The following is a 55891-nucleotide window of genomic DNA, read 5'->3' on the forward strand; positions in this document are numbered from 1 at the left end:
CCGGCGCACCGGCCCCCTATGAAAGCCGCGACCAGTATTGCGAGGCGTCTGGCCGCATGGTGATGGACCTGATCGAAAAGAACATCCGCGCCCGGGATATCGTGACCCGCAAATCGCTGGAAAACGCGGCCCGGATCGTGGCCTGCACCGGTGGTTCGACCAATGCCGGTCTGCACTTGCCCGCCATCGCCCATGAGGCCGGGATCGAGTTCACCCTTGAAGATGTGTGCGAGATTTTCCGCGATACGCCCTATTTCGTGGACCTCAAGCCGGGCGGCACTTACGTGGCAAAGGACATGTACGAGGCAGGCGGCGTGCCCGTCGTCATGCGTGAACTGCGTCGCGCGGGACTGATCCATGAGGATTGCTTGACCGTGACCGGCTATTCCATCGGCGAGGAACTCGACAAGGTCTCGTTGGAAGCTGATGGTCGCGTGATCTATCCGGTCGACAAGCCCCTCTCGACCACGGGCGGGGTGGTCGGCCTGAAGGGCAATCTTGCCCCCGAAGGCGCCATCGTGAAGATCGCGGGCATGACCGAAGACCAGCTGACCTTCACCGGCCCCGCGCGGGTCTTCGAATGCGAGGAAGACGCGTTCGAGGCCGTGCAGAAGCGCACCTACTCCCAAGGCGACGTGTTCGTGATCCGCAACGAAGGCCCGGCAGGAGGCCCGGGCATGCGGGAAATGCTGGCCACCACGGCCGCCCTTTCGGGACAGGGAATGGGTAAAAAAGTGGCACTCATCACCGATGGCCGTTTCTCCGGCGCCACACGTGGCTTCTGCGTCGGCCATGTTGGCCCAGAGGCCGCCCATTGCGGCCCGATTGCCTTGCTGCAAAACGGCGACATGATTACCATTGATGCAAGGAAGGGCGAGATTTCGGTCGCTTTGTCGGATGCGGAACTCGCTCAGAGAAAAGAGCAATGGGCAGGCCCGCGGGAGACGATTTATGCCTCCGGTGCACTTTGGAAGTACGCGCAGCTTGTGGGCTCGACCCGGCTCGGCGCTGTCACCCATCCGGGGGCACGTGATGAAAAACACATCTACGCTGACCTTTAGGCGCTTGCGCGCTCTGGCGCTGGCAGGGGTCGGCTTGCTGACACTGGCCGGATGCTTGCAGGTGCCGGGGGGCGGGGGAACCGCGCAGCGCGAGGTTACGGTTTCGCGCAGTGCGGTCACGATCGCCGGTCCGAGCGGGTTCTGCGTCGACACCGAAAGCCTGCGCAACGATCAGGACAGCGCGTTTGTTCTGCTGGGCAACTGTGCTGCAATCGCGCAGACGGCCCGCTATCCGCAACCGGAGGTTCGCGCCCTGTTGACCGCCGCCGTTCAGGAAACCGGCGGCCTGTCGATCAAGGATCAAAGCGCAGAGGTCACAGCATATCTCAAGACCGAAGATGGCCGCGCCATGCTAAGCCGGGCAGGCCGCGCTGACAGCGTCGCCATTCTCGACACGCGCAAATCCGGCGACGTGCTGTTCCTGCACGCGCTCGACAAAAGCCCGGGCTACGTGCCGGGCATGTCGGCGGAACAATGGCGCGCAATCTTCGACCTCGAAGGCACGGTGATTTCGCTGACCGTCATCGGGTTTGATGACGCCCCGCTGACCGCCGAAGCCGGCAAAGCAATGGTGCGCGAGTTCGCGAGCGTGATCCGGCGCGAGAATGCGGGCCGCTAGTATACCTTGCCGGGCCGTGGGAAAGATTAGACTTTCTCAATATGTCCGAGATACTTTAGCGCTACTTAACTTTGCCCCTGCTGAGACCTGCCATCCATGCTGCGCAATCTGAGCCGTCTCTTGACCCCGGCTGCTGCGACCGAAACCGGGCTTCCGCAGACGGACCCCGCCAGCGATCTCGTTGCGCAGCAATCGGCTGCACTGGCCAGCCGCGCCGCCGCAGACGCCGCTGCACGTGCCGCACAGGCGGCGTTGCGTGGCCTGCGCGCCCCGCAGCCCGATCCTGCAAGGGCCGAGACCTGGGCATTTCGCCCGACCGCATGGCATCAGGCGGCTCATACCCCGCATCTTGTCGGCCCAGCCTCCGGCACAGAGATTGCTCCCGGTCTGTCGGTTTTTCATGACTGCCCGCTATCGGAGAGTTGCGTGCGCCAAACACTTGCCCCGGCAAGCGCACCGGCCCCGTTCGGCATCACGTTTGACATTCTACGCTTTGAAGGAAGCTTTCTGTCGCTGTGTCTTCACCTCGCTGACACGGACGTGTCCGCGTGGGCACACGAGGATATCATCCGGATCGCCCTTGTCGCGCAGATGGAAACCCCGATTGCGCTCTACGGGCGCCTCAACCTCGTACAGGGCCCGAACACGCAACAGATGCTGGCACATTTTCCGTTCGAGACCGCCTCGGATGATTGCGCGAAGGTTGCGTTCGACCTGTCCTACGCTGGATTGGAGCCCGACCCTTTGACCGGGGCGTGGATTGACCTGATTTTCGAAAAACCAGCCATGAACGCGGTCCATTTGCACGACATGCGGCTGTCGCGCGGCAAAAGGGCCGATCTATGAGCGGATTGTCCCTGATCGAGCGCAGTTTCCAAGACGGCGTCTGGACCGGTGAACTCAGCGCCAGCCACACGATATCTGCGCCGGACCTGGTCGCGCTGCACAACGGATCGACCACGACCGGGCTGCGGCTGACGGCGCGGGCAGGCACCAAGAATACCTGGGATGTGGAATTCGATCTGCCGCGCGCGGCGTTGTCAGAGGGAACGCAAGTCTTCCTGATCACCGACAACACCGACGGAGACGTGCTGCATCGCCTCACCATCATTGCTGGACACCCCGCCACGGAAGACCTGCGCGCGGAAGTCCACGCGCTGCGGGCCGAATTGGACCAGTTGCGCGCGGCTTTTCGCGCGGAAATGCGCGCGCGGACGCCGTCCTGACGCAGCGTTGCGGGTGACAAGCAGCGGATGACGCGGCAGGGTCGCTACGTCAATTCGGGAGGTTTGTGACATGGATCGATATCCGCATCTTTTGGCACCGCTGGACCTGGGTCACGTGACCCTGCCCAACCGGGTGCTGATGGGGTCGATGCATACCGGTCTGGAAGAAACGCGCGACTGGAACCGCGTGGCCAAATTCTACGCGACGCGCGCGCGCGGGGGCGTGGGCCTGATGGTCACGGGCGGCATGGCTCCGAACGCCGAAGGTGGCGTGTTTCCAGGGGCTGCCGGCCTGTACACACCCGAAGATGTCGCGAACCACCGGGTTGTCACCGACCGCGTCCATGACGCAGGTGGGCGTATCGCGATGCAAATCCTCCACGCCGGGCGCTATGCCTACGGCCCGAACTGCGTTGCCCCGTCGGCCATCAAGTCCCCGATCTCACCTTTCAAGCCAACGGAGTTGGACGAAAACGGGATCGAAAAGCAGATCAGCGACATTGTCACCGCTGCGACCCGCGCCCGCGAGGCGGGGTATGACGGGGTAGAGGTCATGGGGTCGGAAGGGTACTTCCTCAACCAGTTTCTCGTGACCCACACCAATCGCCGCGACGACCGCTGGGGCGGCAGCTACGAAAACCGGATGCGTCTGCCGGTGGAGGTGGTCCGGCGGGTGCGCGAGGCGGTGGGGACTGACTTCATTCTGATCTATCGGCTCAGCATGATCGACCTGATCCCCAATGGCTCCACCTGGGACGAGGTGGTTCAACTGGCCCACGCGATCGAGGGCGCGGGCGCATCGATCCTGAACACCGGCATCGGCTGGCACGAGGCACGCATCCCGACCATCGCAACCTCCGTCCCGCGCAAGGCATTTGCCTGGGTGACGAAGAAACTGATGGGGGAGGTTGGAATTCCGGTCATCACCTCCAACCGGATCAACACGCCCGAGGTCGCCGAGGAGGTCTTGGCCGAAGGCTGCGCGGACATGGTATCGATGGCGCGCCCGTTCCTCGCAGACCCCGATTTCGTTGCCAAGGCGAAGGCAGGTCGCGCGGATACCATTGCGCCCTGCATCGCGTGTAATCAGGCCTGTCTGGATCACACATTCTCGGGCAAGCTCACGTCCTGCCTCGTCAATCCACGGGCATGTCATGAGACCGAGCTCACCTGGGGTCTGTCAGATACCCCGAAGACCATCGCGGTTGTCGGGGCCGGCCCGGCGGGTCTTACGACGGCCATGGTCGCGGCGGAGCGGGGCCACAAGGTCACATTGTTCGAAAAGTCCGACCGGCTGGGCGGTCAGTTGAACATGGCCCGCATGATCCCCGGGAAAGAGGAGTTTCACGGGCTCGTCGACTGGTTCGGCACCATGATCGCCGAGCGGGACATTGAGGTGCGCCTGAATACCGAAGCCGACGCCGAAGCGCTGCGGCCCTTCGAGGAGGTGATCGTCGCCTCGGGTGTGGCCCCGCGGGACCCAGGCATCCCCGGGCAGGACGCTCCGCACGTCGTGTCGTATGTCGATGTCCTGCGCGGGCAGGTGCCCGTCGGCAAAAGGGTCGCGATTGTCGGGGCGGGCGGGATCGGGTTCGACGTGGCCGAATATCTGGCCCATCAGGGCGAAAGCCCGACAGAGGTTCCTGAGCTTTGGCGTCGTGAATGGGGCGTTTCGGACCCCGAACAGGTGCGCGGCGGGCTGGCACCCGAGGGCCCGCAACCCGAGGCCCCCGCGCGCCAGATCACGCTGTTGCAGCGCAAGGCGGAAAAACTCGGCAAGCGGCTGGGCAAAACCACGGGATGGATTCATCGCGCCAGCCTTCAGATGAAGAATGTACGCATGGTCGGCGGTGTGAATTACGAGAAGATCGACACAGACGGCCTGTGGGTCAGCTACGGCGAGGCGCGGGAGCGGCCCGAACTGATCGCAGCCGACACGATCGTTCTGTGTTCGGGGCAGGTACCCCTGCGCGCAGTGGCAGATCAGCTTATCGCAACCGGAACCCCGGCCCATATCGTCGGCGGCGCGGATGTTGCAGCAGAGCTCGACGCGAAACGCGCCATTGATCAGGGCATGCGCCTTGCAGCGACGCTTTAGGCGTCACTGCCCGCGCGAAGTGCCCAAAACCTGTCCAAAAGGGCAGGTTTGACCGGAATTCTTGCCCAAATCTGGCCGCATTGCCTGTTTCCATGAGAGGAACAGGATGTGGATAACCCCGATATTGTCTGCCCGTGGGCTCAAATCTGCCTAATTTCCGAGTGATACCTGTCAACTGAAAGAAGCTGCCAGGAACGCGACATGGACCGACTGACCGAAATGGAAGCCTTTGCCACAGTTGTGGATCAAGGTGGATTTACAGATGCCGCAAAGAAGATGGGCATCTCGAAATCGGCAGTGTCGAAACATGTCTCGTCGCTTGAGGCGCGCCTTGGCGCGCGCCTGCTCAACCGGACCACGCGGCGTGTCAGCCCGACCGAAATCGGACTTGCGTACTATGACCGGGCGCGCCGGGTATTGAATGACGCGGGCGAGGCAGACGCATTGGTCAGCGCGATGCAATCCGAACCTTCGGGTCTTCTGCGGATTTCAGTCGCCACGGATTTCGGTGTGAACCACCTGTCCCCTATCCTGTCTCGGTTCCTGCATCAGTTCCCGGAAATCCAGATCAATATGGTTCTCAACAATCGGTATGTTGAACTGATCTCCGAAGGCTTCGACCTGGCTGTGCGCGTTGGTGATCTTGAGGACAGCACGCTGCGGGCCCGCAAGCTGACCGATACGACCAAACGCATGATCGCGTCCCCCAATTACCTGCAACGGTATGGCACCCCCCGCCGGATCGACGATCTGAGCGATCACAAACTGCTGCATTATTCGAACCAGGCGTCCGGCAATGTCTGGAAGGTCACAGCACCCTCAGGCGAAAAGCGGCAGGTCCGCACCGCGGGCTGGTTGACGGTGAATGACGGCCAGTCCTTGCTGAATGCAGCACAGTCCGGCCTCGGCATTGCCTATCTGCCAAGCTTCCTCTACGCCGATGCGCTGGATCGCGGCAAGGTGGTCGAGGTTCTGCCCGAATTGCCCATGGAATCCATGGGGATTTACGCGGTCTACCCGCCGGGCCGTTTCACGCAGCCCAAGGTGCGTGCGTTTATCGATTTCCTCGTGCGCGAGTTTGCCGAAGTGGACCCCAAAACCGCCTGATCAAGCCTTACCGGGCGGTCAGAACCGCCTCCACCCGGCGGTTGAGAAGCCGTCCGTCCCGGGTGGCGTTGGTTGCGCGCGGGGCAAGGTACCCCACCCCATCGGCCGTGAGCTGCGCAGGATTCACCTCGAATCCCTCGATCAGACGCGTGCGGACCGCCTCGGCCCTCTGACGTGACAGAGCGATGTTCGGGGCAAGGGCGCCTTCGGCGTCCGTATGACCGACGAGCGTGACCGCCGCGTCGGAATTGGTCCGCAGGAAATCGGACAACTCTTTGAGGCTCGGATAGATCGCATCGCTTAGAGTGGCGCTGCCGGTATCGAATTCCAATCCCTCAAGCACGACCGACCCACGCTCTGTGAACAATCCCGTTTTGGACCTGCCCGGCTCTTCTGGAGAATCCGAAGCGGCGACGGGGGCCTGCTTTTGGGCCGGGGCATCAGACGGGGTGACATGGACGGTCTGAACATACCCGATCCCGTCCGCAAGGCTGGCAATCAGACTGATGACCCGCTCCGTATCCGGATGCCGCGCCGCCAGGTAGCCAAACCGGGCAAGGTCCACGATCATCTCCGGAGGGGGCAGGGTTTCGACAGACTGCCGAAAATCGTACCCGCCGCATTGGCGCGCAGTACAATCGAGCAGGGTCAGATACCCGGCATCGGACAGCTGCATCCGCAGCGACGCCATGAGCACATCCAGTTCGGGGGCGCCGGGAATTTGGTAGACGGTTTGCGCAACAGCGCCTTCCAAAGCAGCGGTGGCGGCAGTGCCCCGCTCTGCTGGCGCTATAGGAACCGCGTAACGGCCATAGTCCTGCTGGCGTACGACGACCTCGGCCGCCCCGTCGGGGAAGCCAAGGACAAGGTCTTGCGCTGCAACAGGACCGGCCAACACCACAGCCAGGGCCAAAGGCAGCGCGGATGACTTCACCGATGCGCCCCGTGGTATTCCGGATTAGGGCGCATGTCCGTCGCCGAAGCGATGCGGTTGGTCATGTTGAAGAACCCCGTGACGGACGCAATATCCCAGATATCCCGGTCCGAGAAGCCGACATCGCGCAAGCGCTGCCGGTCAGCCTCGGCCGTTTTCGCGCTGCCTTCGGTCAGGGCAACGGCAAAATCGAGCATCGCGCGCTGACGGTCACTCAAATCGGCGACGCGATAGTTCATGACCAATTGCTCGCCAAGCTCCGGATCCCCCGAGAGTTCCCGAACGGCGGCACCATGGGCGACCTGACAGTAATAACAACGATTCACCGATGAAACGGCGACGGCAATCATCTCACGCTCCAGTTTGGTCAGACCGCTGTCTCCCAACATGAGGTCATTGTAGAGCGCAGTGAAGGTGTTCAATTTCTCGATGTCGAAGGCATAGGCCCGCAAGACATTGGGCACCATCCCCAGTTTCTCCTCGCAAATCGCAAAATACTTTGCGGTCGCCTCCGGCAACGGGTCGACCTGCGGCAGATCGAGGGCAGTGGGTTGGTTTGTCATCACACGTGCGCCTCCTCGCGCAAGATCCGGTAGTGGTAGTGTTCCACGGGGTTGAGCCCGAGGGAAGCAAAGAGCGCCTGTGATGCCGTGTTCGACCGTGTGGTCAGCGTGGCAAACCGGGTTGCACCATGATCGCGGGCCCATAGGGCGGCCCCTCGCACCATGTTGCGCGCTGCGCCCTTGCGTCGGTAAGGGGCGATGACCTCCACTGCGTGGATCATCGCGGTCCGGTCGTGGATCGACACGAAGGCGCAGCCCACAGCCCGATCCTGCGCGCGCCCGAGGATGGCTGTTTTCGGATCGCTGGACGCGTTCATCACGGCGAGGCGTTCGGGACCGATGCCTCCGGTCTCCCATAACTCGCGCATGATGTGCAGGGGCGGCCAGATCGGAAAAGCGGACACCGGCGGCGGGGGTTCAGCACATGGTTTTTCGATCGGCCCTTGCAAAACGACCACGGGATCGTTGACCACGTACCCCAGCGCCTCGAGTTGCGCGTCAAACGCCGCCTGCGCTCCGCGAACCATGAAAAGCGGTGTTTGCTCCAGATCGCGCATCGCTTGCGCTGCGGCTTCGATATCAGCGGAACTGACATCCCCCAATGATGTGGCCGCCGAGACACGCTGTCCGCCACCCTGTCCTTCGCGGATCAGAAACGGACCGGTGCGGTGTGTGCGGGGCGCTGTCCATGTTGCATCGATGACCGCCCAGATATCGGTCATGCAGCATCCGGAAACGCGGTCCGAAGGTGTGCGACCGCCTCTGCCAGACGCGATGCGTCCGTACCCCGAACGACGAGGTTCGCCCCGAAGACGCCGTCACGGATGAACGGATACGACCCGAAGGACAGGTCCGGATACGCATCCGCTGCCTGTCCGAGTGGCCCGGCAAGCTCGCTTTCGGGGCGCTGAACCTGAAGGCTTTCGGACAAGAGCGGTGCCCCGCCGGTCAGCGTAGGCAAAACGGACGCGACCATGGCGCGGAACACGGATGGCACCCCAGCCATGACATGCACGTTGTGCAAGGTGAAGCCGGGTGCGGTACTGACGGGATTTTCGATCAGTGTCGCGCCGTCTGGAATACGGGCCATCCGCAGGCGCGCCGCGTTCAATTCCTTGCCCGAGCTTTCATAATGCGCCTTGAGCAGCGCGCGCGCATCGTCACGCACATCAATCGAGACGCCGAATGCCGCTGCAATGGCGTCGGCGGTGATGTCATCATGGGTGGGACCAATGCCGCCCGAGGTGAACACATGTGCATAAGTTGCAGACAGGTCCCGCACCGTCGCCACGATCGCGTCATGATCGTCAGACACGACGCGCGCCTCGCGCAGGGAAATCCCCTTGGCAGTCAACTCTCCGGCCAGATGATGCATGTTCTTGTCCTGGGTACGCCCGGACAGGATCTCATCCCCGATCACGACCATGGCTGCTGTCGGATTGCTCATATGTTTGCTCCCTTGCCGGACCCTTTGTGTCGGTATAGGTCGCCCGCCATGCGCTTTCAAACCGAACTCGTCCCCGCACGGCTGATCCGCCGCTACAATCGCTTCCTGACCGATGCGGAACTGGAAAGCACGGGCGAAGTTGTGCGCGCCCACTGTCCCAACCCGGGCAGCATGATGGGACTGAAGGCGCCCGGGCTGCGCATTTGGCTGGAGCCCAACGACGATCCGAAGAAAAAGCTGAGGTATGGCTGGCGCCTGGTGGAGTTGCCCGACGGCCATTGGTCCGGGATCGACACTGCCGTGCCGAACCGCGTTGTCGGCGAGGCACTGCGCGCAGGCGCGATTGCAGAACTCAATGCGTATTCGGGCATACGACCAGAGGTCAAATACGGCGCGAACAGCCGCATAGATTTCCTGTGCACGGGCGATGGTCTGCCCGACGCCTATGTAGAGGTCAAGAACGTGCACCTGCGCCGCGAGGACGACTGGGCCGAGTTCCCCGATAGCGTTACCGCACGCGGGGCAAAGCACTTGAGCGAGCTGTCGGCCATGGTCGACGAGGGGCACCGCGCAGTCATGGTGTACCTCGTGCAGCGCACCGACTGCGCGCGGTTGAAGATAGCCGCCGATCTGGACCCGACATATGCGGCAGCGTTTGACGCGGCGCGCGACGCCGGGGTCGAAATGATCTGCTACGGCACACGAATTGACCGCGGCAGCGTTGAAATCGCGTCAGCCCTGCCAATCGACACGGCAAGGCAGGCCGCCGCTTCATGAGGACTGGAATACGACTGCGCAAGCCCTTATGTTCCGGCTCAACAGGAGTAATCGTTTGAACGAACATCCCCGCCACCGATTGACCAGTGAAGGCATTCGCTTGCATGAGCCAGCGGATTTCGCGGGCATGCACAAGGCAGGCGCGCTGGCTGCCCGGATCCTCGACGAGATCATACCACACGTTGTGCCCGGTCAGACGACCGAGGAACTCGACAGGATCATCACGCAAATGGTCGAAGACGCCGGCGCAACCTCGGCCACGATCGGCTACAAGGGGTACAAGCACGGTTCGTGCATCTCGATCAACCATGTGGTGTGCCACGGCATCCCCAGCCAGAAGAAGCTGAAAGACGGTGATATTCTGAACATCGACGTCACGGTGATCGTTGACGGATGGTTCGGCGACACGTCGCGGATGTTTGTGGCAGGCAAGATGAACCGCAAGGCGGAGCGCCTGGTTCAGGTGACCCATGACGCGTTGATGCTGGGTATCGAGGCCGTCAAACCGGGCAATACGTTTGGCGATATCGGCCACGCGATCCAGTCCTACGTCGAAGGCCACCGGATGAGCGTGGTCCGCGATTTCTGCGGGCATGGGCTTGGCCGGGTCTTCCATGCGCCGCCGAACGTTCTGCATTACGGACGCGCGGGCACTGGCCCGGTGCTTGAAGAAGGCATGTTCTTTACCATCGAACCGATGGTCAACCTCGGCCGGCCCGAGACAAAGATCCTCGCTGATGACTGGACAGCCGTGACGCGCGACAAGTCGCTTTCGGCGCAGTTCGAACATTCGATCGGCGTGACTGCGGACGGCGCGGAAATCTTCACGCTGTCGCCCGGTGGGCGGTTTCATCCGACGTTCTCGGTCTGAGCCGACGCGCCAGTTGGCAGACCGAAACGCATCTCCACCCACTCCAGTTTTCGTTCATAGCCTTGAATCCAGACACCTTGTTACAGCACGCGACCGCCTTGCGCTGACGATGCGAAGTGATTTGACCTCCCTGACCTCCATCCCGGCACCTGGCCGTCGCCTGTGCCATTCATCCCACTCCCAAATGAAAGCTGTCTCATGAGCTTTGTTTTCAAGCCGGTGGCCCTTGCCGTAGTCCTGGGCTTTTCCGCACTGCCTGCGGTCGCGCAGGACGTGACCCTTCGGTTCCAGCATTTCGTCTCACCGCTCAGCGCCAATCCCACCCATTTCATGGAACCCTGGGCGCGCAAGATCGAGGCCGACAGCGATGGCCGCATCAAGGTGGAGCTGTATCCGTTCATGCAGCTTGGGGGCAAAGCGCCCAACATGTACGACCTGATCCGCGATGGCGCCGTGGACGGCGGTTGGGTGATCCCCGGTTACCAACCCGGACGCTTCCCCGAAGCCGAAGCGATGGAACTGCCCTTCGTGACAACCAAATCCGGCGAGGATGCGTCCAAGGCCGCCTGGGTTTACACCCAAAAGCACCTGATGGATGACTTTTCGGACGTCAAGGTCATCGCAGCCCACATGCACGGGCCCGGCCTTGTGCACAAGAAGGGCCCGGCAATCAGCACCCTTTCCGACTTCAACGGTCTGAAACTGCGCGGCCCGTCACGCCCTGCGACGCTCTTGCTGGAAAGGCTTGGCGCAACCCCGGTCGGAATGGCTGTGCCAGCCTTTCCCGAAGCGCTGTCGCGCGGGGTGGTCGACGGCGGCGTGATAACCTGGGAAATGTCGCCATCGTTGAAACTCGATGAACTGACCGACAGTCACACGGATGTCGCCGGTGACAAGAGCCTCTACAACCTTTTCTTCCTGTGGGCCATGAACAAGGCGAAGTATGACAGCCTGCCGGACGATCTGAAGGCCGTCATCGACGCCAATTCGGGTTTCTACGCGTCAGCCTGGGCCGGGCGCGCCCATGATACGGGCGATACCGACGGCAAGCAGGCGATGGCGGATGCCGACAACGAGATCGCAACCATGTCGCCTGAACTGACCGCGGAAATCGAAGCGCTTGGCGCCGAAGTTACCGCCGCATGGATCGAAGAAGTCACGTCAAAGGGCCTTGATGGTGCGGCGCTGGTTTCCGACGCGCGGGCTGCCGTACAAGTCACGCGGGGGCTGGATGCGCAGGGCAACTGACACAACAGTACCGACAGCTGATCCATTCAGGTTCGAAAGTACCCCGGGACGCGCGAGGGACTGGACCCTGTCCCCTTGCGCATGTCCCAAGCGTCCCACAACCGCAACAGGCTCGGCTGACCGCCGGGGGCTGTCAGAATGTCGGCCATGAGAACAGGTCCGCGCAATGGGGGCTTGGGCGCCGGTGCGGTTTCCGACTTGGCGGCCGCTTTTCCTGAAGCGGCGAGCGTGGGTGTCATTCGTCAGCCTCCAGAACGGTGATGTGCGTGTCACCATAGCGGCGTTGGTCCCTCAAGGCAAAACCCGGCGGCGGGTCTTGAGGCTGCGCGTCCTCCCAAACCACGAGGGCGCCGGGCGCGATCCAGCCCGGCAGGGCAAGCGCTGGCCCGCCCAGACCCTTGCCGTAGGGGGGATCGAGAAAGATCAGGTCGAACGGCGCGTCAGGGGTATCTCCGCGGCGCCGCGCATCGCAACGCAGGACGCGCGTCTGCGACGCTACATCCAGCATCCGGATATTGTCCGCCAGAAGCCCCAGCGCGACCCGTCCGTTCTCGACAAACGTCACATGCGCCGCCCCCCGCGACAGGGCCTCCAACCCCAAGGCACCGGTGCCTGCAAACAGGTCCAGCACCCGCGCCCCGGTGATCGGATCGCCATAGGCCCCAGCTCTCAGGGACGAGAACAGCGCCTCGCGCACGCGGTCGGGGGTGGGCCGCAAATGCGCGGATGCATCTCCCTTGCCCAGCTGCGCCAACCGGCGTCCTCCGTAGCGCCCGGAAATGATCCTCATCCGCGCATGAGCGCCTTCAAATCGGTTCCGGGGTCGGACACCGCTTCGGGATCGGGGGACGTTCCAGCTTCGATCAGGCGCTTTCCGAGCATGTAGGCGCGGGGCGCGTTCATTGCGTCAACTGCCAGCAGCCGGTCACCCGCATAGTACCAGTGCGAGACCGCCTGCCCGGTGGCTTCGGGTCGAGTGACCACGCGAGTGTAGCCGGTGTTGAGCCCCGCGATTTGCAGTTTCACGTCGTACTGATCGGACCAGAACCATGGCTTGGGCACGTAGGGCGTTTTCGCGCCCAGCATGTTGGCAGCGACCGCTTCCGCCTGGTCGATTGCGTTCTGCACGCTTTCAAGGCGGATACGATGCCCACGATAGGGCAACGAAGCACAATCACCCGCGGCCCACACACCGGGCGCGGATGTGCGGCCCATTTCATCCACGGCAATGCCATTGTCGCTCTGGAGGCCGGCGGCGGCGGCCAAGGCATCGTCCGGAGAAATGCCGACCCCGACAATCACCATGTCGACGGCAAGCTCGGTGCCGTCGGACAATACCGCCCCACATACGGATTCATCGCCGGTCAGGCGGCTGAGACCGGTGCCTTCGCGCAGGTCCACGCCATGCCCGGCATGCAAGGCGCGGAAGTAATCCGACGTCTCCGGGGCCGCCACACGCTGCAAGATCCGGTCCGCCATCTCTACCAGGCTGACGTCGAGCCCCATCTTCGAGGCAACCGCCGCCGCTTCGAGGCCGATATAGCCGCCCCCGACTATCAGCACGCAGGCCCCTTTTGTCATCACCGAGCGCATGGCATCAACATCGGCAAGTGTGCGCACGGTAAAGACATTGCGCAGATCGCCACCGATGGCTGCGGGCAAACGGCGTGGGACCGACCCGGTCGTCAGCGCCAGTTGGTCGAAGGCCAGCGTCTCCTCTCCCAGGGTGACCGTCTGCGCAGCCGTGTCGATGGACGTGACCGGCTGACCAAGGCGCAATTGAATATCGTGATCGGCATAGAAACTCTCGGGACGCAGGTAGAGCCGCTCCTGCTCCATTTCCCCCAGAAGATAGGCTTTCGACAACGGGGGGCGCTGGTACGGTGGTGCTGTTTCGGCGCCGATCAGGGTCAATCCCCCGCTGTGCCCGAGACCACGCAGCTTGGCCACGAGCGACGCCCCTGCCTGCCCGGCACCGACAACAATGATATGAGACATGGGCTGAGAGCTTTCTGATTTCGGTCTGGTGTCTGCGCGCGCACAAGCTATATGCGGATCAAAGCGAAACGCAACGCGAAGGGAGACTGCAATGCAAGTGGGTGACAAACTGCCCGAGGCTGATCTGATCAAACTGGGAAGTGACGGCCCCGAGGCCGTATCCGTCAGCAGCCTGACGGCCGGGCGCAAGGTAATCCTCTTCGCGGTTCCCGGCGCCTATACGCCGACCTGCGACTCTGCTCATGTTCCCAGTTTCATGCGGACGCAGGACGCCTTTGCCGCGAAAGGCGTGGACGAGATCGTCTGTGTCTCCGTCAACGATCCGTTCGTCATGAAGGCCTGGGGCGAGTCGACCGGGGCCGCAGCGGCCGGGATCACGATGCTGGGCGATCCGGGCAGCGCGTTCACCAAGGCGATGGGTATGGATTTCGATGCGCCACCCGCCGGCCTGCATGGGCGGTCCAAGCGCTATGCACTTTATGCCGAAGACGGCGTGGTCAAGGTCCTGCACGCCGAGGAAAACCCCGGCGTTTGCGAAGTCTCCGGCGGCGAGGCAATGCTGGACGCGATCTGACCTGATCTGACCTGATCTGCCCCGATACAAGCCGCGTCCTCGGGCGCGGCTTTTGTCATGCCGGGTCGCGACCCCAGGCAGCGTCCTGCATTTCGCGCAGACGCGAGGCTGTGCGTTCAAACTCGAACGTGCCTTCCCCTTCCAGATAAAGCATCTCGGGCTCTGCTGCCGCCGAACAGATCAACTGAACCTGTGCCTCGTAGAGAGCATCAATCAGCGTCACGAAGCGTTTCGCCTCGTTGAAATTCGATCGCCCGAGGGTGGGGATGTCATCAAGGAGCAAGACCCGGACAGCCCCTGCCAGTGCGAGGTAGTCGCCGGGTCCCAGGGGTTGGCCGCACAACTCCCAGAACCGCATACGGGCGACGCCATTGTGATAGCGCGGAATTTCCAGCGCGCGCCCCTTGACCGTCAGGGTCAGGGGATGGTTCTCGCCGCCCGTCAGGTCTTCCCATATGGCGTCGAGCTTCAGGCGGGCTTCGGGCTTCTTCAATGCAAAGTATCGTTGCGCGCCGGTCAGCCTGTTCTGCCTGTAATCGGTCTCCGACAACAGTTCGTGGACAATCAGGCGCTCCTTGATCGTCTCGATGAACGGCACGAAAAGGTTTCGGTTCAGCCCGTTTTTGTATAGGTCATCCGGCACCCGGTTGGAGGTCGTCACAATGACCACGCCGGAGGCGAACAACAGATCGAACAATCGGCCCACCAGCATCGCATCCGTAATGTCCGTGATCTGCATCTCGTCAAAACACAAGAGCCGTGTCGTAGCCGCCACCTCGGCCGCGACGGGAGCCAACGCATCATCCACACCGGTCTTCCGCGCCTCATGCAGCTTGCCGTGCATTTCCTGCATGAAGGCGTGAAAATGCACACGCCTTTTCTCAGCGACGGGGGCGTGGTCGAAAAACAGATCCATCAGCATCGACTTGCCGCGACCGACCCCACCCCACAGATACGCGCCGCGCTTTCCCGGCGGCACTTCGGGCTTGGAGAACCGCTTGAGCAACCCGCGTTTGGGCGGGGCTGCCTGCAAGGCACTCTCGACATCTTCAAGCACATGCAGGGTGGCGACCTGCGCTGCGTCTGTCGTGATATCGCCTGCCTCGGCGAGGGCATGATATGTGTCGATCAAGGTCGTCATACGGCTCCTTCGGTTAAGCGAAATTGATCTGAAGGACCAGTTATTTTCGTTTGACCGTTCAGGACCATACCGTCACGGTCTGCGGCATGACAGATCGCACGCCCCTCATTACCCCGGTACTTCTTGCCGGGTGTTTCATCATCCTCGTCAGCTTTGCAATCCGCTCCGCTTTCGGGGTGTTCCAGATTCCGATTCAGGAGGAATTCGGCTGGCTGCGAAGCGATTTTTCGCTGGCGATCGCGATCCAGAACCTCGCCTGGGGGCTGGGCGCCCCGATCTTTGGCGCGATTGCCGAAAGGTTCACGGACCGCAAGGCGATCTTGCTGGGTATTCTGGTCTATGCAGTCGGGCTGTTGCTGAGCGCGGTCGCAACCACCCCGGGTCAACACAACGTGCTCGAGATGCTGGTGGGGTTCGGGATCGCGGGCACCGGTATGGGGTTGATCCTGGCGATCGTCGGGCGCGCCGCATCGGACGAGAACCGCTCCATGGCGCTGGCAATCGCGACAGCCGCGGGCTCTGGAGGACAGATTTTCGGCCCGCCCGTCGCGGAACTGCTCTTGCAGACCCTGCCGCTCCAGACCGTGTTCGTACTGTTTGCGGGCGCCATCCTCACGACGCTTCTGACCCTCCCGGTGTTGAAAGCCAAGCCGCGCGATCCGAACGCGCCTGTGTCCGAGCCGATGGGGCCAGCCGTTGCCAGAGCGTTGAAAGACCCCAGTTTCGTCCTGATCTTTCTCGGGTTCTTTTCTTGCGGGTATCAGCTTGGCTTCATCACCGCGCACTTCCCGGCCTTCGTGACCGAACTGTGCGGCCCGATCGATCCGGCGGGCGTGCTGGCGGGGCTGGGCATCACGACCACCTCGGCGCTTGGGGCCGTGTCGATTTCACTGATCGGTTTAGCCAACATCGTCGGTGTCCTCGCAGCAGGATGGGCAGGCAAGCGGTACCTCAAGAAGAACCTTCTGGCGGGGATCTACCTGGCCCGCACGCTGGTCGCCGCGGCCTTTATCATGATGCCCATCACGCCCGAGACCGTGATCCTGTTCTCGCTCGCGATGGGAGCGCTGTGGCTCGCCACAATCCCGCTGACTTCCGGGCTCGTCGGGCAACTTTACGGGCTGAAATACATGGGGACGCTTTACGGCGTGGTCTTCCTGAGCCACCAGATTGGCAGTTTCCTCGGCGTCTGGCTGGGCGGACGGCTCTATGATGTCTATGGCGACTACACATTGGTTTGGTGGATTGGCGTCGGCGTCGGCTTGTTCTCGACCCTAGTGCACTTGCCGATCCGCGAACGCGCGCAACCTGTACCCGCCTAAAGCGGGTGCTCACCATGTGCGAAAGCCGCCTCGGCTTCGGTCAGCAACCCCTCGGCCACCAACCGGTCAGCCCACCCTTGCGGGTTGGTGAAAACATGCCCCTGCCAACCACGGGCTTCAGCAGCGGCGATGTTCTCGGCACGATCGTCCGCAAACAGCAAGGTCGCCGACGGCAGACCGCAATCCGCCTCCACCGCCGCATAGATTGACGGGTCCGGCTTGATCAGGCCCATGTGGCCCGAGACATACGGCCGGTCGAATTCTTCGAGAAACCTGTAAATCGACTTGGCATAGGCAAAGCTCTCAATCCCGAAATTCGTCAACGCGAAAACCGGCACGCCCTTTGCCCTGAGGCGTCGCAGTAGCTGCACCGAATGCGGAATGACAGGGGCGGCCAACTCGATCCAGCGATCATGCCACATCCGGATCGCGGTCTCATGGTCAGGATAACGTGCGGCCCAGTCGTAAACCGTGTCGCGCCAGTTTTCTCCCGCATCGACGCGATCATTCATACCGTGCAAATCGACCTCGGCAAACATCGCTTCGCGCGCCGCCTGACCTATCTCCCGGTCATAAAACCGTTCCGGCTGCCACTCGATCAGGACATTTCCGATATCGAATACGACCGCTTCAACCGCCATTGAGAGCCTCCTGCGCTGCACGCCGCATCTCTGTCTCAAGCGCGTTAAGGAAGTTTGACCGGTCCGCACGGCTGAACGCCCGCCCGCCACCCTGCCGGAAGGGGTCCGCTGCGCGCAGGTCCGCCATCAGATCCCGGGTGGCAAGGACATTTCCGATATTGGCCTGTGTCAGCGCCTCTCCGTTGGGCTTGAGAACCCGCGCACCGGCTTCCACGCATTTCGCAGCCAGTGGGATGTCAGTGGTCACAACGACATCTCCTCGCCCGGCCCGCTCGGCAATCCACATATCTGCCACGTCCGGACCATCGGGCACGATCACGGTGTCCACCAACGGATTTTGCGACGGCCGCAACCCGCCGTTGGATACCAGGTACATGCGCGCACGATGCCGGGTCGCGACCTTCTCGGCCTCCGCCTTCACCGGGCAGGCATCGGCATCGATATAAAGCGCCATGTCAGCCTCCGTTTCCGGTCAAAGGGGCGATCCAGGCGATCACTGCGGACAGGGTCAGAATACTTGCCGCGGTGGAAATCAGGATTGTTGCGGACACCCGCGTCGGTGCGACGCCGTAATGTTGCGCCAGAATGTAGACGTTGCCCGCCGTCGGTAGCGCCGCCGCGGCGATCATGACGCCAGCCGCATACGGATCGGACACCGGAAACAGGTAGAGCGCCGCCAAAGCCACCACCAGCGGATGCACCGCCAGTTTGCAGAACGACAACCAGCCTGCGATCTCGGCGCGGTCGGCCGATTTACCAGCCAGCGAGGCGCCAATGGCAAACAACGCGCCCGGCGTCGCGGCAGACCCCAGAATGTCCAGAAACGCGTTCATCGGTCCCGGTATCGCGATCTGGAACGCAGACCAGATCAACCCCAGCGTGATCGATACGATCATCGGGTTCTTCAACAGTCCGAGCCCGACCGATTGTAGCACGCCGATACTGACCCTTCCGTCGCGTGAGCCGGTGATCAGAATGACGATCAGGCTTCCGAAAACGATCAGATCGACCGCTAGAACCAGCATCACCGGCCCGATCGCCTGCTCGCCCAACAGCAGAACAAGCATCGGAAGCCCGAGGAACCCGACATTTCCGATCACCGCACACTGCGCCTCGACCGCCGCCTGTTCCACACCGATCTTGCGCACCAGCGCGACTGCGGTGGCGAGCAGATAGACAACACCTGTCGCCCACAGATACGCCCAGACGAACTGCCAATCCAGAATTTCGGAGAGCGACAGGTTCGCCGCAAATCGGAACAGCATCGCCGACAGCGCGAAATAAAACACGAACTTGGTCAGATACGCGGTTGCTTCGGCGGTAAAGAATCCGGTGCGCCTCGCCCCGTAGCCGAGCGCGATGATGGCAAAGAACGGCACGGTTTGGAGCAGGATCGCGAACATGGCGCCACCTTACGCGCCCCACCGCCGGGGAAAAGCGCAAAACCGGGCAAAGATGCCGCGCACGGCAGCCAAGTCCGCAAATTTTTCCGCCGAAGTCCGCGGCACCGCCGCGTTTATCCCGACCCGATCAGTATCCCGGCGGCCAGCACAAGCGCACCGCCCAGAACCACCTGCATCGCAGCGCGGAAGAACGGCGTTTTCATATACCGGTTCTGGATCCAGGCGATCGCCCAAAGTTCGAAGAAAACGACGATCACGGCAATGGTCGTCGCTGTCCAGAAATCGGTGATCAGATAGGGCAACGCATGCCCCAGCCCCCCGAGGGTCGTCATTACCCCTGAGGCAAGGCCGCGCTTCCAAGGCGCGCCCCTCCCCGACAACTCCCCATCATCGGAAGCGGCCTCCGTGAAGCCCATGGAGATTCCTGCCCCGACCGAGGCGGCCAGGCCCACCAGGAACGTCGACCAGGTATCCCCTGTGGCAAAGGCTGCTGCGAAAATGGGTGCCAGCGTTGAAACGGACCCGTCCATCAATCCCGCGAGGCCAGGCTGAACCCAGGTCAGAATGAACTGGCGCTTTGCGACAGCCTCTTCCTCGTCCAGCGCCTCGTCTGACAGTCCTGCCGTCAGAGCCTGGGCCTTGCGCTCATGTCCGGCTTCTGCGGCGGCCAAAGCGCCCAGCAGTTTGCGGGTATCAGCATCACCCGTGCGTTGTGCCGCCTTGAGGTAGAAGCTCTCTGCGTCCCGCTCCATCATTGCGGCTTCTGCGCGTATCCGCTCGATCCCGAGGTTCTCGACAAGCCAGATCGGGCGCCGGGCATAGAACCCCGCAACGTGCTCCCGCCGGATCAGGGGAATGGTATTGCCGAAACGTTTCTTGAACACCTCGATCAACCGTTCCCTGTGGCGGTCTTCTTCTGCCGCCATGTCCTCGAAAACTGTCACGGTGTCCGGATAGTCGGCATGCAGGTAGTCTGCATAAGACCGGTAAATTCGCGCGTCATCCTCTTCGGAGGAGATGGCAAGGGCGAGGATTTCCTTTTCGGTCAGGTCAGAAAAACGTTTGCGTGACAATGTGGCTAGCATCGGGGGCCCTCACTAGTTTAGAACGATTCTAAAGTAAGGAGTCCCATCGGTTTTGCAACCGCTCGCTTGTGGGTTGAGCCTGCCTGTGGCTAGATAGATGCCTGAGAGAGGGTGCCATGAACGCAGACCCGGGGATCAAACGTGGACGCAAGTTCGACGCCGTGTTGCGTGGCGCGCGGACGGTCTTTCTGCGTGACGGTTTCGAAGGTGCGAGCGTGGACGACATCGCACGCGCGGCACAGGTTTCGAAAGCCACGCTTTACAATTATTTCCCCGACAAGAGGCTGCTTTTTCTGGAGGTTGCTCGAACGGAGATTGCCTCCGTGACCGATCACGCGATGGAGGTGATCGATCGCACCAAGCCGCCGGCTTCGGTGCTCAAGGCGGCGGCTCATACGATCATCGGGTTCAACATCTCGGCCATGGGGCTGGCGATCTATCGGCTCTGCGTGGCGGAAGCCGAACGTTTTCCGGAGCTTGGACGCGCATTTTACGACGCAGGTGCAGTCACCGGGCGCGCCGCGATCATCGAGTATTTCAACGAGGCAATGGCCCGCGGCGAGCTTGTCATTCATGACACGAGGCTGGCGGCCGATCAGTTCTTCGAGCTTTGCCGGGCAGATTTGCAACTGCGGCTGCTGCTCGGTGTCTCGGAAGTCGCGGAACCTGTCGAGGTGGAGCGGATCGCCCAGGGCGCGGTTGACATGTTTCTCGCCCGCTACGCAACCGCCTAGTCGCGGCGGCGTACCATCAACTGGTTGCCGACTTTCTTTGTCTGAAACCGGCCAAGTGCCTGGATCAGCGAACTCAGCTTGCGGTGGCCGTAGCTGCGTGTGTCGAAATCCGGATGCACGGCAAGCATGTACTGGCCAAGCTGTCCCAGCGGGTACCATTCTTCTTCAGGGTCGATCTTGTCCATCGCGTTGACGATCAGCGGGATCGCCTCCTCGGACTTGGCAACCCCTGCACCTGATTTCGCTTCGGGCAGATCGTCGATGATGTTCTCGATAAAGATGAAACGGTTGCAAACATTTCGTAGGCTTTCCGGCGCTTTCTTTTCACCGACGCCGATAACGTCCTTGCCATCCTCGCGCAGCCGATTGGCAAGCGCGGTAAAGTCACTGTCGGAGCTGACAAGCACGAACCCGTCGAACCGGTCGCCGTGCAAAATGTCCATCGCGTCAATCACAAGCCCGATGTCCGACGCGTTCTTGCCCTTGGTGTTCGCAGTTTCCTGATGGGCGACAAGCCCGAGCGACATCACCTTTTCGGACCAGTTGTTCAGGCGTCCGGAAGACCAATCCCCGTAGACCCGGCGCAAGGCGGGCTCTCCGATAGAGGTGATCTCCTTCAGGATCGGTTCGGCGTACTTGGCAGGTACATTGTCCGCGTCGATCAGCACGGCAAGCAGCGGGCGTTCTCGGTTCGGCATGGGCGTTAAAGATCCTTGAACATGATGTAGGCATCCACACACCCGTCGCGCGGGTGACGAAACGCGCGCGGCAGGGTGCCGACGATAGCGAACCCATAGGCGCGCCAGAGCGCAACTGCACGTGTATTCGTGGATACCACACAATTGTATTGCATGGCTGCAAACCCGGAAACTCTTGCTGCCTCCAGCGAGTGTTCCAACATGGCGCGCGCCACGCCTCGACCCTGCGCGGCGGCGGAGGTCACGTATCCGCAGTTGCAGACATGGTCCGCGTTGCCCGCGAAGTTTGCTGTCAGGAAATACGTGCCGAGTATCGTCCCGGCATCGTGCGCAACAAAGGTCTGCTTGGTGTCCGCGCACCAGTAATCCCGCGCTGCATCTTCTGTAATTCGAGGATCGATTGCATAGGTTTCTCCGGCCCTGAATACCGGTTTCAGAATCGCCCAGAGGTCCGGCCAGTCCGTCTGAGACACCGACCGAACTGCTACGCTCAATAGACCACCACCGCGCGGATCGACTTGCCTTCGTGCATCAGATCAAAGCCCTTGTTGATATCCTCAAGGCCCATCGTATGGGTGATCATGGGATCGATCTCGATTTTGCCATCCATGTACCAGTCCACGATTTGAGGGACGTCCGTGCGCCCGCGCGCGCCTCCAAAGGCCGTACCGCGCCAGACACGACCCGTGACCAGTTGAAACGGTCGCGTCGCAATTTCCGCCCCTGCGGGCGCCACTCCGATGATGATGCTTTCGCCCCAACCCTTGTGGGCGCATTCGAGGGCGGCGCGCATGACCTGCACATTGCCTGTGGCATCGAAGCTGTAATCGGCACCGCCGCCCGTCAACTCCACGATATGCGCCACCAGATCGCCGGAGACCTCCGTCGGATTCACGAAGTCCGTCATCCCGAACTTCTCGGCCATGGCTTTCTTGTCGGGGTTGATGTCGACGCCGACGATCTGGTCGGCTCCGGCAAGCCTTAGTCCCTGAATGACATTCAGACCGATCCCGCCAAGGCCAAACACAACACCGGTCGAGCCGATTTCAACCTTTGCGGTATTAATCACCGCGCCAATCCCGGTGGTAACACCGCACCCGATGTAGCAGACCTTGTCGAACGGTGCGTCGGGGCGGATCTTGGCCAGCGCGATCTCCGGTAAAACGGTGTGATTGGCGAAGGTCGAGCAACCCATGTAATGCAGAATCGGCGTGCCATCCAACATCGAGAACCGCGAGGTCCCATCCGGCATCAGGCCTTGGCCCTGGGTGGACCGGATGGCCTGACACAGGTTCGTCTTGGGGTTCAGGCAATACTCACACTGCCGACATTCCGGCGTATAGAGGGGGATCACGTGGTCACCGGGTTTTAGGCTGGTCACGCCGGGTCCGACTTCGACGACGACGCCTGCACCCTCATGCCCCAGAATGGCGGGAAACATGCCCTCCGGATCAGCCCCAGACAGGGTGAATTCGTCCGTGTGGCAAATCCCGGTGGCCTTGATTTCGACCAACACCTCTCCGGCTTTGGGGCCTTCGAGATTTACCTCCATCACTTCGAGCGGTTTTCCGGCCTCCAGGGCGACAGCGGCTTTGGTGCGCATTGTGTTTCCTCCTCCCATTTGGGAACAGGATGGGCGATTTCATGCGCCACGGCAATGATCCCCACACAGGAAGTTCGCGCCTGTGTGAACTGCTTAACAGACGGTGAATAACACAACCTGTAGGGTGAGTCGCATTAAGGATGTTCATCGCCGACAGGATTTTCAAATGCCCCATGCTGAGATTACTGCTTTTGTTGTTTTTGCGGCTTTGATGTCCGGCGTTCTGGAAAATGGCCAACCCCTGCTTGTCGATCGCACCGCGCATGTCGCCAAGCAAACTCTCACAGACTCCACCACAGACTGGCGTTCCGTCGATTACTGAGTTCGGGCAGTACGTCCCCCTACGCACTGGTAGTGCACACACACTCACGAACAAAGACCACCACGGATCCGGGCGGGAACACCCGGGCCCCAAGGTCAGGGCGATCTTGAGACTGCTGGCTGTAATCGCACCCGGCTTGCAAGATCAGGGTCGCCCTGACCCGGGGTCAAGAGATGGCGCAGCAGCGCCATGGGATGCGCACGCAGGCTCATGCGCATGGCGACGAAATCTTCCACCACTTCCTCGCCAAGGCTCATTGGAGGCAGCGTGACGGGCGGCTCTTGCAGTCCTTCTCCTTCCAGATCTCCCCTAAAGAGTGGGAGGGGCGCATCCCCTTTTATTGCACGTGCCTCCCAAAGGGCCTGCCGCCGGGTCAGGCCGAGCCCGGCAAAAGCGTCGGCTTCAGCCAGACGGGCGATCTGCAACGGTGGAAGGCCCGCGCGCCGCCACAGGTCGGCCACGTCACGATAGCCATTACCACGGGCCGCAGCGATCCAGTTGACCTCGTCCTGCGCCATGCCCTTGATCTGCCGAAACCCAAGCCGCAGCGCCAATCCCCCGCGCCCGTCAGGTTCCATCACGTTGTCCCAATAGCTTGCATTGATACAGACCGGGCGCACAACCACGCCGTGTTCGCGGGCATCCCGGACGATCTGCGCCGGGGCATAGAACCCCATGGGCTGTGCGTTCAGCAGGGCACAGGCGAAAATGCCCGGATGATGATGCTTGATCCATGAACTGGCATAGACCAACAGAGCGAAACTGGCGGCGTGGCTTTCGGGAAAGCCGTAGCTTCCGAACCCTTCGATCTGCGAAAAGCACCGCTCGGCAAAGTCCCGGTCGTAGCCGTTTTCGGCCATGCCGCGCAGGAACCGCATGCGAAACTCGCTGATATTGCCCCGTTTGTTGAAGGTCGCGAGCGACCGGCGCAGGCGGTCTGCCTCGGACGGGTCAAACCCCGCCCCGAGGATCGCGATCTGCATGGCCTGTTCCTGAAACAAGGGCACGCCGAGCGTTTTGGCGAGCACGCGGCCCAACTCATCCGAAGGAAATGTCACCTCCTCCTCGCCATTGCGACGGCGGATGAAGGGGTGGACCATGTCGCCCTGAATCGGACCCGGGCGGACGATGGCCACCTGAATGACCAGATCATAGAAACAGCGTGGGCGCATCCGGGGCAGAAAGTTCATCTGCGCCCGGCTTTCGACCTGAAACACCCCGACACTGTCGGCCCGGCACAGCATGTCGTAGACGCGGGCATCCTCGGGCGGCAGGGTCGCGAGCGTGTAGTCCAGACCGTGATGCTGCTCCATCAGGGCGAAGGCCTTGCGGATGCAGGTGAGCATCCCCAGGGCAAGGATGTCGATCTTGAGGATGCCCAGACTGTCGATATCGTCCTTGTCCCAGCAGATGACGGTGCGATCCTCCATCGTGGCGTTTTCGATGGGCACCAGATCATCCAGACGACCTTCGGTGATGACAAACCCGCCGACATGCTGGGACAGGTGCCGGGGAAAGCCCTGTATTTCGTAGATCAGCTCGATGGTCAGGCGCAGGCGACGGTCGGTGGGGTCCAGACCGATTTCGCGCAGCCGCTCTTCCTCGATCCCGCGAACCGAACCGAAGCCCCAGATCTGCGAGCTGAGCGCGGCCAGGGTGTCTTCGGTCAGGCCCATGGCGCGCCCGACCTCGCGCACGGCGCGCTTGCCGCGGTAGTGAATGACGGTGGCGCACAGGCCCGCGCGGTGGCGGCCGTAGCGTTCGTAGATGTGCTGGATCACCTCCTCACGGCGCTCATGTTCGAAATCCACGTCGATATCGGGCGGCTCGTCGCGGGCCTCCGATACGAAGCGTTCAAAGACCATCGTGCCGATCTCGGGGCTGACGGAGGTGATGCCAAGCGCGAAACAGACGACAGAGTTTGCGGCGGAGCCGCGCCCCTGGCACAGGATGTCACGCGACCGGGCAAAGGCCACGATATCGCGGACGGTCAGGAAATAGGGCGCGTAGCCAAGCTTGCCGATCAGCCTGAGTTCGTGATCCGCCATGGCCTGCACGCGGTCGGGCACGCCCGCCGGATACCGCCACTGCAAGCCATCCGTGGTCAGCCGCGCCAGCCGGTCCTGTGGCGCCTCGCCATCCTGGACCTCCGACGGATAGTCATAGCGCAATTCCGACAGGCAGAACGTGCAGCTTGCCGCCACCTCCCCCGCGCGGGTAACGGCGTCTTCGTGCCCGGTGAAGAGGCGCTGCATCTCCGCTTCGGAGCGCAGGCGCTGTTCGGCGTTGGCCGCCGCCGCGCGCCCCAGATCATCGACGCGCGTGCCGGTGCGGACCGCCGTCAGCACATCGGCCATCCGGCGGCGGCGAGCCACATGCATGCGCGGCGCGGCGGAGGCCACGGTCGGGATGCCAAGATCTGCGGCAAGTGCGGCGAGACGATCGAACCGCGCAGTGTCCCGCCCATCATAGACCGGGGCCATCAGCAGGCTGAGGCAGGGACCAAAGCGGCGCGCCAGCCGTTGCGCCTGTGAGTGCCATGCCCCCGCGCCGCCCGTCTGCGGCAGCGCCTGTGTCGGCGCGTGCAGGAGGATCTGGCACGCGTCGAGCCCGTCAAGAACGTCTTGCAGGGTCAGATCGCAATCCCCTTTCGGCGCCCGCCGCCGCCCGAGGGACAAGAGACGCGAGAGCCTGGACCACCCAGAGCGGGTTTGCGGCAAGACGGTCAGGGTCAGCCCATCGGTCAGGCACAAGCGCGCAGCCGGGATCAACCGCGGCACGCATGTCAGGTTGGCCCCGATGCGCGGCGGCGGATCGGGATGCTGCGGACCAATCGGGCCATCGCGCGCCTCCAGATCCGCGCGGGCCGCCACCAGACGGGCGATTTCCTTGGCCTGCGTATAGGCGCGGACAATACCCGCGACCGTGTTTTCATCGGCAATCGCAAGCGCAGGCAGGCCCAGAAGACCCGCCCGATCCATGTACTCCTCCGGGTGGGACGCCCCCGTCAGAAAGGTGAAATTCGACAGCGCAGAGAGTTCGGCAAACATGTGTGGCAGCAAGTTTGTTCTACTTTTGTTCCAATTTAGGGCGCGACTGTTCCGATGGCGAGTCCTTTTGCAGGATCAGTGATCCGGTTCTACTGACGCGGCGGCATGGCTGTCTCACACGCACCACCCGTCACACAGGCGCTCAGCCGGGCAAGATCGGCCTCGGACGGGTCAGAAAACGCAGCAGTCCCACATGGGTCCAACGGAACGTGCAGCCCGCTGTCGGAGACCTCTGCAAAGAGCAAAACCTCGCCAGAGGCGAGGGCACCGCACCAGTTCGCGTAACAGACGGACCGCAAGGTGATGTCGAGCGTCACCGCCGTATCACCGGGAAACGTCCGCCCGCGGAATCGCGCGGGAACGTCGATGTCCGTAGGCATCTGAAGCCCCATGATCCCGCTGCGCTGAAACGCGGACGCATCAAACGTCACCTCGCCCTTGAGAACGACGCTCGTTCCGCCGCGTTCCTGCCAGCTGCGCACCATATCCGGCCGCAGACAACTCAAGGCATGGACAGGCGTCGCCGCATGGACCGCGAGAAGTAGGGCGAGCAGTGCGCGCCTCATCAGTCCGCAACGGCCAGGATGTCCGCGAACTCCGCAAACACCGCCGCGTAGACCTCGCGCTTGAAGGGTACGATGGCCTCCAGCACCACGGCTGGCTCCAACCAGCGCCACTGGTTGAACTCGGGGATCTCGGTTTCTATGTCGATGTCGGCATCATTGCCCAGAAACCGCAGCAGCACCCATTTCTGCTTTTGCCCTTTGAACCGGCCCTTCCAAATGCGCGGAACGATGTCGTGGGGAAGGTCGTAAGTGATCCAGTCAGCGGTCTCGGCAACGACGGCCACCTGATCCGGCTCTACCCCGGTTTCCTCGGTCAGTTCACGCAAAGCCGCGTCGCGCGGGGTCTCGTCCGCGTCGATTCCCCCTTGCGGCATCTGCCAGGCAGGCACGTCGCTGTCGATGCGCTGCCCAGCAAAAACCCGCCCGCGCTTGTCCATGAGTACCACGCCGACACAGGGCCGGTAAGGCAGGCGCGCGATGTCCTCGGGCGTCATGACGCGGACGGGTTTATCAGTCTTCCGGCCCAAGCGCGTTCAGCCCCTTGAGGATGTCGATCGCATAGGCGAGTTGATAGTCGTCATCGCGCAGTTCCGCGGCATCCTCGGCGGCTTGCTGTTCCTTGAGAAGCTGCTGGCGCTCATCCTCGGAAATCGAATCATTGTCGAGAGAACCACGCAGGTCCGCTTCCGAGCGGCCCGGGCGCTGTCCTTCCTCGTCATCTTCGGTCTCGGGGCGGCGGGGCGGCTGGGCCACCACGATGTCAGGCGAGACGCCGAGTGCCTGAATGGAGCGTCCCGACGGCGTATAATACCGTGCGGTGGTCAGGCGCATGGCCCCATCCCCGCGCAGAGGCACGACCGACTGCACCGACCCCTTGCCGAAACTCTTGGTGCCGATGACGATGGCGCGGCGATGATCCTGCAGCGCCCCTGCCACGATCTCTGACGCGGACGCAGATCCGCCATTGATCAGCACGACGATCGGCTTTCCATTTGTGAGATCGCCTTCGACAGCGTTGAAGCGTTCGCCATCCTGTGGGTCGCGCCCGCGAGTGGAAACGATCTCGCCCTTGTCTAGGAAGGCATCGGACACCTTGATCGCCTGCGTCAGCAATCCGCCCGGGTTGTTACGCAGATCGATCACAAACCCGTTCACCGCGTCCATGCCGCCTGCGGCTTCGACCTCTTCCGCCAGTTTTTCCTCAAGGTTGGGATAGGTCTGGTCGTTGAAGGTGGTCAGACGCAGCACAACGGTCTCGCCAACGGTGCGGGCCCGAACGGCGGTCAGGCGGATGGTGTCGCGGGTGATGGTAACGTCAAACGGCTCATCGGTGCCTTCGCGGACCACGGTGATGATGATGTCCGACCCGACCGGGCCACGCATCATGGTGACGGCCTCGTCCAGCGTCAGACCGAGAACCGACTCGCCATCCACGTGGGTGATGAAGTCCCCGGCTTCGATCCCGGCCTCGGCGGCCGGCGTGTCATCGATGGGCGAGACAACCTTCACGAACCCGTCTTCCTGGGTGACCTCGATACCGAGCCCGCCGAATTCGCCACGCGTCTGCACCTGCATGTCGCCGAAGTCCTTCGGCGCGAGGTAACTGGAATGCGGATCAAGCGAGGTCAGCATCCCGTTGATGGCCGCTTCGATCAGCTCGCCCTCGTCCACATCCTCGACATACTGTGCACGGATACGTTCAAAGATATCTCCAAACAGATCCAACTGCTCGTAAACCGACGTCTTGCGTTCCGCCTCCTGGGCGACAAGCGGGCCTGCCACCTGCGTCGTCAGAAGAACGCCAGCCACCGTGCCGCCCAACGCGGCCATCACGAATTTCTTCATCTGCGTTTTTATCCCTATCAAACCTGATCCGAGGAGACGGCCTTATTCCGATGGGATCGCGTCGGTTACGAACCATTCGGCCGGGTCCACGGGTTCGCCGTTATGCCTTAGTTCCATATAAAGCGTCTCTTTTCGGGTTTGACCACCTTCAGTTCGGTCAAATGCCGGTGTAGTGCCCCCCATCAGGCCCAATGGCGCGCCCTCCGGCACGACCTCGCCCGCTTGCACATAAAGGTTCTCGATCCCCGCGAGGATCAGAAGATACTCCGCCTGTGGTTCAAGAACGATCACATTGCCGTAGTCGAGCAGGGTACCGACGTACCGCACGGTCGCAGCGGAAGGCGTGGTGACAAGTGCCTGCCCCGAGGCCGCGATCACCCAGCCGGGGCGCACAACACCTGCCAGATCCGGCTCGTCAAACCCGCGCAGAGGCAAGCCAGACAGGGGCAGGGGCAGACGGCCCTTTGCCACCTCGAAGGCGGGTCCTTCGACTGTTGGCAGCTCCAACGCGGCCAGACTGTCCGCAAATTCGCGCAAGGATGTGCTGGAAGCCGAAAGCACCCCGAGCAAGACCGGGTCAGCGGCAGGACCGTCCGGCAAGCGCACGCGCTCGGCAACCACGGCCGCAAGCTGCGCACGGGCTGTCTGGATGTCGGTCAAACCCTGTTCAAGGCGGTCTTCCGCCTGCGACTGAACCGCGCGGACGTCTTCTAGCTCTGTCAGGCGGGCGTTCAAACGCTCTGCCTCGGCCGCGACGGCAGGTGTGACCTCGGACACCATCATGCCTGCACGGGCCAGTCCAAGCGGTCCTTCGGGATGGATCAGCAAGACCGGGTCCGGCGTGCGGGAAATGGTCTGCAACACACCCAGCAACTCGGCAAGACGCGCCTGTTCCGCAGCGAGCCCATCCAATATCGCCGTTTCGCGGATCACCGCCGCGCGCGTGCTCTCGCGGATCGCCGCCAGACCCGCCTCGAACCCCCGCACGGCTTCCGTCAGGGCTGCAACCCTGTCCGGCGCGGTCGGTGCCGCCTCCAGCAAGGCGCGCGCACGGTCCAGTTGCCCCACCGCATCATCCGCGCGCGCCACCGCATCCCCGGGCGCTTGCGCCATCACAGGCGACGCACCCAGACACGTCAGGACGGCAATCAGGCGAATAGCGGCTCTCATCGCGTGATCAAACTCTCGCCTGTCATCTCGGGCGGTTTCGGCAGCCCCATGAGTTCCAGAAGGCTGGGCGCGAGGTCTGCAAGACGCCCACCATTGCGCAGGCCCGCACCGTCCGGCCCGCCCACAAGGATCACCGGTACCGGGTTCAGGGTGTGGGCCGTATGCGGCCCGCCCGTCTCCGGATCGACCATGGTTTCACAATTACCGTGATCGGCGGTGACAATCATCGCTCCACCTGCTGCCCGGACCGCTGCGACGGCTTCACCCAGTCCGCGATCCACCTCGGCGCAGGCGGCCATGGCGGCTTGCAGATCGCCGGTATGGCCGACCATGTCGGGGTTGGCGTAGTTCACGACAATCAGGTCATATCCCGCCTCGATGGCGGCAACGAACTTCTCGGTGACTTGAGGCGCACTCATTTCCGGCTGAAGGTCATAGGTGGCCACTTTGGGCGATGCAGGCATGAAGCGGTCCTCGCCCTGCTCGGGCACTTCCTGCCCACCGTTCAGAAAGAACGTCACGTGCGGATATTTCTCCGTTTCGGCCAGCCGGTACTGCCGCTTGCCCTGCAACGCGACCCAATGGCCCAGCGTGTTGACGATCTCTCGCTTCGGGAACACCGTGGTCATGTAGGTGTTGTGGCTGTCGGAATACTCGACCATGCCAAGCAACGCAGCGAGCGCCGGGCGCGGTCCGGTGTCGAATGCATCAAACCCCGGCGCCCCGATCGCTTGCAGGATTTCGCGGGCGCGGTCTGCCCGGAAGTTCAGGCAAAAGACCCCATCTGCGTCCTGCACGCCGCCATAATCTCCGATCAGGCAGGGATCGAGGAACTCGTCCGTTTCCCCACGGGCATAACCTGCGGCAACCGCGTCGGCCGGGGTGGCGGCGCGGTGTTCGGCGGTTCCGTCGATAATCGCGTGGTAGGCTTTGGAGACCCGTTCCCACCGGTTGTCTCGATCCATTGCGAAGTAGCGCCCCGTGACAGAACCGATCCGCGCCACATCAGGCAGGCGCGCGGCCAGGTCGGGCACAAACGTGTCGGCGGATTTTGGGGCAACGTCGCGCCCATCGGTTATTGCGTGGACGATCACAGGAACGCCCGCGTCGGCCACAGCCTGTGCAGCGGCGAGAATATGGTTGGTATGTCCGTGAACACCACCATCGGACGCAACACCCAGCAAATGCGCAGTCCCGCCGGAACTCTTGAGCGTCGCGATGAAATCCAGCAAGGCAGGTTCCTTGGCAAAGGTGCCCTCCTCCACCGCCAGGTCGATCTGGCCGAGGTCCATTGCGACGACGCGGCCTGCGCCGATATTGGTGTGACCCACCTCGGAATTGCCCATCTGGCCCCGTGGCAACCCGACATCCGGACCGTGCGTGATCAGGGTCGCGTTCGGGCAGTCCGCCATCAGTGCGTCCATCGTCGGTGTTTCGGCCAAGGCCGGGGCGTTGGCGGATGTATCAGCGTTCAGCCCCCACCCGTCGAGGATACACAGGACTACGGGTTTTGCGGCACGCATCGACCTCTCCATCGTCATTTCGTGCTGTGCCTAGCGCGCCGACGCAGCGACCGGAATAGGGTTTTTCGAAAAACAGCGGAAAGTGGCAGCTAGTCCCGGTGGTAAGGCGCGCCAGACAAGATGGAGGCCGCGCGGTACAACTGCTCGCCCAGCATCACGCGCGCCAGCATGTGCGGCCAGACCATCTTGCCGAAAGACAGCGTGAAATCGGACCGCGCCACCAGTTCAGGCAGCAACCCGTCCGCCCCCCCGATCAGGAATGCGGCGTCGCTCCGGCCCGTGTCGCGCCATCGTTCCAGTTGGGCGGCGAACTCGGGCGAGGTCAGCGTGCGCCCCCGCTCGTCCATGGCGCAAACGACGCCCCCGGAAGGAACCGCGCGCTCCAGCAGCGCGGCTTCCGCAACAGCGCCGCCGCCCTTGCGGTCCTCTACCTCGAACACGCGAGCCGGGCCAAGCCCCAAGCCCCGCCCGGTTCTGTCAAAACGTTTCAGATAGTCGTCGAGCAAGTCTCGTTCGGGACCGGCCCGCAGCCGGCCCACGACGCATAGCGTGATCTTCATATCAGCGGGTGGGACAGGTCAGGCTTGCGCGCCCGGCGTCATCCACATTTTTTCCAGCTGATAGAATTCGCGCACTTCGGGCCGGAACACATGAACGACCACGTCGCCGGTGTCGATCAGGACCCAATCGCCCTGGTCCTTGCCTTCGACCTTGGCCAGACGTCCCAGATCGGACTTGAGCCGGTCGATCAGTTTTTCCGAGATCGCCGCAACTTGGCGCGTCGAGCGGCCAGAGCAGATCACCATGTGGTCGGCCATGCTGGACTTCCCGGCAAGATCGATTGCCACGATGTCTTCGGCCTTGTCATCTTCGAGGGAAGAGATCACCAACGCGAGGATATCGTCGCTCTGGTCGGTGGAAACGGGCTTCAGCCCCGGGGTTCTGGTCACAGCGGAGACCCCAACCGCGTTTTCAATGTGAGACAGATGTCTGTCCTCCTGACAACACGCCGAACAGACCCCGACGCCGGGTTGCTTCTAAAGTAGCACCGAATATCGGATTTCTCAACGGGCTTGCCGTTGCGTCCTGGCCCACCCTGCTCAGTTGAGGACGAGCGCGACCTCGTTCCGCCGGTTCCACGGCAGCGTGAATGGCCCGTCATAGAAGTAAAAGCGTGGCGACCCGGTCGCTTCGAGCCCGTGCGCGGCAGCAAAGGCCCGCAATTCCAGTTCTTTCTGGGTCAGTATGTCATCCGTCCAACGCCCGGAAAATTGCACGACCACCTGATCCTCGGGTGTCGTCTCTCGCAAACGGATCGCCGGGCTCATGGGTTGCGGGAGGTTTTCCAGCGTGTAGGTGCTTGGCATATTGAAGGTCACAACCCACAGGCCACGGTCATCATCATCCGCAGACTGCTGCGCGACGGGCGTGGTCATGGCGACCTTTGCATCCTGCACATTTCCACCGAAGATATAGTCCGCCAGCACGCGAAATCCGCGGCTGATCGCTTGTTCTCGCTGACCCTCGACCGTCACCTCAGCCACGATTTGCGTGCCATAACTGCGGCGCTCGAAGTCGCCTTTCTTGACCGTCACTTCGTAGGCCGGTGTTTCATAGCCCCGATACATCTGCGCGTCCGCACCAACCGACACGGCCGCAGCCAGAAGTGCTGCCATCAAACCAATATTCAAACCACGGATCATCTGCCGGAGGCCTCGTTTTCTACGATCTTAGTAGTAGGGATACGAAGGGATATTGTGTTTGGATCACAGAAAACCACCCCGACCGGGTGCGACAAACCATCAGGGGCCCTACGCGACCGTTTTTCAGGGGGTCCGAGGTTGATCTTGCGGCATCGCGCCAGCGGTAGTATCTGCACGCCATGGTCAGATTATTCGATATCTCGGACGCGGCCCGACTCCCTTGGCGCTTTTTCGGCGCCCGGCGGTCCGTGCGCGCGCATCTATAAGCCGCCCGGCCGCCCGTACGGGCCTGTTTTGGGACATCGCACACCATCTCCGGGAGAGGACACATGACCGGTAAAACGCTCTATGACAAAATCTGGGACGCCCACGTCGCCCACGAAGCCGACGACGGCACCTGCCTTCTGTATATCGACCGCCACCTCGTGCATGAGGTGACAAGCCCGCAGGCCTTTGAAGGACTCCGCATGGCGGGCCGCACGGTGCGGGCACCCGACAAAACGATCGCAGTGCCGGACCACAACGTGCCCACGACGCTGGACCGCGCCAACGCCGCCACGATGACCGAAGACAGCCGAATTCAGGTCGAAGCTCTGGACAAGAACGCCAAGGATTTTGGCATCCACTATTATCCGGTGTCCGACATCCGGCAGGGTATCGTGCACATTGTCGGCCCGGAACAGGGTTGGACCCTGCCCGGCATGACGGTGGTCTGCGGCGACAGCCACACGGCGACACACGGTGCGTTTGGCGCGCTGGCGCACGGGATCGGCACCTCTGAGGTGGAGCACGTCCTGGCCACCCAGACGCTCATCCAGAAGAAATCCAAGAACATGAAGGTGGAGATCACCGGCAAGCTGCGCCCGGGTGTTACCGCCAAAGACATCACCCTGTCCGTTATCGGGGCCACCGGCACGGCAGGCGGCACCGGCTATGTCATCGAGTATTGTGGCGAAGCCATCCGCGATCTGAGCATGGAAGGCCGGATGACGGTCTGCAACATGGCGATCGAAGGCGGCGCACGCGCCGGGCTGATCGCGCCAGACGAAAAGACCTATGAGTATGTCAAAGGCCGCCCGCACGCCCCCAAGGGCGCTCAGTTCGAAGCCGCGCTGAATTGGTGGAAAACGCTTTACTCCGACGACGATGCGCAATGGGACAAGGTCATCACGATCAAGGGTGAGGATATCGCCCCGGTCGTGACCTGGGGCACCTCGCCTGAGGATGTCCTGCCGATCACCAGCACGGTGCCAGCTGCCACGGACTTCACGGGGGGCAAGGTGGAGGCCGCACAACGCTCATTGGAGTATATGGGGCTGGAACCCGGCACACCGCTGAGTGAAATCCAGATCGACACCGTGTTTATCGGCTCCTGCACCAACGGTCGGATCGAAGATCTGCGAGCCGCGGCCGAAATCCTGAAGGGCAAGAAAATCAAGGAAGGTCTGCGCGCGATGGTCGTGCCGGGCTCGGGCCTTGTGCGTGCTCAGGCCGAGGAAGAAGGTCTGGCAGACATCTTCAAGGAAGCCGGGTTCGAATGGCGGCTGGCGGGATGTTCCATGTGCCTTGCCATGAACCCCGATCAGCTGAAACCGGGTGAACGCTGTGCTGCAACGTCCAACCGGAACTTCGAAGGCCGTCAGGGCCGCGGGGGGCGCACGCACCTTCTCAGCCCGGCCATGGCGGCAGCGGCGGCTGTCACCGGCAAGCTGACCGACGTTCGAGAGATGATGTAAGCGCCTCGCGAAGGCCCGGAAAATCAGGGGATGAGAAAATGAAACCTTGGCTCAAATGGGTGCTGCTTGGCGTCCTTTCTATCGCGTTTGGGCTGTTTGCGCTTGGCAACTCGGTTGCCGCGTCAATCGCCGTGACAACCTTGACGGGCGCGCTGTTTCTGGTGGCTGGCGGGGTGCAGATCCTTGCCGGGTTCAGCGCGGAGAGCACGTCCAGCAAGGTATTCACGATCGCCATGGGCGCGCTTGCGGCATTTCTGGGCGTCTCGTTCATGTTCAACCCGCTTCAGGGCGCGATCTCGTTGGCGCTGCTCATTACCCTCCTTCTGGCCGCCGGCGGCATCGCCCGGATCGTCTTTGCGCGCCAGATGAAGGACACGCAGTTCTTCTGGCCGATGTTGATCTCTGGGGCCCTCTCGATCCTGCTGGCGGGTTACATTCTCGCGAATTTCGGAACCGCTTCGGTGCAGCTTCTTGGCGTGCTGCTCGGAGTGGAGTTCCTGTTTAACGGCATCAGTTTCATCGTGTTGGGGTTCTTCCTCAAGACCCACCCCGAACTGGCCAAAATGCTCAAGAAATGACGACCACATGCACCTTTTCGTGGTCAATGGAGACATGAAAGATGGATAAATTCGAAACACTGACCGGCGTGGCCGCACCGATGCCGCTGGTCAATATCGACACCGACATGATCATCCCGAAACAGTTTCTCAAGACGATCAAACGGTCCGGCCTCGGCGTGAACCTGTTCGACGAGATGCGCTATAATCAGGATGGTTCGGAAATCCCGGACTTCGTGCTGAACCAGCCGGCCTACCGGAATGCCGAAATCCTCGTCGCCGGTGACAATTTCGGCTGCGGGTCTTCGCGCGAGCACGCCCCTTGGGCGCTTAAGGATTTCGGGATCAAGTCGATCATCTCGACCTCGTTTGCGGATATCTTCTACAACAACTGCTTCAAGAACGGCATCCTGCCCATCGTCCTCCCGCAGGATCAGGTCGAGATCCTGATGGAAGACGCGCGCAAGGGCGAGAACGCGCGCGTCACCGTTGATCTGATCAACCAGACCGTGACCACTTCGGATGGCCAGAGCTTCGCGTTTGAGGTCGATGCATTCAAAAAGCACTGTCTTTTGAACGGTCTCGACGACATTGGGCTGAGCATGGAAAAGGTTGCCGCCATCGACGCGTTCGAACAAAACGCCACCCAGGCCCGTCCCTGGGTGTAACAAAAAACGCTGCCTGCAAAGCGGGCAGCGGCCCCCTGCGATCGGCGGGAACCCGCCGCCAAATCCAAGCATCCGGTGTAAAATAGCCACGCGAGCCTGTATAAATCGGCAGGTTGACGGGGCATTAACGTTAATTGTTGCCGTGATTCCCCTGAAGATTAATACTTACCCAACGATGCGCGGGTATGTGCGTATCTTCCGGAGGTTGCCCTACGCGGCAATGCAGGCGCCGGGCATGAGGAACAGGTAGTGATCGCAAGGATCATCGGAGCATTGGCGAGGGCCTTTCTCGTGGTGTTGTTTATCACCACGCCCTCTCTTCTTTTGCCGACGATCACCGAAGACAGCGCGCAAGCAGTGGCCCTTGTTTCCATCTTTGCCGCCGTGTTCACGTTGGTCGAATACGGGTCACGGTACCCTTCCATGGTCGAGTTTCGTTTTGCAGCCCCGTTCAACCGCCTCAGGTTCGCGGGGCTTTTTCTGACAGTCTTCATGTTGTCGCTGATCTTTCGCGGCATTACTGAGCCTGACAATCTGACAGAGTTCATCACGCTTGTCGGGCGCCTGGTCGGCTATGTCATCGATCTGCCCTACAGCCCCGTCCGGCTTGTGATGGAGAGCTTCGTCCCCGTCGTCGAAAGTGACGTTCTCGAAGTGATCCGCGCCGCTGTGGGGCTGAGCTACGTGATTGCGCTCTTGATGCTGGCGGTGTTCATCGTGGCGCTGCACCTCAACCGCTGGCCGTCCGAAAGCGCGGCCTTCAACGTCTGGGTGAACATGCCCCTGTTCGAGCCGACTCTCGGCGTGGACATCGTTGCGCGCCTCAATCGCGACGCAATGATTAACGTCGTGTTAGGAGTTTGTTTGCCATTTATCCTTCCGGTGGTGACACGGTACGGAACCGGTTATTTCGACCCGCGCGAAATCGTGTCTCCCCAACCGTTGATCTGGATGGTGGCGTTTTGGGCGTTCTTGCCGGCAAGTCTGATCATGCGCGGGATCGCGATGAAACGGGTGGCAACGATGATCGCCAACCTGCGCCGCGAACGCGCGGATCTGGCAGCGCAACATGGCGGAGACTGGCAAACCATCTAATCGGGTGTCTCCTGCTTGCTGCAAGCAGTGGCGCGGGGCTCGCCCAAGCGCCGGAAAAACTGCGCATTGCCTACTTTCATACCGAACTGTCCGCGCGCGGCCCCGGCTTGCTGCTCAGGGACTTGCTCAAGACCCCCTTGCCGGAAAAACCTGCTGCTGTTGCATCGGTCATAACCGGCGTTGCGCCGGACATCCTTCTCGTTTCAGGGTTCGACTATGATGCCGGACACCACGCGCTAACCGCCTTTCAGAGGACCCTCGCGCGGCAGGGGCATCCGCTGCCCCACGCCTATACCGCGGCACCAAATCGGGGGCGGCCCACCGGTCTGGATATCGACAGGGACGGTCGACTTGGCGAGCCGGAGGACACACAGGGATTTGCAACATTCCGGGGGGCGGGTGGCATGGCGCTTCTGTCGCGCTTTCCCATCCAGCATGCCGAGGTGGAGGATTTCTCTGAACTGCTCTGGTCTGACTTTCCCGCCGCAAACCTGCCCTTTGAGCCGAACGGGCCAGAAGCGGCAGTGCTCAGGTTGTCAACTTCGGGGCATTGGCGCGTGCCCGTGCAACTGCCCAACGGCGCGCATATTCAGATCTTGAGCCTCCATGCCACACCGCCGGTCTTTGACGGACCCGAGGATCGAAACGGACGCCGCAATGCAGACCAGTTGCGGTTCTGGGCCGATTTCCTGAACGGTTGGCACCCGCTGCGCGGCACCGTCGCACCGCCCCGACATGCCGTCGTGCTGGGCACGCTGAACGCGGACCCGGCGGACGGCGAGGCACGATCCGGCGCCGTGTCTGCGCTGCTCAACCACCCGGCGTTGCAGGATCCGCGGCCGGCCTCCGAGGGCGGAGCACGGGCGGCGGCAGAACAGGGCGGCATCAACGGCCAACATCTTGGCCCGGCGATGCTTGACACGGTGGACTGGCCAGACGATCTGCGCGGGGCACCCGGCAACTTGCGCGTTGACTATATTCTGCCTGCCAGAGGTCTGCGCGTGCTGGATGCCGGGGTGCACTGGCCGATCGAGGGCAACGCTGCAAAGACCGCGCAGGCAGCCTCTCGCCACCGGCTGGTCTGGGTCGATATCGCCACTCCGCCCGCACCTTGACCCTGCCCGCCCAAGGCGATACCCGATCCGGCGAACACCGCACCGGAGACTTGTACAGATGACGAACCCATCCCTTCTTATCCTCGCCGGTGACGGCATCGGCCCGGAAGTCATGGCCGAGGTGCGCAAGATCATCGACTGGTACGGAGCCAAGCGCGGTCTCGTCTTTGATGTGTCCGAGGATCTGGTGGGCGGAGCGGCCTATGACGTCCACGGCATCCCGCTCGCGGATGCCACGATGGATAAGGCGCAGGAGGTCGACGCCGTTCTTCTTGGCGCAGTTGGCGGACCGAAATATGATGTCCTCGATTTCTCGGTCAAACCCGAACGCGGCCTGCTGCGCCTGCGCAAGGAGATGGACCTCTACTCCAACCTGCGCCCCGCCCAGTGCTTTGATGCCTTGGCAGATTTCTCATCGCTGAAGAAAGACATCGTTGCGGGTCTCGATATCATGATCATCCGCGAACTGACCTCGGGCGTCTATTTCGGCGAGCCGCGCGGCATCCACAAGGAAGGCAACGAGCGGGTGGGCATCAACACCCAGCGCTACACCGAGAGCGAGATCGCCCGCGTTGCGCGGTCTGCGTTTGAAATGGCCAAGCGCCGCAACAACAAGGTCTGCTCGATGGAGAAGGCCAACGTGATGGAAAGCGGTATCCTCTGGCGCGATGTGGTCACCGAGGTTCACGAGGCCGAGTACCCGGAGGTGGAACTGACCCACATGTACGCTGACGCGGGTGCGATGCAGCTTGTGCGCGCACCCAAGCAGTTCGACGTGATCGTGACCGACAACCTCTTTGGCGACATGCTGTCAGATGCAGCCGCGATGCTGACAGGATCGCTTGGGATGCTGCCCTCTGCGTCGCTCGGGGCCCCGATGGCAAACGGACGCCCCAAAGCGCTCTACGAGCCGGTCCACGGCTCAGCGCCCGACATTGCCGGCACGGGCAAGGCCAACCCCTGTGCCTGCATCCTGAGCTTCGCAATGGCGCTCCGCTATTCATTTGATCAGGGCGACGAGGCGACACGGCTTGAAAACGCGGTCGAGGCGGTACTGGCAAGTGGCGTGCGCACCGGCGATCTGATGCAGGCGGCCGATGCCACGCCGGCCACAACGAGCCAGATGGGTGACGCCGTGATTGCAGCGCTCGACGCCAGCCTCTGACCTGACCAGCCATGCGCTGCGAACATGCCGCCCTGACCGGGGCGGCATTTCTATTTTTGCCCAATCTGCGATACCCCCCGCTGGTCCCCTGAGTCTCGGGACGTGTTCTAGGGCAATCGACGGAGACGGCCGCAATGGCCAAGACGAACCTCAATGGGGCGCTTCTGGCGCTGGCAGCTTTTGCGATTTTCGCGGTGCACGACGCCGTGGTGAAAACCCTTGGCGGTTCCTACGCGCCGTTTCAGATCATGTTTTTCGGGGTGATGTTCAGCTTTCCGCTGACCATCCTGATGATGATGCGCGACACGTCATTGGCAAATCTGCGACCGCGCCACCCGTGGTGGACAGCCCTGCGCACCGGCGCCGCCGTGATCACCGGGGTGTCCGCATTCTACGCATTCGCAACACTACCCCTGGCACAGGTCTACGCGATCCTCTTTGCCTCGCCCCTGCTGATCACGGTGCTGTCGATTCCGATCCTGGGGGAGAAAGTGCGTGTTCGGCGCTGGATTGCGGTTTTGGTTGGCCTGATCGGTGTTCTGGTGGTGCTCCGCCCCGGCCAAACTGAATTGTCGCTTGGCCATATCGCGGCGCTGGTCGCAGCTTGTAGTGGCGCGCTGGCGTCGGTGATCGTGCGCAAGATAGGACGCGAGGAACGCAGCGTCGTCCTGCTGCTTTATCCGATGATGGCAAACTTCGTGCTGATGGGAGCCGCGCTGCCCTTTGTCTATCGTCCGATGCCGCTTGAGCATCTGGGCGCCGTCGGTCTGATGGCAGGTCTGGGGGTTCTTGCCGGGCTGGTGCTGATCAAGGCCTACCGCGCCGGCGAGGCTGCGATCATTGCGCCGATGCAGTATTCCCAGATCATCTGGGCGTCGCTTTTCGGGGTGTTGCTGTTCAACGAATCCATCGATCGGGAAACCTTGATTGGTGCGGCAATTGTCATCGGCTCAGGCCTCTATATCGTCCTGCGGGAGAGCCGTGGAAGTTCGTCCGAGAATACGCCCGTTCTGCGCACGCGTACCCCACCCGAAACAGGCACGGCCCCCAGGATCAGCAGCCTGTTGTCGGAAGAGGAAAAATCCGCGACGCCCAAGGGGTCTTAGGTTTTCCAGCGGCGGTGCGGCCAGAGCCACTGGTCGGGATGCGCCCCGATCTGAGCGGATGCACATTCATTGAAGGCGCGCATCATCTCCTCGGGCGTGGTGTGCGGCAGGGGCGCGTGAAACGTTACCTCCACCCTGTTGTCGGCGTCTGCGCGGATGCAGAACACAGGTACCAGGACGGCGTCGAATTTCAGCGCAAGCTCGGCGGCGGCCAGCGCGGTCATCGCGTCATGGCCCAGAAAGGGAAGCATGACGCCGTTCATCTGGTACTGGTCCGCAAGGATCGCCATCGGCTTTCCCGCGCGCAGTTGGGCGAGCAAATCACGCAAGCCTTCGCGCCCCTTGGGAATCAACGGCTCGCCGGACGCACTGATCCCGCGTTTCCAGACCCCGTTCAGATAGGGATTGTTCAGAGGGCGAAACAGCGCTCCGACCTCAAGCCCCATCTTGTCGCGCAAATGGATGCGCGCGGCGTCCCATTGCCCGAAATGCGCGCTGATCAGCAAGATCGGCTGACCGGCTTCCTGCGCGGCCTCAATCGCGGCAAGACCGGGGCCGGACACGGCAAAAGGCAGGTGCTTTTTCTGATGCTCTTCTCCGAACAGGATCTCGGTCAGGGTGCGCCCGATCTGGGTGCCAACGGCGCTGCAGAACCGGCGTGCGTCGGCGTCCGCCATTTCGGGCCGGGCAAGTTTGACGTTCTCAAGAATTCGCGCACGCACCGGGGACACGACGCGGGCAGCAAACCCGAACAAAAGCCCACCAAGTTTCACCCGCGCGCGAAAGGGGAGGACCCGCGCGAGGTTCAGAAACACAAACAACGGTATCGACGTGAGCAGATACACAAAGCGCGATGAAGACGACATGGTGCGCAAGCTCTAGCGTTTTGGCCCCGTGGCGACCAGCCCTCACACGCCGCCTGCGACACCGATTGAAATCACGTGCACAGCGCTTGCAAACGCCCCGAGAAAGCGCTACGCCCCGGCCATTCGGTCGGGCTGTAGCGCAGCCTGGTAGCGCACCTGCTTCGGGAGCAGGGGGTCGGAGGTTCGAATCCTCTCAGCCCGACCAAATAGCACGTCCTCAGAAATCCAAGTTCTCCACGCTCAGCGCGTTCTGCTGGATGAAGGCGCGACGCGGCTCCACCACGTCGCCCATGAGCTTGGTGAAGATGTCGTCGGCGTCTGCCAGATCCGCGACCTTGACCTGCAACAGCGTGCGCGCTTCGGGGTCCAGTGTGGTTTCCCAAAGCTGATCGGGGTTCATTTCGCCCAGTCCCTTGTAGCGCTGAAGGGTCAGACCCTTTTCGCCCTCTTCAAGAATGGCGCGCAGCAATTCCATCGGACCATGAATCGGTGTCTCACGGTCCTTGCGCATCAGTTTGGCGGGGTTGCGGTAGACGTCGCGACTTTCCTGGCTGACCGAGGACAGCTTGCGCGCCTCGCCCGAGCGGAGAACCGCGCCATCCAACGTGCGCAGCTCTTCAACGCCACGCAGGACACGGCTCAGGCGGATGCCGTGATCCTGCGTGATCCGACCTTCCCAACCGCGTTCATATTCAACGGCGACCAGATCCAGCCGTGCGGCGACCTCGTCGGCCACAGCTTGCAGGTCCGCGTCTGCGCGGCCCGGATCGAACGCGCCTGCAAGAGCGGCCTGCTCAAGGATCTGACGCGGGTAGTGCGTTGGAAAGGCGTCGAGAATACGCTTGAACGCGCGCGCAGCCTCGACCACGCGACCAAGGTCCTGACCTGCGATTTCCTCGCCGGTGGGCAGGCGGAGAACCGCGCCTTCGATGCCCTGCGCAATCAGGTAATCCTCCAGTGCGGACTGGTCCTTCAGGTACACCTCCGACTTGCCGCGCGCGACCTTGTAGAGCGGTGGTTGCGCGATGTAGAGGTACCCGCCCTCGATAATCTCGGGCATCTGGCGGAAGAAGAACGTGAGCAACAGGGTGCGGATATGCGCGCCATCCACATCGGCATCCGTCATGATGACGATCTTGTGGTAGCGCAGCTTTTCGATGTTGAACTCGTCGCGCCCGATACCTGTGCCAAGCGCGGTGATCAGAGTACCGATCTCCTGACTGGACAACATCCGGTCAAACCGCGCGCGTTCCACGTTCAGGATCTTGCCGCGCAGGGGCAGAACCGCCTGATTGTGCCGCGACCGGCCCTGTTTGGCCGATCCACCCGCGCTGTCACCTTCCACGAGGAACAGTTCCGAATTCGCCGGGTCCTTTTCCTGACAATCGGCCAGCTTGCCGGGCAGGCTTGCGACATCCATCGCGGTCTTGCGCCGGGTCAGTTCACGCGCCTTGCGAGCGGCCTCGCGCGCCAGGGCGGCCTCCACGATCTTGCCGACGATCTGGCGCGCCTCGGTCGGGTTTTCCTCGAACCATTCGGCGAGCTTTTCATTGACCAGCCCTTCAACGGCAGGGCGGACTTCGGAACTGACCAGTTTGTCCTTCGTCTGGGAACTGAATTTCGGGTCTGGCACCTTCACGGACAGCACACAGGTCAAACCCTCGCGAGCATCGTCGCCGGTGAAGTTAATCTTTTCCTTTTTCGCGATCCCGCTGGAACCTGCGTAGTTGTTGATGGTCCGGGTCAGTGCCCCGCGAAAGCCCGCCAGATGCGTGCCGCCGTCGCGCTGCGGAATGTTGTTCGTGAATGGCAGGACAGTTTCGTGGTAGCTGTCATTCCACCACATCGCGATCTCGACCCCGATGCCGTCCTTCTCGCCGTCTATGAAGATCGGCTCCTCCATGACGGCGGTTTTCGAGCGGTCGAGGTATTTGACGAACTCGCGCACGCCCCCTTCGTAATAAAGCTCGGATCGCAGCGGTTCTGCCGGTCGTTCATCTTCGAGGATGATGCGCACGCCGGAGTTCAGGAATGCCAGCTCGCGCAGGCGCGTCTCCAGTGTCTTGAACACATAATCGAGGTCAGAAAACGTGTCGGTCGACGCAAGAAAGCGCACCTCGGTGCCGGTTTCCTGCCCGGCGTCACCGACAACCTTGAGGTGCTCTGCGGTTTCGCCCCCCTCGAATCGCGCGACATGTTCCTTGCCATCGCGCCAGATGCGCAGTTCCAGCCAGTCGGACAGGGCGTTGACGACTGACACGCCGACGCCGTGCAGACCGCCGGACACTTTGTAGGAATTGCTGTCGAACTTACCGCCGGCGTGCAGTTGGGTCATGATGACTTCGGCCGCGCTGACGCCTTCCTCGGGGTGGATATCCACCGGAATCCCACGGCCATTATCGCGCACCGAAACGCTGTTATCGGCATGAATCTTGACGTTCACGAAGTCCGCGTGACCGGCCAGAGCCTCGTCAATTCCGTTATCGACGACCTCATACACCATGTGGTGCAGTCCAGAGCCGTCATCGGTATCACCGATATACATTCCCGGGCGCTTGCGGACCGCCTCCAACCCCTTGAGAACTTTGATAGATTCGGCGTCGTATTCGCCCTGCGCGTTCGCGGTCTCGGTCATGCGAGAATTCCTGATTATTGTTAGGACATTTATACAAGCGCTGGGGGCGGTTGTCACGTAGAAGACACAAGATATGGGGTCAGGACAGGGGAATTGCCAAACCCACGCTTATCAGCAGCCAACCAGAGATTACATTGACCCGCCTGAGCGTGCCGGGGCGGGTGATGATCCGGCGGGCGCGGTCAATGAAACCGGCCAGAATGAGGTTGCCGATCAGCGGTACGGCCATGGAAATCGCAGCGATTGCCCAGATGTCCGAAGTGGTCACATTCGCCAGATCGAAGAAGCCCGGAAGCACTCCCATGTAGAACAGGATTGCCTTGGGGTTGCCGAGGATCACGGCCATGCCTGCAAGAAACCCCGCCCACATCCCCGGACGCGTCAGCCGATTGTCCGAGGCGATTGCCTTGTCCGCATTTCGGATCAGAAGCGCCCCCATGCCGATGAAAACCGCTGATGCGACCAGCCGCAATGCCACCATCACGCCGTCAACGGTTTGCACGACAAACGAAAGCCCGAGGATTGCCAGCACCGGCCACAGCGCATCCCCGACCATCACCCCCAGCGCAAGGGGCCAGGCGGCCCGAAATCCGCCCGACACCGCCCGCGCCGTGAGGGCCAGCCAGACCGGACCGGGGGTCAGGAACAGGACAAACAGCGCGCCCGCATAGAGCATCAAGTCTGACATCGACAGGGTCATGGCACACCGAAAGTCCGGATCAGGGGCAACGCGGCACGCTAGCCTGCGGCAATTCAGGCCACAAGGGCGGGTGCACAAGCCCGCGGTACGCCCTAGCTTGCACCGCAAGGAGATGCAGTCATGGCATTGGTTCTGACAGGTATTCATAAATCCTTCCCGTCCAGTGACGGGCAGGTTGATGTACTGCGTGGCATAGACCTGAGCGTGGCGCCGGGCGAAAGCGTGGCGCTGACCGGGGAAAGTGGTTCTGGCAAAAGCACCTTGCTGCACATCGCGGGCGGGTTGGAGGTTGCGGATGCAGGTCGGGTCATGCTGGGCAACACGGATCTGATGTCTCAGGACGATGCCGGGCGGGCCGCGCTGCGTCGCGAGAAGTTCGGGATCGTGTTCCAGCAGTTCAATCTGATTCCGTCTCTGAACGTCGCCGACAACATTGCCTTTCAGGCGCGTCTGGCCGGAACCCACGACGCCATGCACTGCAAGGTGCTGTCGGACAAACTGGGTCTAGAGGGGCTGGATCGGCGCTATCCGGAGCAGCTCTCGGGTGGCCAACAGCAGCGTGTCGCGATCGGCCGGGCGCTTGCCGGAAGACCGACCGTCGTTCTTGCAGACGAACCCACGGGAAATCTCGACGAGGAAACCGCAGACACCGTTTTGTCCCTGATGCAGGATCTGGTCGCACAAACGGATGCGGCATTGCTCATGGTCACGCATTCAGCCCGTTTGGCCGCGAAACTTGACCGGCGCGTTCACCTCAGCCACGGGCGCATCGCGGCATGACGATGTTTCTGACCGCCCTCGGTGCGCTGATGTCGTATTGGCGGCGCCATCCCGGGCAACTGGTCACTCTGCTGGGTGGTCTGGCCATCGCAACGGCGCTCTGGTCCGGCGTGCAAGCGATCAATGCAGAGGCACGTGCGAGCTATGCAGAGGCCGCCTCGGCACTCGGCCAGGACGAACTGGACAGGCTGGTCAACCCCGATGGCCCCTTCTCGCAAGACGTCTACATCGCGTTACGACGCGCGGGCTGGGCGGTCTCTCCGGTAATCGAGGGCACGATCACCCGCGATAGCGGCGTGATCCGGATCCTTGGCATCGATCCCATCACGGCACCGCCTGCGGCACAGGCCATCGACCTGAGCCAGACCGGTGACCTGCGCGCTTTTCTTGCAGGCGAGATGTACGGCCCCCCTGAACTTGTCTCCCGGTTGGGCGAAAGTGGCATTGCAGGACAGCTTCGCGCCTCGGCAAGTCTGCCCGCCAACACGCTGCTGATGGACATCGGACAGGCACAACAAATGCTGGACCAACGCGGTCTTGTCAGTCACCTCCTCCTGTGGCCAACGCAGCATGAGGGCTTGGTACCGATCCCCGGGATTGCCCCGGCGCTCGAGCGCGCAGGCCCCGACGCTCGCTCCGATGTGGCGAGCCTCACGGACAGTTTTCACCTGAACCTGACAGCGTTCGGGCTGCTGTCCTTCGCGGTCGGTCTCTTCATTGTGCACTCCGCCATCGGACTGGCGTTCGAGCAGCGGCGCGGGTTGTTCAGAACCCTGCGCGCGCTGGGTGTTCCGGCACGCACTCTGGTGGGTCTGTTGGCAGCGGAAACCCTGACCTTCGCTCTGGTCGCCGGCCTGGTCGGGATGGTTGCGGGCTACGGGATTGCGGTTGCGTTGCTGCCGGATGTCGCGGCGACATTGCAAGGGCTCTATGGTGCAACGGTGGACGGCGCCCTAAGCCTGCGGCCCGCGTGGTGGATCGGCGGGTTGGCGATCGCGGTTCTGGGTGCGGGGGTTGCTGCGGCGCAGAGCCTTTGGCGGATCTGGCGTCTGCCGATCTTCGCCCCCGCCCAACCGCGTGCCTGGGTCCGGGCGTCGGAGGCCGGGTTGCGGCTCCAAGCGCTGGTTGCGTTGGGCTTGATCGGTCTGGCCAGTCTGCTGGGCGCTTTCGGTGCCGGGCTGCTGGCCGGGTTTGCAATGCTAGGCTTCGGGCTGGTCGGGGCGGCGCTGCTTTTGCCGGTTGTACTATCTGCCCTGCTCCGTGCCGGATCGCGGCTCAGCACCGGACCTTTGGGCCAATGGTTCTGGGCCGATACACGGCAGCAGCTGCCCGGGCTGTCGCTGGCGTTGATGGCCCTGCTGCTGGCACTGGCGGCAAATATCGGTGTGTCGACCATGGTTGGCAGTTTCCGACTGACGTTTACCGGTTGGCTCGACCAGCGGCTGGCCTCCGAGGTTTACGTGACTGCCCGGTCCGAGGCCGAGGCCGAAGCCCTGCGCACGTGGCTTGCGCCGAGGGTCGACGCCATCCTGCCGATCTGGAACCTGGAAGCGCGGCTGGCGGGGCAACCCGGAGAGGTCTACGGCGTCGCGGACCATCCGACCTATCGCGACAACTGGCCTTTGCTGGCGGCGGCGCCGGATGTTTGGGACCAGGTTGCGCAGGGCACAGGTGTGCTGATCAACGAGCAGTTGTCACGCCGCGAGGGGTTGCTGCCCGGGGACACCGTGCGCCTGCCGCAAGGATGGGACGCGCCCATCGCGGGGATTTACTCGGACTATGGTAACCCCGAACCGCAGGCGATGGTGGGACTCTCTGCTTTTGCAGAGCGGTATCCGGACACCCCGCGCCTGCGCTATGCGCTGCGGGTCCCCGCGGAGGAGGCAGATGCGTTGATGCAGGCTATGCAGTCCGAATTCGGCCTGCCCGCCGACACCATGATTGATCAGGCCAGCATCAAGGCGATCTCTCTTCAGATTTTCGAGCGGACTTTCACGGTGACCGGGGCGCTGAACATCCTGACCCTTTCGGTGGCGGCGATTGCCATGCTGACGTCGCTTCTGACGCTTGCCCGGATGCGCCTTCCGCAACTTGCCCCGGTCTGGGCGCTTGGGATGACGCGCGGGCGGCTGGCACAACTTGAAATTCTGCGCACCGCCTTGCTGGGGGCGTTGACCGCGATTGCAGCACTGCCCGTGGGGCTGGTGCTCGCATGGGTCCTGCTGGCTGTCATCAACGTGGAGGCGTTCGGGTGGCGGTTGCCGATGCACCTGTTCCCGCGTGACTGGGCCGTGCTGGCTGTGCTTGCGGTAGCCACAGCGGTCATCGCTGCCGCATGGCCCGCACGCAGGCTGGCGACCCGCGCGCCCGGAGACCTGCTCAAGGTGTTTGCAAATGAACGTTAGGCCCCTGCTTCTTGCCGGCCTATTTGCGCTTGGCGTCGTGCCGCCCGTTGGAGCCCAAGGGTTCGCGGGCCTGGGCGAGGCCGTGGAAGACAGCTTTACCAATCCTGAGCCGAATCCCGACTTTGATTTCCCCGCCGACCACGGCGCGCATCCAGACTACCGCATCGAATGGTGGTACCTGACGGCCAACCTGACCGGCCCGGACGGACAGGAGTACGGTATCCAGTGGACGCTGTTTCGCTCCGCTCTTGCACCAACGCAAACAGATGACTGGGACAGCCCTCAGATCTGGATGGGGCATGCCGGGCTGACGACACAGGACCAACACTTCGTCGCCGAAACCCTTGCCCGCGACGGGATCGGGCAGGCTGGGGTTTCCGCAGATCCGTTCGTCGCATACATCGACGATTGGGAGATGCGCTCAACCGCTGCTCCGGGTGCGGATGCGCTGTCGGCGCTTGAGCTTTCCGCGCGCGGGCCGGCGTTTTCCTATGCATTGGAACTGACCGCGGATGGGCCGCTCGTCTTTCAGGGCGATCGCGGATTCTCGGTGAAGTCCGAAAGTGGTCAGGCAAGCTACTACTACTCGCAACCCTTCTACGAGGTTTCGGGCATGTTGAACCTGCCGGGCAGCCCGGTGCAGGTCACGGGATCCGCATGGCTGGACCGCGAGTGGTCCTCACAGCCGCTGGATGAGACGCAGTCGGGCTGGGACTGGTTTTCCCTGCACCTTGAAACCGGAGAGCGGGTCATGGGGTTTCGCCTTCGGTCAACCGACGGGGCGGACTACACGTCCGGAACGTGGATCGCACCCGACGGCGCGTCGACGCCCCTGCCGAACGGAGCTTTTCAGATCGCGCCGCTGGAGGAGACGCAGGTCAACGGACGGATGGTGCCCACCGCATGGCAGGTCCGCATCCCCGACCGGGGTCTCGACATCAGGACACGCCCTCTGAACGCGCAGAGCTGGATGGACACCCTCTTTCCCTATTGGGAAGGCCCGATCCGTTTCGACGGCACTCATTCCGGCCGCGGCTACCTTGAAATGACCGGATATGAGTGACGCTTTTTGTCGCTCTTCAAAAAAATTCATAAAATCAATTATTTAGAAATCATATCATTTGCAACTTTTTTTCTGAATTCACTCAAAGTGAATTTACAGATACATCTTTGATCTATACCCTGACTGATGCGAACTGGTCGTGGCGTCCTGCGGGATTGCGTGCGCCCCTGTCGCCCGCCGGGCGAATCTGAGGCCCACCTTTCAGGTGTTGCTTGCGCACTTGGAGGCTCTGTCCTCCTTGCCCGGCGGTTTCCATCCCAGCTGACAGATGACATCGCGCACTCAGCTTGCGTCGAACATCGGGAAGCTGACCCCGAGCGACCATGCGAGGATCAGCCCGAGCGCCAGACCGACACCGAACACGGCGCCGGTTCGGCGCCCGGCCCAGCCCCCCATAGCGCCGAAAACCAGAAAGTAGAGCAAGATCACCGGCAGGATGATCAGCAGAAAGAACAACCCTTCGAAATCCAACACGACCGCAAGTCCAAGAGAGGCCAGAAAACCCGCCTTCGCAGCAAGACGCCGCCAGAGCCGGGCATGGCCCGCCCCCGTCAGTGCGGCGTCCGACACCATGTAGGCGACGGCGCCAAGGCCGAGCGCCGCAATGATCGGCAGCCGGCCGAGATGGGGCATGAAGGACGCCACATAGCGGTCCATTGCGACCCCAAAAACACCCAAACCAAATGCAACGAGGGCAAGGGTTGCAATCCATCCCCGCAGGTCGAAACGCACGTCACGCCACCATAGAATACCAAGCACGATCACACCGAAAACAAGCAGATGGACGCCAAGATAATCGGCGACGAGGACCGGCAGGAACTGCACGTCGAACGGGGCCAGCAAAAGCGGCGTGACGAGCGAGGCCGAGCCCAGCGCCATCCAGAACGTGGTGCGGGGCACGTCATCGAGGGGTGGTCCGGACGGCAGCAATCGCATCACCGGCCAAGACAGCGCAACGAGGCTCGCCAACAGCAAGGCGATCCACCCCCCGGTCGTCGCCAGGGGCGATGAGCTTGTCCGCTCGAAGGTTTGATCGAGCCAATCCCGGGCCTCGCGGAGGGATGTCGGGGCATACAGGACCCCGACATGCTCGACCCGCGGGGCGAAAACCGCGCGGCGCAGTATCCCGTCGCCGCGCACGGTTTGCCCTTCGGCGGCTTGCGGGTCGATCAGCTGCACGATCCTGCGCGCTTCTTCGCGCAGCGTCGCCTCCCACTCCCCGTTGATCGCGATCAAATTGCCGGGCTCCTGCGCCGTGACGGCTTGGGAAAAGAGCGAGATCGCAACAGTGGCCTCCACACTTGGATCAGCGATGGTCTGGCGCACGATCACATCGGACGCCATGGAATGCCCCAGCAACGCAACGCGCCCGTCCACCCGACCCAGCCCCAGCGCATAATCCGTCACGCGCCCGGTTTCCGACATCAGCAATTGCGTTGTTCCGTCGATAGCGGTGACATCTCCTGACATTGGTGTCGGATTGCGACCGTGACCCTCGAAATCGAAGCTCACCGCGACATAGCCCGCCCGCGCGAGCGTAAGCGCGAACGCCTCCATCAACTGGCGCGATCCGGCAAACCCGTGCGCAATGACAACCGCGGGCCCCGGTGGCGCTGCGGGATCGGCATAGACTGTCACCGGGGTTGTGCCCACGTGTACGTGCGTGATGTCCAGCCCTGCGCGAAATCCTTCCAGTTTCCAGATGGACAAACAGGCGGCGCATAACCCGACCAGAAGGACAGCGGCGCGGATAAACGTCATGTGATCTGAGCCTTTCGGGATCTTGGCGCTTGACCCTCGCCAACCCGAAGGCTGGCTGCTAGGGCTTTTGCGTTACTTAGCGGAGGCGCCCGAGATGCACAGCCCCATCCCGTTGACGCAGGATGTCGTTTTGGTTGGCGGCGGGCATGCGCATGCCCTGTTTCTGCGCAAATGGGCGATGAAACCCTTGGCTGGGGCGCGGCTGACACTGATCAACCCGGACCCAGCAGCGCCCTACACGGGCATGCTTCCGGGCTTTGTCGCGGGACATTATCCGCGCGATGCATTGATGATCGATCTGGTGCGGCTTGCGCGCAGCGCCGGAGCACGGCTGATCCTTGGGCGGGTCACCGAAATGGACCTTCCGGCAAAGACGCTGACAGTCCCGGGGCGCCCCCCGATCCGCTATGATATCGCCTCCATCGATATTGGCATCACCTCGGACTTGCCCAGCCTGCCCGGCTTCTCGGATCATGCGGTCCCGGCGAAACCGCTGGGACGGTTTGCCGACCGTTGGGACGCGCTTGTTGCCAATCCGCCGGCGGCCCCCAACGTGGTCATTCTGGGCGGAGGCGTTGGCGGGGTTGAACTGGCGATGGCGGCAGCGCACCGGCTGGGCCGCACAGCGACCATCACGATTGTCGAAGCAAGTTCGGAAATCCTTTCGATCCTGCCCGCGCGAACCCGGCGCTACATGCTGGAAGCCGTGGACGCGCTGGGCATCACGGTTCTCACGCACACGCGGGCGCGCGAGGTGACTGAAACTTTGGTCAGGCTCGATAACGGATCAAACCTCCCCGCTGATCTGGTGATCGGCGCGACCGGCGCGCGCCCTCAAGATTGGCTGGCGACGACCGGACTGAGTCTGCATGATGGTTTCATCGAGGTGGACCATTGGCTGCGCACGATCAAGGATCCGACGGTCTTTGCGGTGGGCGATTGCGCCCATCTTGGGTTTGCGCCGCGTCCGAAGGCCGGGGTCTACGCAGTTCGGCAAGCGAAGATACTCCACCACAACATCCGCGCAGACCTGACCGGGAGCCACCGCAAGCTTTATCACCCGCAGCGCGATTATCTGAAACTGATCTCCACCGGACGCAAAGCCGCCGTGCTGGATCGCTCCGGAATAGCCCTGAAGGGCGACTGCGTCTGGCGTCTGAAAGACCGCATCGATCGGGCATTCATGGACCAGTTCGAGGCTCTGCAGCCAATGGCCCCGCAAAAACTGCCCGCGCAGGTCGCGCGCGGCGTCCGTGCGGAAATCGCAGGGAAACCGCCCCTGTGTGGGGGATGTGGTGCGAAAGTGGACGCGACCACTCTGGATGCGGCATTGGCCACCCTGCCCCACCCCCGCCGGGAGGATGTCGTCAGCCAGATCGGCGATGACGCAGCTCTGCTGAACATCGCCGGCACGACACAAGTCATCACCACCGACCATTTGCGGGCGGTGGTGGAGGATCCGTTTCTGATGACGCGGATAGCCGTGAACCATGCCCTCGGGGACATCTGGGCCATGGGCGCGCGCCCGCAAGTTGCCCTGGCGCAGATTATCCTGCCCCGCGCGCGAACGGAGATGCATGCTGCGATGCTGGCCGAGATCACCCGGGCCGCCGAAGAGGTGCTGGCGCAGGTCGGCGCGGAACTGGCCGGAGGACACACAAGCATTGGCGCGGAACTGACGATCGGGTTCACCGTAACCGGACTGACCGGATCGCGGCCCATTGGGCTCGCCGGGGCGAAACCCGGTGACAAGCTCGTTCTGACGCGACCGCTCGGCAGCGGGGTTCTGTTTGCGACCGACATGCAGGCGCGCGCCCGGGGCGAGGATGTTTCGGCGCTGTGGCAGATCCTTTCCAGCCCCCAGCAGGAGACCGCCGTGGCGCTTGCGCAGGTCGCCCATGCCATGACGGATGTCACCGGTTTCGGGCTGGCCGGGCATTTGCGGAGGCTTTGTGCCGCGTCCGGGGTCGGCGCAGAGCTCCGGGAGGATGCCATCCCGGTCTTTGCCGGAGCGCTGGAGGCCGTGCGTTCCGGCATTGCCTCGTCGCTCTACGCGCAGAACAGGTCGGGCGTGCCGGACCTGCCGGACACGACGCCGACGGCGAAAATCCTTTTTGATCCGCAAACCGCAGGCGGGCTTCTGGCAGCTGTTCCCTCGGATGCGCACGTGACGGGCGCGACCCAAATCGGGGTGATTACGGAAGAACCCCGCTTGCGGCTGGTGTCCTGATCTGTCCCAACGCCTCCGCGACGGATCGCGCCGTGCTTTCAATCGTGTCGGGCAAGAGCGCCGTGTCCGGCAGGGCAAGGGTATGGGCGACATGGCCCTTGCGCCCGCGTCGGTACACAGGGTCGTAGTGCACTTCCATCAAGGACAGCGCGAGCGCTTCGAAACGCTTCTGGCTGAGCATCTCCTGCCATTCGGCCAACCGGGCAGCTCCGTGCAAGCGACGCAGTTGCATCAGCCTTTCAGACGCATCCTGCAAGCTCAGGTCGTCATAGGCCTTTACCAGATACCGGGCGCGCGCGGGTCTGGGGACTTCGATGACCAGCCGCGGCGCAGCACACATCGCGGCCCACAGCATCGGCGGAAGATTGATTTCTCCGACCCTCGAGCTTTCCGCCTCAACCACAACCGGGCGGGTGGGATCAAGTCTCTCCACCCCCATCGCCAGCGCCGACTCGAAGCCTTTCTGGCTGGGCTGGGCCTGAGTGTACGCCCCAAGGACAGACCCCCTGTGCCGCGCCAGCCCTTCGAGATCCAGCACCTGCCAGCCAAGCGCAGGCAGGCGATTCAGAATGTCCGTCTTACCCGATCCGGTGTCACCATCCAGCAGAATGACGGGGCATGGAAACGGCTGATCGTAAAGAGCATCGACAACCAGCCTGCGGTAGGTCTTGTACCCGCCGCCAACCACCTGCGCGCGCCAGCCGATCTGTGACAGGATCGCAGCAAAAGCGTTTGATCGTTGCCCCCCTCGCCAGCAGTAGACAAGCGGTCGATAGTTCCCCGGTTTGTCAGCAAGATGCGTTTGCAGGTGCCGCGCGGCGTTCTGCGCGACAAGCGCTGCTCCGATCTTGCGGGCCTTGAACGGGCTTTCCTGTTTGTAGATGGTCCCGACCTGCGCACGCTCGGTATCAGTCAGCACCGGCAGGTTGATCGAACCCGGTACATGGTCTTCGGCATATTCCGCCGGGGACCGGACATCGATGATCTCGTCATGCTGCAGGTTGTTCAGGTCACCAAGGGTGGAAAGGGTCAGGGCCATGGCAGCCTACCTACCCCAGCGCCCCGACAGGGGGAAGCAGATCACCCCAGATGCTCTTCGCCGCGCGCTCTTGCCAGTTTGATCTGATGCTGGCGCTCTCGGAATCGGGCACGGTCGGCATCCGTGTATTCGGTGACGCAGCGGTGGCATTGGACCCCCGGCTCGTATTCCGGGCGGCGCTTGTCGTCCTGTGCAAGCGGGCGGCGACAGGCATGACACAGGTCATAGGGTCCGGGTTTCAGGCCATGCCCGACGGAGACGCGCCGGTCGAACACGAAACACTCGCCTTGCCAAAGGCTGTTTTCTTCGGGGACCTCCTCAAGGTATTTCAGAATGCCCCCCTTGAGGTGGTACACCTCCTCGACACCCTGCCCGATCAGGAAGTTCGTCGATTTCTCACATCGGATCCCGCCAGTGCAGAACATCGCAACGCGCTTGTTGTGAAACCGGTCCTTGTTCTGCGCCCACCATGCAGGAAACTCGCCAAAACTCGCTGTTTCGGGGTCAACTGCGTTTCGGAACGTGCCAATTTCCACTTCGTAATCGTTGCGCGTGTCGATGACGACGACATCCTCGGCAGAAATAAGATCGTTCCAATCACGCGGCTCGACGTACCGCCCGACAGCCCCCGTCGGGTCCACGTCAGGCTGGTGCATCGTGACGATCTCCTGTTTCAGACGGACCTTCAGCTTGCCGAACGGGGCGGTCGGTGCCGCGCTTTCCTTCCATTCCAGATCCGCGCATCCCGGCAGGGATCTGATGTGTGACAGAACCGCATCGATCCCCGCGCGCGACCCGGCAATGGTACCGTTGATCCCTTCTCGCGCCAGCAGCAGAGTACCTTTGACGTCCTGCGCGCAGGCCAGCTTGGCCAGCGGCGCTTTGAGCGCCGCCGGATCATCAAAGCGCGTGAACTTGTAGAGTGCTGCGATTGTGAACATGGGGGGGCGTATACGGCGTGCAGGCCCCTTCTGCCAAGGGCGTAGCATTGACGCGGGGCAAGCCGCTGCGTAGGCACATCCGAACAGAGGGAACGTAGATGTCCAACGCACTGATCGTCGTAGACATGCAGAACGACTTTTGCCCGGGCGGCGCGCTGGCTGTTGCAGGCGGTGATGAAATCGTCGCCGGTATCAACGCGCTGATCGACCGGGCGGACGCCGTCGTGTTGACGCAGGACTGGCACCCCGCCACCCATCGCAGCTTTGCAAGCCAACACGCAGGCATGGCACCGATGGAGACGATCCAGATGCCTTATGGCGCGCAGGTGCTGTGGCCGGACCATTGCGTGCAGGGAACCGAGGGCGCCGCGTTTCACCCTGATTTGCGGATCGATCCGGCAAATCTGATCCTGCGCAAGGGCTTCCGCCCCGACATCGACAGTTACTCGGCCTTTTTCGAGAATGACCAGACCACTCCGACCGGTCTCGAAGGGTACCTGCGCGCGCGGGGGCTGACGGATTTGACCTTTGTCGGCCTCGCCACGGACTTTTGCGTGAATTACTCGGTTCTGGACGCCCGCAAACTCGGGTTCAACGCCACGGTTCGCATGGACCTGTGCCGCGCCATTGACCTGAACGGATCTCTGGATGCCGCAACAGATGCTATGCGCGATGCGGGCGCGACTCTCGCTCTGGCCTA

The 55891-nt window shown here is 62.4% G+C and carries 55 protein-coding genes and 1 tRNA gene (2 of these 56 running past the window's edge); 26 read left to right on the forward strand and 30 right to left on the reverse strand.

The genetic code is table 11. The annotated features are described in order from the left end of the window. The 6 genes from ilvD to ACP15N_RS13580 form a co-directional block, all read left to right on the forward strand. Positions 1 to 1061, forward strand: the 3' portion of a protein-coding gene (ilvD, locus tag ACP15N_RS13555) for a dihydroxy-acid dehydratase (protein ID WP_425092979.1). It extends 673 nt beyond the left edge of the window; the window shows 1061 of its 1734 coding nt (coding positions 674–1734); its start codon lies off the left edge, out of view; it ends in the stop codon at positions 1059 to 1061. Next, positions 1033 to 1680, forward strand: coding sequence for a hypothetical protein (locus tag ACP15N_RS13560; protein WP_425092846.1), 648 nt, complete (start codon positions 1033 to 1035; stop codon positions 1678 to 1680). The genes ilvD and ACP15N_RS13560 overlap by 29 nt, the downstream gene beginning before the upstream one ends. A 96-nt stretch (positions 1681 to 1776) precedes the next feature. Next, positions 1777 to 2526 carry a DUF6478 family protein gene (locus ACP15N_RS13565; protein WP_425092847.1) on the forward strand — a complete coding sequence of 250 codons (750 nt, stop codon included), beginning with the start codon at positions 1777 to 1779 and terminating at the stop codon, positions 2524 to 2526. After that, on the forward strand, positions 2523 to 2906 hold the full coding sequence (locus ACP15N_RS13570; protein ID WP_425092848.1) for a hypothetical protein: 384 nt from the start codon (positions 2523 to 2525) through the stop codon (positions 2904 to 2906). Before ACP15N_RS13565 ends, ACP15N_RS13570 begins: the two co-directional genes overlap by 4 nt. A gap of 70 nt (positions 2907 to 2976) precedes the next feature. After that, the gene (locus ACP15N_RS13575) at positions 2977 to 5004 is read left to right on the forward strand and encodes an FAD-dependent oxidoreductase (protein ID WP_425092849.1); all 2028 of its coding nucleotides are present in this window, start codon (positions 2977 to 2979) and stop codon (positions 5002 to 5004) included. Positions 5005 to 5205: 201 nt separating this feature from the next. Continuing rightward, positions 5206 to 6111: a LysR family transcriptional regulator gene (locus tag ACP15N_RS13580; protein ID WP_425092850.1), complete on the forward strand. Its 906-nt coding sequence runs from the start codon at positions 5206 to 5208 to the stop codon at positions 6109 to 6111. A gap of 7 nt (positions 6112 to 6118) precedes the next feature. Here ACP15N_RS13580 and ACP15N_RS13585 read toward each other — a convergent pair whose 3' ends face one another. From ACP15N_RS13585 to ACP15N_RS13600, 4 genes are read right to left on the reverse strand one after another with little or no spacing between them, the layout of a single operon-like run. Then, on the reverse strand, positions 6119 to 7045 hold the full coding sequence (locus ACP15N_RS13585; RefSeq protein ID WP_425092851.1) for an OmpA family protein: 927 nt from the start codon (positions 7043 to 7045) through the stop codon (positions 6119 to 6121). After that, the gene (locus ACP15N_RS13590) at positions 7042 to 7608 is read right to left on the reverse strand and encodes a peroxidase-related enzyme (protein WP_425092852.1); all 567 of its coding nucleotides are present in this window, start codon (positions 7606 to 7608) and stop codon (positions 7042 to 7044) included. The genes ACP15N_RS13585 and ACP15N_RS13590 overlap by 4 nt, the downstream gene beginning before the upstream one ends. Further along, on the reverse strand, positions 7608 to 8330 hold the full coding sequence (locus tag ACP15N_RS13595) for a GNAT family N-acetyltransferase (RefSeq protein ID WP_425092853.1): 723 nt from the start codon (positions 8328 to 8330) through the stop codon (positions 7608 to 7610). The genes ACP15N_RS13590 and ACP15N_RS13595 overlap by 1 nt, the downstream gene beginning before the upstream one ends. Next, a complete protein-coding gene (locus ACP15N_RS13600) occupies positions 8327 to 9055 on the reverse strand; it encodes a competence/damage-inducible protein A (protein ID WP_425092854.1) in 729 nt (242 codons plus the stop codon). The genes ACP15N_RS13595 and ACP15N_RS13600 overlap by 4 nt, the downstream gene beginning before the upstream one ends. A gap of 48 nt (positions 9056 to 9103) precedes the next feature. Here ACP15N_RS13600 and sfsA point away from each other — a divergent pair, with 48 nt between their 5' ends. From sfsA to ACP15N_RS13615, 3 genes are all read left to right on the forward strand, one after another. After that, positions 9104 to 9832 carry a DNA/RNA nuclease SfsA gene (gene sfsA, locus ACP15N_RS13605; RefSeq protein ID WP_425092855.1) on the forward strand — a complete coding sequence of 243 codons (729 nt, stop codon included), beginning with the start codon at positions 9104 to 9106 and terminating at the stop codon, positions 9830 to 9832. Positions 9833 to 9887: 55 nt separating this feature from the next. Next, positions 9888 to 10703, forward strand: coding sequence for a type I methionyl aminopeptidase (gene map / locus ACP15N_RS13610; protein ID WP_425092856.1), 816 nt, complete (start codon positions 9888 to 9890; stop codon positions 10701 to 10703). A 198-nt stretch (positions 10704 to 10901) separates the two neighbouring features. Beyond that, on the forward strand, positions 10902 to 11951 hold the full coding sequence (locus ACP15N_RS13615; RefSeq protein ID WP_425092857.1) for a TRAP transporter substrate-binding protein: 1050 nt from the start codon (positions 10902 to 10904) through the stop codon (positions 11949 to 11951). A 26-nt stretch (positions 11952 to 11977) separates the two neighbouring features. Here the strand turns inward: ACP15N_RS13615 and ACP15N_RS13620 are convergent, their stop codons facing one another. Genes ACP15N_RS13620 through ACP15N_RS13630 form a run of 3 tightly spaced genes read right to left on the reverse strand, consistent with a single transcriptional unit; the run spans position 11978 to position 13949 of the window. After that, positions 11978 to 12190 (reverse strand): hypothetical protein, encoded by a 213-nt coding sequence (locus ACP15N_RS13620; protein ID WP_425092858.1) that lies wholly within the window; start codon positions 12188 to 12190, stop codon positions 11978 to 11980. Beyond that, positions 12187 to 12741: a 16S rRNA (guanine(966)-N(2))-methyltransferase RsmD gene (gene rsmD, locus ACP15N_RS13625; RefSeq protein WP_425092859.1), complete on the reverse strand. Its 555-nt coding sequence runs from the start codon at positions 12739 to 12741 to the stop codon at positions 12187 to 12189. Before rsmD ends, ACP15N_RS13620 begins: the two co-directional genes overlap by 4 nt. Next, the gene (locus tag ACP15N_RS13630) at positions 12738 to 13949 is read right to left on the reverse strand and encodes an NAD(P)/FAD-dependent oxidoreductase (RefSeq protein ID WP_425092860.1); all 1212 of its coding nucleotides are present in this window, start codon (positions 13947 to 13949) and stop codon (positions 12738 to 12740) included. The genes rsmD and ACP15N_RS13630 overlap by 4 nt, the downstream gene beginning before the upstream one ends. A 91-nt stretch (positions 13950 to 14040) precedes the next feature. On the opposite strand from ACP15N_RS13630, the gene ACP15N_RS13635 reads away from it, so the two are divergent. Beyond that, positions 14041 to 14523: a peroxiredoxin gene (locus ACP15N_RS13635; protein ID WP_425092861.1), complete on the forward strand. Its 483-nt coding sequence runs from the start codon at positions 14041 to 14043 to the stop codon at positions 14521 to 14523. A gap of 55 nt (positions 14524 to 14578) precedes the next feature. On the opposite strand, the gene zapE is transcribed toward ACP15N_RS13635, so the two are convergent. After that, positions 14579 to 15664 (reverse strand): cell division protein ZapE, encoded by a 1086-nt coding sequence (gene zapE, locus ACP15N_RS13640; RefSeq protein WP_425092862.1) that lies wholly within the window; start codon positions 15662 to 15664, stop codon positions 14579 to 14581. Between the two features lie 86 nt (positions 15665 to 15750). Here zapE and ACP15N_RS13645 point away from each other — a divergent pair, with 86 nt between their 5' ends. Then, complete coding sequence (locus ACP15N_RS13645) at positions 15751 to 16986, forward strand: MFS transporter (RefSeq protein ID WP_425092863.1); 1236 nt, start codon at positions 15751 to 15753, stop codon at positions 16984 to 16986. On the opposite strand, the gene ACP15N_RS13650 is transcribed toward ACP15N_RS13645, so the two are convergent. From ACP15N_RS13650 to mbfA, 4 genes are all read right to left on the reverse strand, one after another. Then, entirely contained in the window at positions 16983 to 17627 is a 645-nt protein-coding gene (locus ACP15N_RS13650; RefSeq protein ID WP_425092864.1) for an HAD family hydrolase, read from the reverse strand. The two genes, ACP15N_RS13645 and ACP15N_RS13650, sit on opposite strands and share 4 nt — an antisense overlap. Next, on the reverse strand, positions 17617 to 18081 hold the full coding sequence (locus ACP15N_RS13655; protein WP_425092865.1) for a YaiI/YqxD family protein: 465 nt from the start codon (positions 18079 to 18081) through the stop codon (positions 17617 to 17619). Before ACP15N_RS13655 ends, ACP15N_RS13650 begins: the two co-directional genes overlap by 11 nt. Position 18082: 1 nt before the next feature. After that, a complete protein-coding gene (locus ACP15N_RS13660) occupies positions 18083 to 19030 on the reverse strand; it encodes an AEC family transporter (protein WP_425092866.1) in 948 nt (315 codons plus the stop codon). 113 nt (positions 19031 to 19143) lie between these two features. Beyond that, positions 19144 to 20115, reverse strand: a complete 972-nt coding sequence (mbfA, locus tag ACP15N_RS13665; protein WP_425092867.1) for an iron exporter MbfA — start codon at positions 20113 to 20115, stop codon at positions 19144 to 19146. A 116-nt stretch (positions 20116 to 20231) separates the two neighbouring features. Between mbfA and ACP15N_RS13670 the strand changes: the two genes are divergently transcribed. Further along, positions 20232 to 20849, forward strand: a complete 618-nt coding sequence (locus ACP15N_RS13670) for a TetR/AcrR family transcriptional regulator (RefSeq protein WP_425092868.1) — start codon at positions 20232 to 20234, stop codon at positions 20847 to 20849. On the opposite strand, the gene ACP15N_RS13675 is transcribed toward ACP15N_RS13670, so the two are convergent. From ACP15N_RS13675 to ACP15N_RS13685, 3 genes are read right to left on the reverse strand one after another with little or no spacing between them, the layout of a single operon-like run. Continuing rightward, a complete protein-coding gene (locus tag ACP15N_RS13675; RefSeq protein ID WP_425092869.1) occupies positions 20846 to 21547 on the reverse strand; it encodes an NYN domain-containing protein in 702 nt (233 codons plus the stop codon). The two genes, ACP15N_RS13670 and ACP15N_RS13675, sit on opposite strands and share 4 nt — an antisense overlap. Positions 21548 to 21552: 5 nt before the next feature. Further along, complete coding sequence (locus ACP15N_RS13680) at positions 21553 to 22041, reverse strand: N-acetyltransferase family protein (RefSeq protein WP_425092870.1); 489 nt, start codon at positions 22039 to 22041, stop codon at positions 21553 to 21555. Continuing rightward, on the reverse strand, positions 22038 to 23150 hold the full coding sequence (locus tag ACP15N_RS13685) for an S-(hydroxymethyl)glutathione dehydrogenase/class III alcohol dehydrogenase (RefSeq protein ID WP_425092871.1): 1113 nt from the start codon (positions 23148 to 23150) through the stop codon (positions 22038 to 22040). The genes ACP15N_RS13680 and ACP15N_RS13685 overlap by 4 nt, the downstream gene beginning before the upstream one ends. Positions 23151 to 23316: 166 nt before the next feature. On the opposite strand from ACP15N_RS13685, the gene ACP15N_RS13690 reads away from it, so the two are divergent. Beyond that, positions 23317 to 23472, forward strand: a complete 156-nt coding sequence (locus ACP15N_RS13690; protein WP_425092872.1) for a hypothetical protein — start codon at positions 23317 to 23319, stop codon at positions 23470 to 23472. Positions 23473 to 23567: 95 nt separating this feature from the next. Here ACP15N_RS13690 and ACP15N_RS13695 read toward each other — a convergent pair whose 3' ends face one another. The 9 genes from ACP15N_RS13695 to ACP15N_RS13735 all read right to left on the reverse strand — a co-directional run bounded on the left by ACP15N_RS13695 (position 23568) and on the right by ACP15N_RS13735 (position 33329). Further along, positions 23568 to 26522: an error-prone DNA polymerase gene (locus ACP15N_RS13695; protein ID WP_425092873.1), complete on the reverse strand. Its 2955-nt coding sequence runs from the start codon at positions 26520 to 26522 to the stop codon at positions 23568 to 23570. An 89-nt stretch (positions 26523 to 26611) separates the two neighbouring features. After that, positions 26612 to 27088, reverse strand: a complete 477-nt coding sequence (locus tag ACP15N_RS13700; protein WP_425092874.1) for a hypothetical protein — start codon at positions 27086 to 27088, stop codon at positions 26612 to 26614. Beyond that, positions 27088 to 27582, reverse strand: a complete 495-nt coding sequence (locus tag ACP15N_RS13705; protein WP_425092875.1) for an RNA pyrophosphohydrolase — start codon at positions 27580 to 27582, stop codon at positions 27088 to 27090. The genes ACP15N_RS13700 and ACP15N_RS13705 overlap by 1 nt, the downstream gene beginning before the upstream one ends. A gap of 16 nt (positions 27583 to 27598) precedes the next feature. Further along, positions 27599 to 28933 carry a S41 family peptidase gene (locus ACP15N_RS13710; protein WP_425092876.1) on the reverse strand — a complete coding sequence of 445 codons (1335 nt, stop codon included), beginning with the start codon at positions 28931 to 28933 and terminating at the stop codon, positions 27599 to 27601. A gap of 42 nt (positions 28934 to 28975) precedes the next feature. Next, entirely contained in the window at positions 28976 to 30103 is a 1128-nt protein-coding gene (locus ACP15N_RS13715) for a murein hydrolase activator EnvC family protein (RefSeq protein ID WP_425092877.1), read from the reverse strand. After that, positions 30100 to 31626 (reverse strand): 2,3-bisphosphoglycerate-independent phosphoglycerate mutase, encoded by a 1527-nt coding sequence (gpmI, locus tag ACP15N_RS13720; RefSeq protein WP_425092878.1) that lies wholly within the window; start codon positions 31624 to 31626, stop codon positions 30100 to 30102. The genes ACP15N_RS13715 and gpmI overlap by 4 nt, the downstream gene beginning before the upstream one ends. Positions 31627 to 31715: 89 nt before the next feature. After that, positions 31716 to 32186, reverse strand: coding sequence for a 23S rRNA (pseudouridine(1915)-N(3))-methyltransferase RlmH (rlmH, locus tag ACP15N_RS13725; protein WP_425092879.1), 471 nt, complete (start codon positions 32184 to 32186; stop codon positions 31716 to 31718). Between the two features lie 18 nt (positions 32187 to 32204). Next, positions 32205 to 32576 (reverse strand): ribosome silencing factor, encoded by a 372-nt coding sequence (rsfS, locus tag ACP15N_RS13730; protein WP_425092880.1) that lies wholly within the window; start codon positions 32574 to 32576, stop codon positions 32205 to 32207. Positions 32577 to 32726: 150 nt separating this feature from the next. Next, positions 32727 to 33329 (reverse strand): SOUL family heme-binding protein, encoded by a 603-nt coding sequence (locus ACP15N_RS13735; protein ID WP_425092881.1) that lies wholly within the window; start codon positions 33327 to 33329, stop codon positions 32727 to 32729. A 329-nt stretch (positions 33330 to 33658) separates the two neighbouring features. Here ACP15N_RS13735 and leuC point away from each other — a divergent pair, with 329 nt between their 5' ends. From leuC to ACP15N_RS13770, 7 genes are all read left to right on the forward strand, one after another. Further along, the gene (gene leuC, locus ACP15N_RS13740; protein ID WP_425092882.1) at positions 33659 to 35065 is read left to right on the forward strand and encodes a 3-isopropylmalate dehydratase large subunit; all 1407 of its coding nucleotides are present in this window, start codon (positions 33659 to 33661) and stop codon (positions 35063 to 35065) included. A 38-nt stretch (positions 35066 to 35103) separates the two neighbouring features. Beyond that, positions 35104 to 35643, forward strand: a complete 540-nt coding sequence (locus ACP15N_RS13745) for an HdeD family acid-resistance protein (protein WP_425092883.1) — start codon at positions 35104 to 35106, stop codon at positions 35641 to 35643. 41 nt (positions 35644 to 35684) lie between these two features. Then, a complete protein-coding gene (gene leuD / locus ACP15N_RS13750) occupies positions 35685 to 36290 on the forward strand; it encodes a 3-isopropylmalate dehydratase small subunit (protein WP_425092884.1) in 606 nt (201 codons plus the stop codon). Positions 36291 to 36539: 249 nt separating this feature from the next. Then, entirely contained in the window at positions 36540 to 37385 is an 846-nt protein-coding gene (locus tag ACP15N_RS13755) for a hypothetical protein (protein WP_425092885.1), read from the forward strand. Between the two features lie 122 nt (positions 37386 to 37507). Continuing rightward, positions 37508 to 38500 carry an endonuclease/exonuclease/phosphatase family protein gene (locus ACP15N_RS13760; RefSeq protein ID WP_425092886.1) on the forward strand — a complete coding sequence of 331 codons (993 nt, stop codon included), beginning with the start codon at positions 37508 to 37510 and terminating at the stop codon, positions 38498 to 38500. Positions 38501 to 38558: 58 nt separating this feature from the next. Further along, positions 38559 to 39665 (forward strand): 3-isopropylmalate dehydrogenase, encoded by a 1107-nt coding sequence (gene leuB / locus ACP15N_RS13765; protein WP_425092887.1) that lies wholly within the window; start codon positions 38559 to 38561, stop codon positions 39663 to 39665. Positions 39666 to 39799: 134 nt separating this feature from the next. Then, the gene (locus ACP15N_RS13770; protein ID WP_425092888.1) at positions 39800 to 40771 is read left to right on the forward strand and encodes a DMT family transporter; all 972 of its coding nucleotides are present in this window, start codon (positions 39800 to 39802) and stop codon (positions 40769 to 40771) included. Here ACP15N_RS13770 and ACP15N_RS13775 read toward each other — a convergent pair. Then, entirely contained in the window at positions 40768 to 41637 is an 870-nt protein-coding gene (locus ACP15N_RS13775; protein WP_425092889.1) for a lysophospholipid acyltransferase family protein, read from the reverse strand. The two genes, ACP15N_RS13770 and ACP15N_RS13775, sit on opposite strands and share 4 nt — an antisense overlap. Before the next feature lie 128 nt (positions 41638 to 41765). Here ACP15N_RS13775 and ACP15N_RS13780 point away from each other — a divergent pair. Beyond that, a tRNA-Pro gene (locus tag ACP15N_RS13780) sits at positions 41766 to 41842 on the forward strand. A gap of 12 nt (positions 41843 to 41854) precedes the next feature. Here the strand turns inward: ACP15N_RS13780 and gyrB are convergent. Both gyrB and ACP15N_RS13790 read right to left on the reverse strand, forming a co-directional pair. Then, positions 41855 to 44272 (reverse strand): DNA topoisomerase (ATP-hydrolyzing) subunit B, encoded by a 2418-nt coding sequence (gene gyrB, locus ACP15N_RS13785; RefSeq protein WP_425092890.1) that lies wholly within the window; start codon positions 44270 to 44272, stop codon positions 41855 to 41857. A 79-nt stretch (positions 44273 to 44351) separates the two neighbouring features. Continuing rightward, positions 44352 to 44972: a LysE family translocator gene (locus ACP15N_RS13790; RefSeq protein WP_425092891.1), complete on the reverse strand. Its 621-nt coding sequence runs from the start codon at positions 44970 to 44972 to the stop codon at positions 44352 to 44354. A 120-nt stretch (positions 44973 to 45092) separates the two neighbouring features. Between ACP15N_RS13790 and ACP15N_RS13795 the strand changes: the two genes are divergently transcribed. The 3 genes from ACP15N_RS13795 to ACP15N_RS13805 are packed head-to-tail and all read left to right on the forward strand — an operon-like array spanning position 45093 to position 49220. Next, positions 45093 to 45752, forward strand: a complete 660-nt coding sequence (locus tag ACP15N_RS13795) for an ABC transporter ATP-binding protein (RefSeq protein ID WP_425092892.1) — start codon at positions 45093 to 45095, stop codon at positions 45750 to 45752. A 2-nt stretch (positions 45753 to 45754) separates the two neighbouring features. Beyond that, positions 45755 to 48157, forward strand: a complete 2403-nt coding sequence (locus ACP15N_RS13800) for an FtsX-like permease family protein (RefSeq protein ID WP_425092980.1) — start codon at positions 45755 to 45757, stop codon at positions 48155 to 48157. Further along, a complete protein-coding gene (locus ACP15N_RS13805; protein WP_425092893.1) occupies positions 48147 to 49220 on the forward strand; it encodes a lipocalin-like domain-containing protein in 1074 nt (357 codons plus the stop codon). The genes ACP15N_RS13800 and ACP15N_RS13805 overlap by 11 nt, the downstream gene beginning before the upstream one ends. 282 nt (positions 49221 to 49502) lie before the next feature. On the opposite strand, the gene ACP15N_RS13810 is transcribed toward ACP15N_RS13805, so the two are convergent. Next, complete coding sequence (locus ACP15N_RS13810; protein WP_425092894.1) at positions 49503 to 50981, reverse strand: serine aminopeptidase domain-containing protein; 1479 nt, start codon at positions 50979 to 50981, stop codon at positions 49503 to 49505. Positions 50982 to 51075: 94 nt separating this feature from the next. Between ACP15N_RS13810 and selD the strand changes: the two genes are divergently transcribed. Further along, positions 51076 to 53211, forward strand: a complete 2136-nt coding sequence (gene selD, locus ACP15N_RS13815; protein WP_425092895.1) for a selenide, water dikinase SelD — start codon at positions 51076 to 51078, stop codon at positions 53209 to 53211. Here selD and mnmH read toward each other — a convergent pair. After that, positions 53177 to 54250 carry a tRNA 2-selenouridine(34) synthase MnmH gene (gene mnmH / locus ACP15N_RS13820; RefSeq protein WP_425092896.1) on the reverse strand — a complete coding sequence of 358 codons (1074 nt, stop codon included), beginning with the start codon at positions 54248 to 54250 and terminating at the stop codon, positions 53177 to 53179. The two genes, selD and mnmH, sit on opposite strands and share 35 nt — an antisense overlap. A gap of 41 nt (positions 54251 to 54291) precedes the next feature. After that, positions 54292 to 55191 (reverse strand): rhodanese-related sulfurtransferase, encoded by a 900-nt coding sequence (locus ACP15N_RS13825; protein WP_425092898.1) that lies wholly within the window; start codon positions 55189 to 55191, stop codon positions 54292 to 54294. A gap of 98 nt (positions 55192 to 55289) precedes the next feature. On the opposite strand from ACP15N_RS13825, the gene pncA reads away from it, so the two are divergent. After that, positions 55290 to 55891, forward strand: partial view of a bifunctional nicotinamidase/pyrazinamidase gene (gene pncA / locus ACP15N_RS13830; protein WP_425092899.1) — the 5' portion only. Its footprint extends 1 nt past the window's final position; only the first 602 of its 603 coding nucleotides appear in the window; it begins with the start codon at positions 55290 to 55292; its stop codon straddles the right edge of the window (only 2 of its three bases are visible, at positions 55890 to 55891).

Source organism: Tropicimonas sp. S265A (genome assembly GCF_049800835.1).
In the GTDB taxonomy this organism is placed as follows: Bacteria; Pseudomonadota; Alphaproteobacteria; order Rhodobacterales; family Rhodobacteraceae; genus Dinoroseobacter.

Excerpts from the sequence above, each read along its gene's own strand:
- ACP15N_RS13560 (WP_425092846.1), top strand. The coding sequence starts at position 1,033 with ATGAAAAACACATCTACGCTGACCTTTAGGCGCTTGCGCGCTCTGGCG.
- ACP15N_RS13565 (WP_425092847.1), top strand. The coding sequence starts at position 1,777 with ATGCTGCGCAATCTGAGCCGTCTCTTGACCCCGGCTGCTGCGACCGAA.
- ACP15N_RS13570 (WP_425092848.1), top strand. The coding sequence starts at position 2,523 with ATGAGCGGATTGTCCCTGATCGAGCGCAGTTTCCAAGACGGCGTCTGG.
- ACP15N_RS13575 (WP_425092849.1), top strand. The coding sequence starts at position 2,977 with ATGGATCGATATCCGCATCTTTTGGCACCGCTGGACCTGGGTCACGTG.
- ACP15N_RS13580 (WP_425092850.1), top strand. The coding sequence starts at position 5,206 with ATGGACCGACTGACCGAAATGGAAGCCTTTGCCACAGTTGTGGATCAA.
- ACP15N_RS13590 (WP_425092852.1), bottom strand. The coding sequence starts at position 7,608 with ATGACAAACCAACCCACTGCCCTCGATCTGCCGCAGGTCGACCCGTTG.
- ACP15N_RS13595 (WP_425092853.1), bottom strand. The coding sequence starts at position 8,330 with ATGACCGATATCTGGGCGGTCATCGATGCAACATGGACAGCGCCCCGC.
- ACP15N_RS13600 (WP_425092854.1), bottom strand. The coding sequence starts at position 9,055 with ATGAGCAATCCGACAGCAGCCATGGTCGTGATCGGGGATGAGATCCTG.
- sfsA (WP_425092855.1), top strand. The coding sequence starts at position 9,104 with ATGCGCTTTCAAACCGAACTCGTCCCCGCACGGCTGATCCGCCGCTAC.
- ACP15N_RS13615 (WP_425092857.1), top strand. The coding sequence starts at position 10,902 with ATGAGCTTTGTTTTCAAGCCGGTGGCCCTTGCCGTAGTCCTGGGCTTT.
- ACP15N_RS13620 (WP_425092858.1), bottom strand. The coding sequence starts at position 12,190 with ATGACACCCACGCTCGCCGCTTCAGGAAAAGCGGCCGCCAAGTCGGAA.
- rsmD (WP_425092859.1), bottom strand. The coding sequence starts at position 12,741 with ATGAGGATCATTTCCGGGCGCTACGGAGGACGCCGGTTGGCGCAGCTG.
- ACP15N_RS13630 (WP_425092860.1), bottom strand. The coding sequence starts at position 13,949 with ATGTCTCATATCATTGTTGTCGGTGCCGGGCAGGCAGGGGCGTCGCTC.
- ACP15N_RS13635 (WP_425092861.1), top strand. The coding sequence starts at position 14,041 with ATGCAAGTGGGTGACAAACTGCCCGAGGCTGATCTGATCAAACTGGGA.
- zapE (WP_425092862.1), bottom strand. The coding sequence starts at position 15,664 with ATGACGACCTTGATCGACACATATCATGCCCTCGCCGAGGCAGGCGAT.
- ACP15N_RS13645 (WP_425092863.1), top strand. The coding sequence starts at position 15,751 with ATGACAGATCGCACGCCCCTCATTACCCCGGTACTTCTTGCCGGGTGT.
- ACP15N_RS13650 (WP_425092864.1), bottom strand. The coding sequence starts at position 17,627 with ATGGCGGTTGAAGCGGTCGTATTCGATATCGGAAATGTCCTGATCGAG.
- ACP15N_RS13655 (WP_425092865.1), bottom strand. The coding sequence starts at position 18,081 with ATGGCGCTTTATATCGATGCCGATGCCTGCCCGGTGAAGGCGGAGGCC.
- ACP15N_RS13660 (WP_425092866.1), bottom strand. The coding sequence starts at position 19,030 with ATGTTCGCGATCCTGCTCCAAACCGTGCCGTTCTTTGCCATCATCGCG.
- mbfA (WP_425092867.1), bottom strand. The coding sequence starts at position 20,115 with ATGCTAGCCACATTGTCACGCAAACGTTTTTCTGACCTGACCGAAAAG.
- ACP15N_RS13670 (WP_425092868.1), top strand. The coding sequence starts at position 20,232 with ATGAACGCAGACCCGGGGATCAAACGTGGACGCAAGTTCGACGCCGTG.
- ACP15N_RS13675 (WP_425092869.1), bottom strand. The coding sequence starts at position 21,547 with ATGCCGAACCGAGAACGCCCGCTGCTTGCCGTGCTGATCGACGCGGAC.
- ACP15N_RS13685 (WP_425092871.1), bottom strand. The coding sequence starts at position 23,150 with ATGCGCACCAAAGCCGCTGTCGCCCTGGAGGCCGGAAAACCGCTCGAA.
- ACP15N_RS13690 (WP_425092872.1), top strand. The coding sequence starts at position 23,317 with ATGCCCCATGCTGAGATTACTGCTTTTGTTGTTTTTGCGGCTTTGATG.
- ACP15N_RS13695 (WP_425092873.1), bottom strand. The coding sequence starts at position 26,522 with ATGTTTGCCGAACTCTCTGCGCTGTCGAATTTCACCTTTCTGACGGGG.
- ACP15N_RS13700 (WP_425092874.1), bottom strand. The coding sequence starts at position 27,088 with ATGAGGCGCGCACTGCTCGCCCTACTTCTCGCGGTCCATGCGGCGACG.
- ACP15N_RS13705 (WP_425092875.1), bottom strand. The coding sequence starts at position 27,582 with ATGACGCCCGAGGACATCGCGCGCCTGCCTTACCGGCCCTGTGTCGGC.
- ACP15N_RS13710 (WP_425092876.1), bottom strand. The coding sequence starts at position 28,933 with ATGAAGAAATTCGTGATGGCCGCGTTGGGCGGCACGGTGGCTGGCGTT.
- ACP15N_RS13715 (WP_425092877.1), bottom strand. The coding sequence starts at position 30,103 with ATGAGAGCCGCTATTCGCCTGATTGCCGTCCTGACGTGTCTGGGTGCG.
- gpmI (WP_425092878.1), bottom strand. The coding sequence starts at position 31,626 with ATGCGTGCCGCAAAACCCGTAGTCCTGTGTATCCTCGACGGGTGGGGG.
- rlmH (WP_425092879.1), bottom strand. The coding sequence starts at position 32,186 with ATGAAGATCACGCTATGCGTCGTGGGCCGGCTGCGGGCCGGTCCCGAA.
- ACP15N_RS13735 (WP_425092881.1), bottom strand. The coding sequence starts at position 33,329 with ATGATCCGTGGTTTGAATATTGGTTTGATGGCAGCACTTCTGGCTGCG.
- leuC (WP_425092882.1), top strand. The coding sequence starts at position 33,659 with ATGACCGGTAAAACGCTCTATGACAAAATCTGGGACGCCCACGTCGCC.
- ACP15N_RS13745 (WP_425092883.1), top strand. The coding sequence starts at position 35,104 with ATGAAACCTTGGCTCAAATGGGTGCTGCTTGGCGTCCTTTCTATCGCG.
- leuD (WP_425092884.1), top strand. The coding sequence starts at position 35,685 with ATGGATAAATTCGAAACACTGACCGGCGTGGCCGCACCGATGCCGCTG.
- leuB (WP_425092887.1), top strand. The coding sequence starts at position 38,559 with ATGACGAACCCATCCCTTCTTATCCTCGCCGGTGACGGCATCGGCCCG.
- ACP15N_RS13770 (WP_425092888.1), top strand. The coding sequence starts at position 39,800 with ATGGCCAAGACGAACCTCAATGGGGCGCTTCTGGCGCTGGCAGCTTTT.
- ACP15N_RS13775 (WP_425092889.1), bottom strand. The coding sequence starts at position 41,637 with ATGTCGTCTTCATCGCGCTTTGTGTATCTGCTCACGTCGATACCGTTG.
- gyrB (WP_425092890.1), bottom strand. The coding sequence starts at position 44,272 with ATGACCGAGACCGCGAACGCGCAGGGCGAATACGACGCCGAATCTATC.
- ACP15N_RS13790 (WP_425092891.1), bottom strand. The coding sequence starts at position 44,972 with ATGACCCTGTCGATGTCAGACTTGATGCTCTATGCGGGCGCGCTGTTT.
- ACP15N_RS13795 (WP_425092892.1), top strand. The coding sequence starts at position 45,093 with ATGGCATTGGTTCTGACAGGTATTCATAAATCCTTCCCGTCCAGTGAC.
- ACP15N_RS13800 (WP_425092980.1), top strand. The coding sequence starts at position 45,755 with ATGTTTCTGACCGCCCTCGGTGCGCTGATGTCGTATTGGCGGCGCCAT.
- ACP15N_RS13805 (WP_425092893.1), top strand. The coding sequence starts at position 48,147 with ATGAACGTTAGGCCCCTGCTTCTTGCCGGCCTATTTGCGCTTGGCGTC.
- ACP15N_RS13810 (WP_425092894.1), bottom strand. The coding sequence starts at position 50,981 with ATGACGTTTATCCGCGCCGCTGTCCTTCTGGTCGGGTTATGCGCCGCC.
- selD (WP_425092895.1), top strand. The coding sequence starts at position 51,076 with ATGCACAGCCCCATCCCGTTGACGCAGGATGTCGTTTTGGTTGGCGGC.
- mnmH (WP_425092896.1), bottom strand. The coding sequence starts at position 54,250 with ATGGCCCTGACCCTTTCCACCCTTGGTGACCTGAACAACCTGCAGCAT.
- ACP15N_RS13825 (WP_425092898.1), bottom strand. The coding sequence starts at position 55,191 with ATGTTCACAATCGCAGCACTCTACAAGTTCACGCGCTTTGATGATCCG.